The sequence below is a fragment of the Liquorilactobacillus uvarum DSM 19971 genome (genome assembly GCF_001434935.1).
GTDB lineage: Bacteria > Bacillota > Bacilli > Lactobacillales > Lactobacillaceae > Liquorilactobacillus > Liquorilactobacillus uvarum.
In genome coordinates this window covers 1-57,671 of the sequence record NZ_AZEG01000004.1, presented here as the reverse complement: position 1 = coordinate 57,671, position 57,671 = coordinate 1, and the positions used below count along the sequence as shown (strand labels likewise).

Genomic DNA, 57,671 nt, shown 5'->3' with positions numbered 1-57,671 from the left:
ATTGTGTTATTTGTCATAAAAGTGTTGGAATTTATGATTTTTCAGAGAGTTATGGCGGTTTATTATGTCAAAATCATTGGCATCTAGATTCTCATCGTCTTCAACTAGACCGAAGGACGATTTACTTCTTGCGCTTTTTTTCGCAAGTGGATATTATGCGACTCGGATCAATAAGGGTCAAAAAAGATACCAAGGATAAGCTTCGATTGACTTTAAATCAGATTTATAATAACGATGTTGGAGTCAATATCAAAGCAAAAAAGTTTTTAGATGATATAAAAAAATGGCCGCATATTGTTTTAAATGATGATAGGTAATTGACAAACAGCATTATCTCGCTTATCCTTAATTTGATAAGATTGGCGTTGATGAAGAAGGGTGCACTTTTTTACGGTTACAGCGAGTCTGGATAGTTGGTGGAAGCAGACACGGATAGCGTGCATTGGCGTTTTCGGAGCCTAATTTAATTGAGCAGCTAGTATATATACTAGAAGTAGGGTGGAACCGCGGTTATATTAAAAATCGTCCCTATGTGACTATTCTATTTGTGGTCGCATAGGTTTTTTTATGTTTTCATAAATGGGGTAGTCATTCGCTAATTATTAAGGAGGAAAACAATGTCGGAAAAATTGTCTTTGCAAGATATTATCTTGACACTTCAGCATTTTTGGTCAAAACAAGGCTGTATGCTGATGCAAGCTTATGATACTGAAAAAGGTGCAGGAACGATGAGCCCCTATACGTTTTTGCGTGCAATCGGCCCTGAGCCTTGGAACGCTGCCTACGTAGAACCTTCAAGACGACCAGCAGATGGACGTTACGGTGAAAATCCTAACCGTCTTTACCAACATCATCAATTTCAAGTTATCATGAAACCATCTCCCGCAAATATTCAGGACTTGTATTTAGATAGTCTACGTGCGTTGGGAATTGATCCTAATGAGCATGATATTAGGTTTGTTGAAGATAACTGGGAAAATCCATCTATGGGCTGTGCTGGTGTTGGCTGGGAAGTCTGGTTAGATGGAATGGAGATTACACAGTTTACATATTTTCAGCAAGTTGGAGGACTTGAGGTAAGGCCGGTCGCTTCAGAGGTTACTTATGGATTGGAACGTCTGTCATCTTACATTCAAGATGTTAATTCAGTTTTTGATTTAGAATGGGCTGCGGGAGTCAAGTATGGTGATATTTTTGGCGAACCGGAGTATGAGCATTCAAAATATTCATTTGAAGAAAGTAATCAAGAGATGCTGTTCAATTTATTTGACACCTATGAAAAAGAGGCAAAAAAGCAGATAAAAAATGGTTTGGTTCATCCGGCATACGACTATGTTTTGAAATGCAGTCATACATTTAACTTGTTGGATGCGCGCGGAGCAGTTTCTGTTACCGAAAGAGCTGGTTATTTAGCTAGGATTCGAAATATGGCCAAGTCTGTAGCTAAGGTTTTTGTAGCCGAACGAAAGAAATTAGGCTTCCCTTTATTAAAAGATGAAACATTGCGGAATAAGTTATTAAAGGAGGACAAATAAGCATGAGTCATACATTCTTACTTGAAGTAGGGTTGGAAGAGATCCCTGCACATGTCGTAACTCCGAGTGCACAGCAATTAAAAGAACGTATTAGTTCTTTTCTGAAAGAGCAGCGTTTGTTTTTTGATAAGATAGCAGTCTTTTCGACTCCACGCAGATTAGCTGTTAAGATCAGTGGTTTAGCTGATAAACAAAGTGATATCGAAGAGGAAGCTAAAGGGCCTGCAAAAAAAATAGCTGTTGATAAGGATGGAAATTGGTCTAAAGCTGCGATCGGTTTTTCCCGTGGTCAAGGAATGACACCAGATGATATTTTTTTCAAGGAACTCAAGGGTACAGAATACGCATACGTTAAGAAATTTATTGCTGGTAAAACGGCTGCTGAAATTTTTATAGAAATCAAGGAGACAGTTACTTCAATGGTTTTTCCAACCATGATGCGTTGGGGAAATAATGATTTTAAGTATGTACGGCCTATCCGTTGGTTAGTAGCACTTTTAGATAAGCAAGTTATTCCGTTCAGTATTTTAAATGTTCAGACAGACCGTATTACGCAAGGACATCGCTTTTTAGGAACTGATGTTGTACTAGAAAGTGCAGAGGACTACCCACAGGCCTTAGTCGCACAAAAGGTTATCGCTGATGCACGTGAACGTAAACAAATGATCAAAGACCAGATAGAACAATTAGCCAAGCAAAATAATTGGAAAATTATTGTCGATCCGGAATTACTTGAAGAAGTCAATAATCTAGTTGAGTTTCCAACTGTCTTCGCGGGAAGTTTTGATGAAAAGTATTTAGATATTCCAGATGAAGTTCTAATAACTTCAATGAAAGATCACCAGCGTTTCTTCTACGTTTTGGATCAATCAGGAAACTTGCTTCCAAATTTTGTTTCGGTGCGAAACGGGAATAAGGAACATTTAGAAAATGTCGTAGCCGGAAATGAAAAAGTTTTAACTGCAAGGCTTGAGGATGCGGCGTTCTTCTACCACGAAGATCAGCAAAAAACAATTGAAAACTATGTTGATCGACTTAAGAAAGTTATGTTCCACGATAAAATTGGTACGATATATGAAAAAATGGAACGCGTAAGACTCTTATGCAAGCTGTTAGTCGCAAACTTAGATAAAGGAAATGGTTTAAGCGATTCTGAAGTAGAAGCACTTGACCGTGCTGCACAAATTTACAAATTTGATCTGGTTACAGGAATGGTCGGAGAATTTGCCGAACTTCAAGGTGTTATGGGTGAAAAATATGCTTTGTTGAAGGGCGAACAGCCAGCAGTTGCGACTGCAATTCGTGAACATTATCTTCCCAATTCCTCAGACGGTAAACTGCCAGAGTCAAAAGTCGGGGCTATGTTAGCTATTGCTGACAAAATTGATAGTATTGGAGCTTTTTTTGCATCTGGAATGATACCGACTGGTTCAAACGATCCATATGCTTTAAGGAGACAAGCTCTGGGTATCGTTCGAATAACACTCGCTCGAAATTGGAAATTGTCGGTTGATTCTTTGCAAGAAATGATAAGGCAGAATTATCAAAATGTACCATCATTGTATGCCAATATCAAACCTACAAAAAATTCTGAAGAAATGAGTGCTTTTGTAGTTGAACGTATTAAAAAATTACTTAGTGAGAACAAATTTAGTTTTGATATAATTGAGACTGTTTCTGGAGTTTCAGCTAACTCATTTGTTGAAATGAAAGAAGCTGCAATGATATTGAAGGACCATCAAAAAGATGGTGATTTTAAAGGGAATATCGAAGCACTCACACGTGTCTTACGTTTAGCTGAAAAGGCGCCAAAGGATAAAGAGCGCAAAATTGATACATCATTGTTTGAAAATATAGCAGAGAAAGAATTGTTTGCAGCCGTTTCAAAAATTGAAAACAAAATAAATTCTTATTCGCTTGATGAGCTGTATAATGCTTTATGCTCGTTGCGTCCTTTAATTGATAACTATTTTGAAAAAACGATGATTATGGTTGATGATGAGAAAATACGTGCTAATCGTTTAAATCAGCTTTTGACACTTTCAAAATTGACACACAAATTTGGGACATTAGATAAATTGAATGTTAAATAAGTTTGAAAATTTTGATTGAAATCGCTCAGAATGTGTAAGTGGTTCAGGCTTGTTGTCACTAGTGAGATTCTAGTTAGCGACAAAGCCTTTTTTGATTGAAAATTAAGGGTTACGTGATAGACTTACAGTGACAGGTGCAAAGCAAAATTTAATTGGTTGCTTTTTGAAAAACGATATTGTATCATAAATATGATTGTAATTTTTCTGAAAAGTCGCACGTTAACGTGCGACTTTTGTAAACATAACAACTATTAGACTAGACGGGGTGATATAGTATGAGTCGGCGAATTCCAGAAGAAGTTATCGAGACTGTACGCTCTAGTGTCAATATTGTTGATATAGTTGGACAATATGTTCAACTAAGAAAATCAGGAAAAAATTATTTTGGACTTTGCCCTTTTCATGAGGAAAAAACACCATCGTTTTCGGTTACTGAAGAAAAACAGATTTTTCATTGTTTCTCATGTCATCGTGGGGGCAATGTTTTTAAATTTATTATGGAAATTGAAAACATGTCATTTCCAGACGCAGTCATACGTGTCGCTGAGATAGGCAATGTTCAGTTAGCGCAAGAGTTTACACAATCTTTATCTAATGACAATGTTTCTGAATCATCTGAAACAACAAAGCTAAAGGCGATGTACAATGACGCTGCCCATCTGTTTAACCATATTCTTGTAAATACATCAATGGGTGAACAGGCATTAAAATATTTGCATGCACGTGGCTTAGATGATGGAATGATTGAAGAATTTAATTTAGGATATGCACCTACTAAAGAACTATTAGAGGCTTTTTTTAAGGAAAAAGGATTGGACCACCAGCTTTTACGTAAATCCGGACTCTTCGTTGAGCTGCAAGATGGTTCCTTGAAAGAACGTTTTAGAGATAGAGTTCTTTTTCCAATTCGTGATCCTCGTGGTGAGACGATTGCTTTTTCTGGGAGACTTTTGCTCAAAAATGAAAAAAAACCTAAGTATTTGAATAGTCCTGAAACAGCTATTTTTAATAAACGCAAAGTGCTTTTTAATTTCGACAAGGCCAAGAGTAAGATCCGCCAAGAAAAATCGGCTATTTTATTTGAAGGTTTTATGGATGTTTTGGCTGCCTATCGGGCCGGAGTAAAGAATGGATTAGCTTCAATGGGGACAAGTCTTACAAATGAACAGGTCTATCTGCTTGAACGAATAACTGACCATTTAGACATTTGTTATGATGGTGATGATCCTGGACAGCATGCGACAGCGCGAGCGCTAAGTCTCTTGGAGCCATTGACTAAAATGGAACTCGGAGTTGTGCATATTCCTGAAAAAATGGATCCAGACGAATATGTAAAAAAGTACGGTGGAGAGAAATTCGATCAATTAGCACAAAGCTCACATGAAACTGTTGTCGCTTTTTATATGCGCTATTACGAACAGGATCGCAACTTGTCAAATGAAGCAGATCAGTTAGCTTATCTAGCTGATGTTTTACAGCAACTGGCAAAGGTGCAGTCTCCAGTCGAAAGGGATATTTATTTAAATCAGCTTGCTAAACGTTTCGGGATTGAGAAAGTAAATCTTGAAAGTCAATTGCAGGCCTATGTGAATAAATCTAAACAAGATACTAACCAGCAGAATAAACAGAATGAGGTATTGCGAAAAGATCGAATTGTTAAATCCAAAAATGATCAGAGACATCTAGATCGTGTTGAAAAAGCAGAGCGCTTATTATTGTATCGTTTGCTGCATGATCATAGTGTTTGGTTAAAGTTAAGAGAAATAAAAGATTTTTCTTTTGTGCATGATATGTACCAAACAATCTATATTATAGCTGAAGGTTATTTTAACGCTTATAATGAGTATGACACAGCACGTTTTCTTGATTATTTAGAAGATGAGGCATTACGCCAAATATTGATAGAACTAGCATTGGGTGCTTATGCAAAAGATGCAAGCGAAGAGGAGGTAGATGACTGCATTGACTTGATCATGCATCAATCTCCACTTGAAAACAAAATAAAAGATATTAAAAAACAGCTTTCCGATGCTAAAAGGATGAACAACAATGATTTGGTGACGAGCTTGACAGTCAATTTAGTCAATCTATTACGTCAGCAACAGGTAGAAAAGTCGACATCATTATAAGGAGGACCTCCCATGGCAGAAAACAAAAAGAGCAACGCATTGAATGAGGTAGCATATACTAAGGCTTTACGTGAACTTATTAGAAAGTATAAAGCAAAAAAACAGATTAATTATGATGATTTGACAAAAAAATTAGTAACACCTTTTAGCTTAGATGCGAAACGAATGGAAACAATGATTCAAAAGGTTGAAGATTCAGGAATCTCAGTTGTTGATGAAAAAGGTGAACCGAGTGAGCACAGTTTAAAAGCCGCTTCGAGTGAAGCAGAAAAAGCAACCAAGGACAGGGATGTCTCAGCACCTGCGGGCGTTAAAATTAATGATCCAGTTAGGATGTATCTTAAAGAAATCGGTCGTGTGAATTTACTGACTGCCGATGAAGAAGTTGCTTTAGCCTTGAGGATTGAAGAAGGCGATGACGAAGCAAAACAAAGACTTGCTGAAGCCAATTTGAGATTGGTTGTTTCAATTGCTAAGCGCTATGTTGGACGTGGAATGTCATTCCTTGATCTAATTCAAGAGGGCAATATGGGCTTGATGAAAGCAGTTGAAAAATTTGATTACCGAAAAGGTTTTAAGTTTTCCACTTATGCAACTTGGTGGATTAGGCAAGCAATTACGCGTGCAATTGCTGACCAAGCAAGGACGATCAGAATTCCCGTCCATATGGTGGAAACGATTAATAAATTAATCAGGATTCAACGCCAGATGTTGCAAGATCTGGGTAGGGAACCAATGCCAGAAGAAATTGGCGCAGAAATGGATATGCCAACAGATAAAGTGCGTGAGATCTTGAAAATAGCACAGGAACCAGTTTCGCTTGAAACACCGATTGGTGAAGAGGATGATTCACATTTAGGCGATTTTATCGAAGATCATGATGCGACTAGCCCAGCTGATCATGCAGCTTATGAATTGCTTAAAGAGCAGTTGGAGAGTGTACTTGATACTTTAACTGATCGCGAGGAAAATGTGTTGCGGTTACGTTTTGGGCTTGATGATGGACGGACTAGGACCTTAGAAGAAGTCGGTAAAGTCTTTGGTGTCACTCGTGAACGAATTCGACAGATTGAAGCAAAAGCTCTTCGAAAGTTACGACATCCATCACGTTCAAAACAACTTAAAGATTTCTTAGAATAAAGCGCAGAGAGATAAGTTCGAAATTTTTTTGGAATAGTCACTTGATTTCTTTAGTCGACTAGAGTATTCTAAATGAAAAGAAGAAAAGGGGAAGAAAAATGGCTGATTTTAACATGAAAACTGCATATAACCCATGTTGTTGTCGTATTTCGCGTTTTGGCGTTGGAAATACGGCTGCTTTGGGATATGCTGATTTCATGTTGTAGTTCTTACTGAACGTGAAATTGTTTGGAGACAGCTAATTACTTTCCTACGCGTAGGGCGCGAATCTTAAAAGATTCGTGCCCTTTTTTTCTTTTTTCTAAGGGGAGGTTAACAAATGATATACAAAGCAGTTGAAGAGATGGTTGGCGATACACCGCTGATGCAATTGAAAATTTCAGCTCCAAAGGGCTCACATATATTTGCTAAGCTGGAAATGTTTAATCCTGGTGGTAGTATCAAAGACCGTTTAGGTAAATATATGCTGCATCAAGCTCAGACCGAAGGCTTAGTCAAGGAAGGTACGACAATAATCGAGCCAACAGCAGGAAATACAGGAATAGGGATTGCATTAGCGGCGGGACAATTGGGACTAAAATCAATCCTAGTTGTTCCTGAAAAATTTAGCCAAGAAAAACAGACCCTGATGCAAGCTTTAGGGGCACAATTAGTTCACACACCCAGTGAAAAAGGTATAGTTGGGGCGATAGAGAAAGCACGTGAATTGGCAGCTGAGATACAAAATAGTTACGTTCCGATGCAGTTTGATAATTTGGATAATCCAGATGCTTATTATCATTCAATTGCTCCTGAAATTGAACATGAGATGCAAACCAATAATATATCAATCGATGGTTTTGTAGCCGGTGTTGGCAGTGGTGGAACTTTTGTTGGGATGGCACGTTATTTTAAAGAACATGTGTCGCAGATTAAAACAGCAGTTGTTGAACCAGAAGGTTCTATTCTTAATGGTGGAACAGAACATTCTCATCGAATTGAGGGGATTGGTGTTGAATTTGTCCCTCCTTTCTTAGAAAGAAAAAACGTTGATCGAATTTATACGATTAGTGATGATGCTGCATTTTCTTTGGTCAAACAAATGGCACAAGAAGAGGGACTAATGATTGGTAGTTCCAGTGGGGCGGCTTTAGCGGCAAGTTTAAAATTAGCTGAGGAATTAAAACCTAACAGTAATATTGTTACTGTCTTTCCAGATAGCAGTGAGCGTTATTTAAGTCAGAATATTTATTCATAAAAGGGGAAATTCATAATGAAATTTAATACAAAATTGATTCACGCAGGAATTAGTAGAGACAAAGCAACTGGCGCCGTAAATGTACCTATCTATCAAACATCAACCTATGCACAGAGCGAACTTGGCGGCAAAGTCGAGTATGAATATTCAAGAACTGGAAATCCAACACGTAGGGCAGTTGAAGATCTGATCAAAGATCTTGAAAATGGAGTTGCTGGTTTTGCTTTTGCTTCGGGTTCAGCAGCTATCCACAATGTCTTTTCTCTTTTTTCTGCTGGTGATCATATTATTGTAGGTAATGATGTTTATGGTGGAACATTCCGTTTGATTAATACGGTCTTGAAACGTCAAGGCCTTGAATTTACAGTAGTTGATACTCGTGATCTAGCGGCAGTTAAGAGTGCTATTAGAGACAATACTAAGGCTATTTATCTTGAAACTCCCACTAATCCTTTGATGCGGATAACAGATATTGCAGCAATAGCTGAAATTGGTCATGAAAACGATCTGTTAACGATTGTTGATAATACATTTGCAACGCCTTACATTCAACAACCACTTAATCTGGGAGCAGATATCGTGTTGCATAGTGCATCGAAATATCTGGGTGGACATAGTGATTTGGTTGCTGGTTTGGTCGTAGTCAAAGATTCCGAATTGGGCAAAAAAATTGGATATCTTCAAAACGCAATCGGAGGTATTTTAGGACCACAAGACAGCTGGTTGCTGCAACGCGGTATTAAAACATTAGCAGTTAGAATGCAAGCACATGAAAAGAATGCACGCGAAATTTTTGCTTTCTTAAATGAAAATAAAAATGTTGCCAAAATTTATTATCCAGGCGATCCAAATTCAAAGGATTTTGAGATCGTAAAAAAACAGATGAATGGTTTTGGTGGGATGCTGTCATTTGAACTCAAGAAAGGCCGCTCAGTTAAAAAATTTATCGAAGCTCTGAAAGTTATTACTTTAGCTGAAAGTTTAGGAGCAGTTGAGAGTCTGGTTGAAGTTCCAGCTATTATGACACACGGCTCTATTCCAGAAAAAATTAGGCTAAAGAACGGTATTTCAAATGAATTGATTCGTTTATCGGTTGGGATTGAACAGGGTGAGGATTTGATCGAAGATCTAGAAGAGGCTCTGGCTAAAGCGTAGAAAAAATTAAAAATAGGTTGAAAATTTAATGAATTACTTAATAAAAGTAAAAATTAAGTTGGATAAAAATACATCCGAATATTAAAGCCATAATAATTTAAGCTGAGATAGCCTATGATCTTATCTCAGCTTTTTTTGTGTTTTATTTTAAGGAGCAATGGCGGTGTTATAAAAATTGGAATTATTGATACATTCGGACTTAATAGCAAAATTTTACGACCTGTTTTTAATGCCTTAGCCTTTTTTTGTTATTCAGAGTTAGTTATACTTAAATATGTCCTATATTGATAAGGAGTTGTTGTACTTTAATGGATGCCAAACATTTATCGACACGTTTATTAACCGTAGCTAAGTATGTTCCGGTAGGAGCACGCCTCGCGGATATTGGTTCGGATCATGCGTACTTGCCTGCATATCTGGGATTGAACGATAAAATCAGCTATGCAGTTGCTGGTGAAGTAGTGGAAGGACCATATCTGAACGCTCTTCATGAAATAAAAAAAGAAGGTCTTGCTAAAAAAATCATGGTCCGTTTAGCTGATGGACTAGAAGCAGTGAGCGAAAAGGATGCAATTGATACGATAACAATTTGCGGTATGGGGGGACCACTAATATGCCACATTTTGACTGAAGGTAAATCTAAATTGGAAAACAAGCCTAACTTAATTCTGCAGCCGAATGTTGGGGAATGGCAAGTCAGAAAATGGTTGAATGAGAATAATTACCAGATTTTAACTGAAGAAATTATCGATGAAGATAAACATATTTATGAAATAATTGTTGCTACATGGAAAGAAGAAAGGGATAGGCTGACTGCTGAGGATTATCTGTTTGGGCCTGTTTTGAGAAAAGAGAAGAATTCAGTTTTTATAAGAAAATGGGAGCAAGAACAGAAAAAACTGCAGCATATTTTAAGTGAAATTCAAAAAGCTCACCAAGTCCCTTTAAAACAAAAAAAAGCATTGAAAAACAAAATTAGAAAGATTGGCGATGTTCTAAATGGTTAAAGTAAAAGATATTGTGAGCCGCTTTGCGGAGTTTGCTCCTCCTTTTATGGCAGAAAAAGGTGATCCGATTGGTTTGCAGCTCGGAAGTCTTGAGGCTGAGGTTCACAAACTTATGGTAACTCTAGATGTGCGTCCGGAAGTTGTTCAAGAGGCAATAAAAAATAAAGTTGATTTTATTTTTGCGCATCATCCTGCAATGTTTAAACCGATCAAGCAATTTGACTTGGCTGATCCGCAAAATAGAATGTATGCTGAACTGTTAAAACATAATATTACTGTTTTTGCTGCACATACAAATTTAGACAATGCGAATGGTGGTATGAATGACTGGCTTGCCGAAAAAATGAATCTTAAAAAAACATCTATTCTGTTGCCTGCTAAACATGAACAGATGTTCAAACTAGCTGTTTTTGTTCCTCAAAAAGATGCTCCTAAAATGCGAGCTGCATTGGGTGCTGTAGATGCAGGGAAGGTTGGAAACTATAATAACTGTTCTTATTCACTTGAGGGTGTTGGACGCTTTCAACCAAATAATCAAGCACATCCTACAATTGGCAAGAAAGGCAGCTTAACAGAAGTTGAGGAAGAAAAAATTGAAGTTGTTTTACCAGCTCGCAAAAAAAGCGCGGTACTCAAAGCTATGTTTACAGCCCATCCATACGAAGAACCCGTTTTTGATCTGTTTAAGATTGAAGAATTCGGTCAAAAGTATGGAATGGGACGTATTGGCTTCTTAGAAGAACCGCAAACTGTTAGACAATATGCCGAATTTTGCAAGAAAATTTTCAAACTTCAATCTTTACGGGTGGTTTCAAAAGAACCAAATAAAAAGATTGAGCGTGTTGCAGTTTTAGGGGGAAGCGGCGGCAAGTTTTACCCAGAGGCTCAGCAACAGGGAGCACAATTGTATGTAACTGGGGATATTTCATATCATACAGGGCATGACATATTGGCTAGTGGCTTGTCAGCGCTTGATCCAGGACATCATATTGAAAGTATTTGCAAGGAAAAACTGTTGGAGTTGTTTACAAAATGGAACGTTGAAAATGATTGGAAGTTACGCTTAATTGCATCAAAACTTAATACAGATCCATTTATGTTTATCTAATTTTGATCAAGGGAGCTCTTATGATGACAAAATATGTGAAATTAATACCTCGTTTTATCAATTATGTAAAAAAGGATACACGCTCTGATGAAAATACATCCACAATTCCTTCAACTAAAACACAAACTGAATTTGCTGCCACTTTGGTCGAAGAACTCAGAAAAATAGGTTTGCAGGATGTACACATTGCTTCAAAAAGTGGTTATGTTTTCGCAACATTGCCGGGAAATTTGCCGGAAGGCAAAGAGGTAAAAAAAGTCGGTTTGATAGCACATATGGATACAGCTGATTTCAATGCTCAAAATATTAAACCGCAAATTATAAAAAACTATGATGGAAAATCCGATATCGCATTGGGGGAGGGCAAGTACAAACTGTCACCAAATGAATTTGAAAGTTTGAAGAAATATACAGGTCAGGACCTTATTACGACTGATGGAACTACTCTTTTAGGGGCAGATGACAAAGCAGGAATTTCCGAAATCATTACAGCTATTGAATATTTAATTGAACACCCAGAAATAAAACACGGTGAGATAAAAATTGGTATTGGTCCGGACGAGGAGATAGGAACCGGTGCCGATAATTTTGAGGTTGCAGATTTTGGAGCAGACATAGCTTATACGGTTGACGGTGGACCGTTAGGCGAATTGGAGTATGAAACTTTTAACGCTGCTCAAGCAAAGATAGAGTTGATTGGGAAAAATGTTCATCCTGCTACAGCTAAAGATGTGATGATTAATGCTCTTCAGCTTGCTTTTGATTTTCATGCCCAACTTCCAAACAGAGAGGTACCTGAAAAAACATCCGGACGCGAAGGATTTTTTCATTTACTGGAAATGAACGGGACTGTCGACAAGGCTAAAATGACATACATTATTCGCGATCATGACCGACAAAAATTTGAAGCACGCAAGCGACTCTTTAAAGAAATTGTAGCTCAATTGAATGCCAGTTATGATAATAAGCGAGTAATACTTGATATGAAAGATCAGTATTACAATATGCGCGAAGTAATTGAAAAAGATATGACAGTTGTTGATATAGCTAAAAAGGCGATGGAAAATCTTGAAATCAAGCCAGTTATTTATCCGGTCCGTGGGGGGACAGATGGTTCCAAAATTTCATTCATGGGTCTACCAACACCAAATTTGTTTGCTGGTGGTGAGAACATGCACTCACGTTTTGAATATGTTTCAGTGCAAGTAATGGAACAGGCTACATCTGTAATTTTAGAAATTATCGCGGAAGTTGCACGAACAAAATAATTAACACAAACATATGTTCATATTATAATGGAATCGTTGAGTGAAAATTTCACCGTTGCTTAAGCGGATGAAAGTCGCTTAGCGGTTTTTAGCTAGAGATATTTTTGAGCTTTTTGAGGAATTATCAGGTTTTTTAGCGGTACTGTTTTTGATTTTTATTGTCAAGTATTGCGGCTTAAGCTACGTAAAACACAATATGAACAAGCGGTGTTATTCTTTAATTGCATTTAGTGAAAAACTGAACTAATTAAATAATGAAGGAGATAAAAATGGAGGAAGACAAATTGACGAGTGCGGTCCAAGAAGCCCTTGCGGAAGCACAACAAATTGCAGTAACAAGACACCAACAAGAGATAGATATTCCACAATTATTTAAATTTCTGCTTCAGCCAGGGGAATTTGGAGCCGAAATTTTTAAAAGAGCAGGGATGAATGTTTCAGAGATCGAAAGAGAGGTTGATAAGGAGCTTGACCAATTAGCAGTCATAGAAGGTCAAGTGAATTATGGTCAGACATTGAGCCAGAACCTTTTCAAACTGCTGCAGGAAGCGGATAAACTGCGTGAAGGTTTCGGGGATGATTATGTAGCGGTTGAGACACTATTTTTAGCATTGTTTAAATTAAAGTATCATCCTCTGACCAGTTATTTAAAATCTAAGGGGCTTACAGAGAAAAAAATGACAAAGATCATTGAAGATCTTCGCGGAGGTGAGCGTGTGACATCGAAAAATCAAGAGAAACAATATAAAGCTTTGGAAAAGTACGGTATTGACCTGATCAAGCAGGTTCGCAGCGGTAAGCAGGATCCCGTGATCGGACGTGATGAAGAAATTCGTGATGTGATTCGGATTCTTTCACGCAAGACTAAGAACAATCCTGTTTTAATAGGTGAACCAGGGGTTGGGAAAACGGCAATAGTTGAGGGCTTGGCCCAACGAATAGTACGTAAGGATGTTCCCGATAACCTGAAAGATAAAACGCTGTTCTCATTGGATATGGGATCATTAATTGCAGGCGCAAAGTACCGTGGTGAATTTGAGGAACGCCTTAAAGCTGTTTTAAAAGAGATTACAAAAAGTGAAGGCAAAATCATTCTCTTTATTGATGAGATTCATAATATTGTTGGAGCAGGGAAAACTGAAGGCAGCATGGATGCTGGAAATATTCTGAAACCAATGCTTGCACGTGGTGAACTACATTTAATTGGGGCAACAACTTTAGATGAATATCGCGAATATATGGAAAAAGATAAAGCTCTTGAGCGGCGATTTCAGAGAGTTCTTGTTCAAGAACCGAGTGTTGAGGATACAATTTCAATTTTGCGTGGTCTTAAAGAACGTTTTGAGATTCATCATGGAGTTAGAATCCACGATAATGCAATTGTTGCGGCGGCAACACTTTCTAATCGCTATATTACTGATCGCTTTTTGCCGGATAAAGCGATTGATCTGATCGATGAAGCGTGTGCGACAATCAGGGTTGAGATGAATTCAATGCCAACTGAACTTGATCAGATCACCCGGCAGCTCATGCGTCAAGAAGTTGAGGAGGCAGCACTGAAGAAGGAAAACGATCCAGCGTCTAAAAAAAGGCTTAGCGAACTTCAATCCGAACTAGCTGAATCGCGTCAAAAAACCAATGCTCTCAAAATGCGTTGGGAGAATGAAAAAGCTGATATTCAGAAACTAAGTTCTAAAAAAGCTGAACTTGACCAGGCAAAACATGATCTGGAAGAGGCGGAAAACAATTATAATCTTGAGAAAGCAGCTAAATTGCAACACGCAACAATACCGGCATTAGAAAATGAGTTGGCTCAGCTCGAACATGCTGAACGTCCTGACAATTGGCTGGTGGAGGAATCAGTAACTGAAAATGAGATTGCACAGGTTGTCAGTCGTTCTACTGGTATTCCAGTGGCAAAATTAGTGCAGGGTGAACGTGAAAAGCTTCTACATTTGCCGGAAATTCTGCATAAACGTGTCATTGGACAGGAGGAGGCGGTAGATGCTGTTGCGAACGCAGTTATTCGTGCGCGGGCAGGGTTACAGGATCCTGACCAGCCTTTGGGAACTTTTTTGTTTCTTGGTCCTACTGGGGTTGGGAAAACCGAGTTGGCCAAAGCACTTGCTGAAAATCTTTTTGACTCGGAAAAACACATGGTTCGAATTGATATGAGTGAGTATATGGAAAAACAATCAGTATCGCGTTTGGTTGGTGCGGCTCCAGGCTATGTTGGGTATGAAGAAGGAGGCCAGCTGACGGAAGCGGTAAGGCGTAATCCATATACAATTGTTTTATTGGATGAGGTGGAAAAAGCACATCCCGATGTCTTTAATATTTTGCTGCAGGTTTTCGATGATGGCCGCCTAACAGACGGACAGGGGCGAACTGTTGACTTTAAAAATACGATTATCATCATGACTTCAAACTTAGGATCAAGTATCTTATTAGATAAGGTCGCAGATAGTGGCAAGATCACGTCTGAAACGCGTGATCAAGTTATGAAATTGGCGCAAACACATTTTAAGCCGGAATTTTTGAATCGGATTGACGATATCATTATGTTTGCACCACTAAATATTCAAGCAATAACAAAAATTGTCGATAAGTTTATTGAGTTGTTATCTAATCGCTTGTCTGAACAAGAAATTAAATTGGAAATAACAATGACAGCGAAAAAGTGGATTGCGCATGAGGGATATGATCCAGCATACGGTGCGCGGGCATTACAGCGATTTATTACGAATCATGTTGAAACACCGTTAGCCAAGCAGATTATTGCGGGTAAAATTATGCCGCATTCTGTCGTAACAATCGATTTGGGAACCCATAACGAACTTATTTTTAAAGCTGAAGAGAAAAATGAATCAGTTTAGTAAACAGCAAACAAAAAGCGGCTAGTTTTTGACCAGCCGCTTTTTGTTATTTATTTGTTTTGGGTGTTTTTACGAAAAAATTAAGGGCATTTATAGCGATAAAACCAATGATCATTGCAGTAAGACCACTAGATAATGCGGAAAATTCCGTGCCTGACAAAGCCGAACTTATATAACCGATAACTTCACCGTAAATAAATCCCCAAAACAATATGGTCAATTGTTTTGACATATGAACAACACCTCGCAATACAACAGTAGTTTAGCATATTTTTAACTGCTTTTGAACAATTTTTAAAAGTGATTGAACAGATTATTATTTTTTTAGCAGAAAAGTGTTGCTATAATAAGGTATATATAGACAGAAGGGTGGGGTCAGCAGTGTTTGGAGCTTTGCAAGTTATTAGCAGTTTTAGTTTGCTTCAAAGTACGATTAAAATCCCACAATTAGTGAACGAAGCAAAAAAAAGAGGGTATGCGGCATTAGCTCTGACGGATATAAATGTTATGTACGGGGCAATTGATTTTTATCATGAATGTTTAGCTGCGGATATTAAACCGATAATAGGACTGACTCTAGAACTTGGACCTGAGGATAGCCTTTTACTGCTTGCTAAAAATGAGCAAGGCTATCGAAATTTAATGCGCATTTCAACTAGAAAGATGCTGGCTCTATCTAAAGGTGATGAAATATTTAAATTAGATAACAAGCAGGAATTGAGGGATCTGGCAGTAATAGTGCCGCCTCAAAAAAGCTATGTTGTTGCGGCGGTTTCTAATGGAAGACTTGCGAGTGCAAAAAAATATCTTGAAAGACTAAGTGAAGCAGTTGGAAGCACAAAAAATGTTTTTGTAGGTATTGATTTAGAAATGGAGCATGCCCTGTATGCAACACTGAATAAATTAGCTGAAAATGTACAGTTGGCGACAATCGCTGTTGAACCAGTAAATTATTTGAATCAGAATGATTTTTTTGAATTGCAAGTGCTCGATGCAATAAAGAAGGGCAATCAATTGAGCACCGAGCAGTTGAGTGCAGCTAGCAAAATAAAAGGGAAAGCTTGGCTGCAGCCTGTGCAGGAAATCAGTTCCGCATATAAACAGCTTAATTTGCAAGATCCATTAAATGCAATGCAGAAGCTTTGTCAGGAAATTAATTTAAAACTGCATTTTTCTGCTCCACAACTACCGCATTTTAAAATACCTGAGAATATAGGCGCACAACAATTTTTACGTACATTGTGTGAAGATGGTTTAGCAAAAAGGTTAAAAGAAAATGCAGATGGAAATATAACTGTCTATCGAAAAAGATTAGAATATGAGCTTAATGTCATTCATCGAATGGGCTTTGATGATTATTTTTTAATTGTATGGGATGTAACTAATTATGCACATCAAGCCCAAATTATTACTGGACCAGGACGAGGATCAGCAGCGGGGTCGCTTGTAGCTTATACTCTTTTTATTACTGATGTTGATCCGCTCCGCTATGATTTACTTTTTGAACGGTTTTTAAATGAAGAACGAGCTCAAATGCCTGATATTGACTTAGATATACCTGATAATCGACGCCAGCAAATTATTCAATATGTATACCATAAATATGGATCGGACCATATGGCCCAAATTATAACTTTTGGAACCTTGGGTGCAAAACAGGTTTTGCGTGATGTTGGACGTGTCCTTGGAATACCGCAGTTTGAAATGAATGTTTGGAGCAAAGCTATTCCAGCAACTTTGCACATAACGTTGGAGGAGGCCTATAAGAACTCCCCTCGTCTGCGTGATTTGGTAGCGGATAATGAGAAGAATAAGCTTCTTTTCAAAACAGCACTTAGTCTTGAGGGTTTACCACGACATTTTTCTATCCATGCAGCCGGTATTATTCTAAGTGATAAAAATTTAGTAGACGTCGTTCCACTACAGGTGGGTAATGATGAGATATTGTTAACGCAATTTACTAAAGATACGGTTGAAGAATTAGGGTTACTGAAAATTGATTTTCTAGGGTTACGCAACCTGAGTATTTTAGATAATGCTACTAAATTGGTTAAGATCGGCTATCAACATGAACTTGATGTACATCAAATTTTGTTAAATGATACAGAAACATTGAGACTTTTTCAAGAAGCTGATACGACTGGTGTTTTTCAATTTGAATCAGCCGGAATAAAAAATGTATTAAGGCGTTTGCATCCCAGCTCATTTGAAGATATTGCGGCCGTTAACGCTTTGTATCGGCCTGGACCAATGGAAAATATTGATCATTTTATTCAACGAAGACATGGTGTAGAAAAGAGCACGTATCCAGCTGAATCTTTAAAACCGATTTTAAAAAAAACGTATGGTATTCTTGTATACCAAGAACAGGTTATGCAAGTTGCCTCGACAATGGGCGGATTCACGCTTGGCCAAGCTGATTTACTGCGCCGAGCAATGAGCAAGAAAAAGGGTGCTGTAATTGAACAGATGAAAGCACGTTTTGTTTCGGGAGCTGAAAAAAGAGGGTTTGCGCCCAAGGTAGCAGAACAAGTTTACGAATACATCGAAAAATTCGCCGGTTACGGATTTAATCGTTCGCATGCTGTTGCATATACTAAGATGGCTTTTCAACTTGCATATATCAAACGGCATTATCCAGCTGCTTTTTTTGCAGCATTACTCAACACAGTAATCGGAAACAGCGATAAGATGAAAGATTATTTGCTTGAAGCAAAACAGCACAGTGTAGAGATTCATGCACCAGACGTCAACGAGAGCCAACTTTTGTTTATTTTGCACAAGCAAAAAATATATTTTGGATTGCAAAATATTAAAACAATTAGGAGTGATTTTGCAAAACACATTATTTCTGAGAGACGTTTGCGTGGAAAATTTAGCAGTTTTCAAGCTTTTTTGCAGCGGATAGACAATCGTTACTTGAAAAAGGAATACTTAGAGGCACTGATTTATGCAGGTGCATTTGATGGGATGGCACATAATCGAGCGACATTGTTAAAAAATTTGCCTAAAATGCTGAGTAACATTGAATTGAGCGGTAATAATGTTGAACTGCTCGAAGCATTAGCTCCAAAATATGATACTTTTACAGATATTAGTTTAGAAGAACGTTTGAAAAATGAAGAGAAATATCTTGGAGTCTATCTTTCAGCACATCCGGTTGAGCAGTTCAACAATTTGATAATCCCTCAAAAAATTACTGCTATTTCAAGGATACAGGAACAAAAGGAACACTTACATCTGCTGGTTTATATTAAGAAAATAAAGGTTATTCGGACAAAAAAGGGACAGCAGATGGCTTTTGTAACGGGGGAAGACCAAACTGGTCAAGTAGACATTACTGTTTTTTCGGATCTTTTTAAAAAAGTAATGCCTGTACTCAAGGAAAAGATGGTTATGCTGCTCACCGGAAAAGCAGAGCAGACGAAAAGAGGGCTGCAAGTAATAGCTCGCGAAATGATGCCTGCAAGTGAGATTGAAGAGAAATTGAGCGACATCTATTATGTAAGATTGACTAAAGAAACTGATCAGCAGATTCAGCAAAAGCTGCTGAAGGTAATGCATCAATATCATGGTGAAACGCCGGTTATTTTGTTCGAGGAAAAGACTGCCAAAAAAATGATGCTTAGTCAACGATATTGGTTGCAGAATGATTCAAAAGTTATTGTAGCGTTATCAAATTTGCTGGGGCAAGAGAATGTGGTTTTAAGGAATGAAAACAAATGAAAACATATTGTGATAAAGTGAATTAATTTCTGTTTTTGCAAGACATACACTTATAAAAGTGATAAGATAGGCAATGGAGAATGTGTTGTTCCATAATATTTACTTGAGGTGAAAAAATGAAACGCATAGGTATTTTAACAAGTGGTGGCGATGCAGCAGGAATGAATGCATCAGTTCGTGCAATTGCACGCTCTGCAATGTCAGCAGGACTTGAGGCTTACGGTATTAACTACGGTTTTGCTGGTTTAGTTGCTGGAGATATCCATAAATTAGAGTCTATTGATATGGATGGGATCATTTCACGTGGTGGTACTGTATTGTACTCTGCACGTTTCCCAGAATTTGCGGAAGAAAAAACACAGCTCAAAGGTATTGAACAACTCAAAAAATTTGGAATTGATGCTTTAGTTGTTATTGGCGGAGATGGCTCGTATCACGGAGCTGAACGCTTGACACAACATGGCTTCAATTCTATTGGTATGCCTGGGACTATTGATAATGATATTCCAGGAACTGATTTCACTGTTGGTTTTGATACAGCCGTCAGTGTTGCGCTTGATGCGCTTGATCGTGTAAACGATACGGCAACATCTCATCAAAGAACCTTCATTGTCGAAGTGATGGGGCGCGGCGCTGGAGATATCGCTTTATGGGCGGGCATAGCTGCAGACGCAGATGCAATTGTCATTCCTGAAAGGGATTATGACATTCAGGCTATTGCAAGCAAAATTAAGCAGAATCGAGCAAACGGCAAGGATCATAATTTAGTCGTTTTAGCTGAAGGAGTAATGTCTGCTGCCGAATTTAAAGAAAAGTTGGACAAATTTGGGGTGTTGCATACACGTGCTATTACTTTAGGACATGTTCAGCGCGGGGGCAGTCCAACTGCAAGAGATCGTGTTCTAGCTAGTCGTTTTGGTGATTTTGCGGTTAAACTTTTGCTTGAAGGCAAAGGTGGTTTAGCAATTGGTATTAAGGATAACAAACTAGTTGCTTCGGATATCATTGACACATTGGAGAATCATAAACATGTAACAGATGTTTCGCTGCAGGATCTAAACGATCGCCTGCGTTTTTAAGAGCGTTGAATTTAAGCAGAAAACATTGTGCATTAATTAATTAGGTAAAGATTAGACATTAAAGTCATCTTTAAAATTATTCAAAGGGGAGATTTTACTCATGAAGAAAACCAAGATTGTGAGCACACTTGGTCCAGCCAGTACAGATCTAGATACAATTGTAAAATTAATCGAGGCAGGAGCTAACGTATTTCGCTTTAACTTTTCTCATGGCGATCATGAAGAACATTTAGGACGTCTGAATGTTGTCCATGAAGCAGAAAAAGTTACCGGCAAGATGGTTGGTATCATGTTAGATACTAAAGGTGCCGAAATCCGTACTACGGTTCAAAAGGAAGGCAAGATCCAATATGAAATTGGCGATGAAGTTCGCATTTCTATGGATGCTTCACTTGAGGGGACTCATGATAAAATTGCCGTTACCTATCCTGGATTGATTGATGATGTCCATGAAGGTGGCCACGTTTTATTTGATGATGGTTTGATTGACATGCAGATTGAAAAAATCGATCGCGAAAATAATGAATTGGCATGTAAAGTATTGAATGCCGGAGTTCTTGGTTCACGTAAAGGTGTTAATGCACCCGGTGTTTCAATCAACTTACCAGGAATCACTGAAAAAGATTCTGATGATATTCGTTTCGGATTAGATCATGAAATCAACTTCATTGCTGCAAGTTTTGTACGTAAACCAGAAGATGTTTTGGATATCCGTGAACTTCTTGAAGAAAAACATATGGAGCATGTTCAAATTTTTCCTAAGATCGAATCACAAGAAGGTATTGACAACTTCGACGAAATTATCAAAGTTTCAGATGGTTTGATGGTTGCCCGTGGTGATATGGGTGTTGAAATTCCAGCTGAAAATGTTCCATTGGTTCAAAAGACTTTGATTAAGAAATGTAATGCTTTGGGCAAACCTGTTATTACAGCTACTCAAATGCTTGATTCAATGCAAGAGAATCCACGTCCTACACGTGCTGAAGCTTCTGATGTTGCTAATGCTGTTTTTGATGGAACAGATGCAACAATGCTTTCAGGTGAAAGTGCTAATGGCGATTACCCAGTTGAATCAGTTGCAACAATGGCTCGTATTGATGTTAAGGCTGAAAATGCTTTGCGTCAGCATAAGACATTCTCAATTAATGACTTCGATAAGACTGATGTTACAGAAGCAATTGGCCGTGCTGTTGCTGAAACAGCAGATAACTTGGGGATTAAGACAATCGTTGCTGCAACGAAATCTGGTCATACTGCTCGTATGATTTCGAAGTACCGTCCAGATGCAGATATTTTGGCTGTTACATTTGATGATCGTACTCGTCGTGGTTTGGCTGTTAACTGGGGTGTTTATCCTGTTATGGCTGAAGCACCTGCTTCAACAGATGATATGTTCACACTTGCAACAGAAAAAGCTAAAGAAGCTGGTTTTGCTAAAGAGGGCGATTTGATCTTAATTACAGCTGGTGTTCCTGTTGGCGAAAAAGGAACAACTAATGTTATGAAGATCCAACTTATTGGTTCAAAGCTGGTTTCTGGTCAGGGCGTTGGCGATGAAACAGTAATCGGTAAAGCAACTGTTGCAACATCAGCTGAAGAAGCAAATAAGAAGGCTGTTGAAGGTGGAATTTTAGTTACAAAAACAACGGACAAAGAATACTTACCTGCTATTGAGAAGTCAAGCGCATTGATTGTTGAAAATGGCGGTTTGACATCACATGCAGCAGTAGTTGGCATTTCAATGGGCATTCCTGTTATTGTTGGAGCACAAGATGCAACAGCTTCAATTTCTGACGGTGAAGTCGTAACTGTTGATTCACGTCGTGGTATTGTTTATCGCGGTGCTTCAAACGCACTTTAATATTTAGAGCTTAAGAAAAGAATCATCTTAATAGTTAGGAAGTGTGTTATACTTCCTAAAATAAGAGTAGAAAAGTTTGTGACGACAAGCTTTTCTACTTTTTTTTATTGGTTCAAAAATGAAAAAAATTGTCAGTTGTGTAGATATTTAGGAAAAAATAATAAGCACTTTTATGCAAATTAAAATCTATATGTAACAAACAGCATAGTTGTATTAGAATAGGACCTTCATGGGCCTTTTAGAGATTAGTTCGCATTTTGAACTTCTTTCAGTTAAAATAAAGAAGTATACAGAGTAATGTAATGGGGTGGAGTAATATGGAAAGTTGGCTTTTTTTAGGTTTGGTATTATTGATTGCACTGATAGTTAAAAATGCCTCGTTATCATTTGCAGCTGCTGTGGTTTTGATAATAAAAGCAATTCCGTACACTAGCAAGTGGTTACCTGTTATTCAAAGTCGCGGCATAAACTGGGGTGTGACCGTGATCTCGGTTGCAATTCTAGTTCCAATTGCCACGGGGGAAATTGGTTTTCGCGACTTAATAACAGTTTTTAAGTCACCAGTAGGTATAATCGCAGTTGCTTGTGGAATTTTAGTGGCCGTCTTATCTCGTAATGGAGTCTCTTTGTTAGCGAGTTCGCCACAAGTGACAGTAGCATTGGTTATTGGTACAATTGTAGGTGTTGTTTTTCTTCATGGTGTTGCTGCAGGGCCTGTGATAGCTTCAGGAATCGCATATTGTATTATGAGTGTGTTACATATCAGTTTTAATTAATTATAGGGGAGAAACAACATGGAGAATGAATTAAAAAAATTAATCGGTAAAATAGTAACAGTTGTTATTACAGATGAGAATGATGATTTTTATTTTGCACAGCAAAATGGCCTAACTTTTAGAGTTGCTAAAGATGAATTTAAAGAACCAATTACTAAAGGAACAGAGGTAAAAGGTTTTGCTTACGAAAATGCCGAACATGAACTGCAACTTACAAAAAAAATACCTGAGAGCGGTTTTGATCAGTATGCTTTTGGAGAGGTAGTAGAGGTACGCCGGACCTTGGGCGTTTTCGTTGATATTGGTTTGCCTAATAAGGATATTGTTGTATCCATTGATGATCTCCCTGAAATTACTAAGATATGGCCTAAAAAGGGTGATCGTTTAATGATAGGTTTAAAGATCGATAATAAAGGTCGTCTCTGGGGAGAATTGGCTTCAGAAGATGTTTTTCGAGGATTGGCTGTAAAAGCAGATGCTCAGATGCAGAACAAAAATGTTGTTGCAACGACTTATCGTATGAAGATGGCTGGAACACATGTACTAACAGATGATTATTTCTTAGGTTTCATCCATCCGAGTGAACGTGACGAAGAACCACGTCTGGGACAGCGCCTTGAGGCTCGTGTTATAGGAGTCAGACCGGATGGTGTTTTAAACTTATCATTGCGACCAAGGGCATATGAAGCTATCAGTGATGATGCACAAATGATTCTAGCGGCACTGGAACATCAAAAAGGCGAGCTAGATTATACTGATAAGAGTTCTCCAGATGAAATTAAAGCTTTTTTTGGCATTAGCAAAGGACAATTCAAACGTGCTATTGGTCATTTGATGAAGGCTGGACTGGTCAGACAGGAAAATGGAAAACTTATTTTGAATAAGCAACAATAAGTTTTAGAATATTAAAAAAAGAGGTAACGCTGCAATGGTTTTTCAAGAGGAACGCATTACTGAAATTGGTAAAAAACTACATCAAGCAGGAATGAAACTAACACCACAACGAAGAGCAACGGTTAGTACACTTTTGGAATATCAAACAAAGCATCTTTCGGCTGAAGAATTGTTTACACTGATTAAACAAAAGGAACCAGAAATTGGGCTTGCAACTGTTTATCGGACACTTGACTTGCTAACAGAATTGCGAATTGCTGATCGTGTAACCTTTGAGGATGGTGTTGCTCGCTATGATTTGCGTTGTGAAGATCACCAACATTTTCACCATCATCTTCTGTGCAGTGTTTGCGGTAAGGTTGAGGAGATACATGAAGATCTGCTCGTTGAAGTTGAACAGGAGGTTTTACATAAATATGGTTTCAAGGTTCGCGATCATCGACTAACTTTTCATGGTATCTGTGCCGCATGCAGTAAAAATATAAAGCAATCAAATTAAATTTAGTGCGGACAGATACGGACTTTTCGGGGGTGGGTATCATAGACAATCTCATTGAGGACTATCTGCATTATTTAACGGTTGAGCGCGGTTTGGCTAAAAATACAGTAATGAGCTACCGTAATGATTTGCTGCAATTTGCTGTATTTCTAAAAAAAAGGGAAATCAACAGCTTGGACAACATCGAACGCCAAGTTGTTATTGATTTTATGCAGCAAGAAACGGATCAAAAAAAAGCTACTAGTTCAATTGTCCGTTCAGTCACTAGTTTGCGCAAGTTCTTTCAATATCTGATGGAAGAAGAGAAAATTAAGAAGGATCCGATGCAGCTTATTGACGCTCCTAAGCGAAAAGAGCATTTACCAGAAGTGCTTTCAACAAAAGAAGTTGAAAAATTGCTTAATTCACCGGATACGGGGAAAAAATTAGGTTTGCGTGATCGGGCAATTTTAGAAGTTATGTATGCAACTGGTTTGCGCGTCAGCGAAATAGTAAATTTGCAACTTTCAAATCTCCATTTGGGTATGGGATTGATTCAAACAATTGGAAAGGGCAGTAAGGAAAGAATTGTGCCTATCGGTGATCAGGCGGTTAAGTGGGTAGACCAATATCTACAGAAAGTCAGGCCAGAGCTTTTAGGTAGGAAGAATAGCTCTTACCTTTTTTTAAACAACCATGGGCGCGAGTTAACGCGGCAAGGTATTTGGAAAAATTTAAAAGCAGAGGTTAGAAAAGCCGGCATCAAAAAAAATGTGACTCCGCATACTCTGCGTCATTCGTTTGCAACGCATATTTTGGAAAATGGAGCTGACCTACGAGTTGTTCAAGAGTTGTTGGGGCATGCTGATATCGCAACTACTCAGATTTACACTCATCTATCAAAAAAGAGACTGGCAGATATTTACAACCGCTATCATCCTCGAGCGTAGACTGTTTGTGTAATAGTTAAAATTATGGTAAAGTAAATTCAAGTTTATCATACGATAATTTGTTGGGACCACAGGAGGTCGAACATGCTTTACAAGTATAAAAATGATTACGAAAAAATCACCATGGGATTGTTGTCTTTTATACCTGATTTAAAGGAAATTTCTCATCTGAAAGCTGAATTGAAATGGTATGCCAGTGAAGAAGAGAGAAGTTTATTTTTATGGAAAAATGACGAAGGTGATTTTATTGGTGTTATTGGTATTGAAGTCAACGATGATATCTTGATGGTTAGACATATATCTGTAACACCAACTGAAAGAAATGAAGGAGTCAGCTTTCAAATGCTAGACGCACTTGCAGAGTTATTTAAAAGCTGCAAGATAATGGGAAGTTTTGATACTTCAAAGATAATAGCTAAATGGGAGCGGAAGAATGACAAATGAAACATGAAGATCGGCAGCTAGAATCTTCTTCAAAATTAACGTTTAAACTGGATGCATTTGAGGGCCCGCTGGACTTACTACTTCATCTCATCAAACAAAATAAAATGGATATTTATGATATCCCAATGGTTGAAATTACTTCTCAGTATATTGAGTATCTGCATAGAATGCGTGTTCTATCACTTGACATTGCTGGGGAGTATTTAGTTATGGCCGCAACTTTAATAAATATAAAGAGTAAAATGCTTCTACCGCAACATCCTGTTGTTATTGAAACTGAACAGCAAGAAGATCCACGTGCAGAACTTGTCCAGCAATTATTAACACATCAATGTTTTCAAGCTGTTTCTAAGCAACTGACCAAGTTAGCGTTTATACGTGCGAAGCATTACACACGGGAACAAGAAGATATTCCATTAGAGATGCAAGCAGATCATTTGAGTGGACATGGCGATGTGGAAAAAATGCAACAAGCATTGGTGCATTTGTTCAGCAAACGACATTTTCGCCAAGCAGCTTTTCGGCGTGTCGGTAAAGAAAAATATACGCTAAAAGAAGAAGTAGCCAAATTAAAGAAACAATTACAAAAAGCAAAGGGGCCGGTTAACTTTGAACAGCTGTTTGATGGTCAAATTGAACTTGAACATGTTGTGACAACTTTTTTGGCTCTATTAGAATTGATGAAACGTGGTTCAGCAGCTGTCGTTCAAACAGAAGTGTTGGGTCCAATCTGGGTAAGAGGTGTTGCATGAGATGTTATCAAATTTGGCCAAAGTTGAGAGCTTATTATTTGTAAGCGGTAGTGAAGGTATTTCACTGCAGCAGTTAGCTGAGTGTACAGGTATGCTGAAACCAGCTGTTAAGGATCAATTGTCATGTTTGCAGAACAAGTACCATAATGATGCTGACTGCAGTATTGAGGTGATTTCGACAGAGGATCGTTATCGAATTGCAACGAAGAAAGACTTCGCATTTCTTTTAAAACGTTATTTCGAGGAGCCTAGCATGACTGCATTATCACGTGCTTCACTTGAAACACTGGCAATTGTGGCCTACAAGCAGCCAGTTACGCGGGTTCAGATTGAGGAAATCAGAGGTGTTCAATCTAGTGGCACTTTACGCAAGTTGTTGACATATAATCTAATTAGTGAAAAAGGGCGTCTTGATGCTCCAGGCAAACCAATTTTATATATTACGACCGAGTCTTTTTTGGATTATTTCAATTTAAAAAAACTAGCAGATTTACCACCATTGCCGGAAAAGGATGGAATGCAGCTCGGTGATGATGGGCAGGATTTAATGGAACTTTTTGATCAAACCTTGCAGGATGAAAAGCAAAGAAAAGAGAGTGTCTAGAAATGGAAACCGAACGTTTACAAAAAGTGATGGCTAACGCAGGCGTTGCTTCACGACGAGCTTCTGAAAAATTGATTGCAGACGGAAAAGTTAAAGTCAACGGAAAAGTCGTAAAAGAGCAAGGAACTAAGGTGAGCATGGAAGATGTTATCACGGTTGCAGGTCGGGCGCTTGAACGTGAAAGAAAAGTTTATTATTTATTTTATAAACCGCGTGGGGTTATCTCTGCAGTGACTGATGATAAAGGTCGCAAAGTTGTCACGGATTATTTTAGTGAGATTCCTGAACGCGTATATCCGGTTGGTCGTTTGGACTATGATACTTCGGGGTTACTAATCATGACTAATGACGGAGATTTAGCAAACAAATTGATGCATCCACGTTATAAAATTAACAAAACATATCTGGCTAAAGTGAGCGGAATTCCTGATAATGAAGCGCTGAAAAAATTACGCTTAGGTGTTAAAATCGATAAATATAAATCGGCACCTGCAAAAAGCAAAATAATTTCCAGTGATCCAAAGAAGAAAAAAGCATTGGTCTCCCTAACAATTCATGAAGGGCACTATCATCAAGTGAAAAAAATGCTTGCAGCTATCGGCTATCCAGTTGAAAAATTGCGGCGCGAGTCATATGGTTTCTTAACTTTGCAAGGCTTGACCTCTGGTGAATATCGTTCGTTAACACGTGAAGAAATTGATCGCTTGAAAAACTGATTGTACTGAGGCAGAGTTATAACTTGCAATAGAAAAGCTAGTATGTTAAATTTAATTGGAAAAAATAATAGTTTGTCTTCAGGGGCAGGGTGAGAATCCCGACCGGCGGTAATAGGCCGCGACCTACAGCAATGTAGTTGAACTGGTGTGATTCCAGTGCCGACAGTATAGTCTGGATAAAGAAGATAGGGCTTATTTGACGATATTGTGCAAGTAGACTCTGTTGATCCTCTGATCAGCAGGGTCCTTTTATTTTCAATAAGTGCCGTGAAGATAGACATCAATGGAGGTTTTTTTGATGTTATATTCTGGTTCTCGCAAGTATATTATTGCTGCTTGTTTAGCAGGAATTTCGTATTTGTTAATGTTCATTTCATTTGCTGTTATTCCAATTGTGCCATATATGAAGATCGATTTTTCCGATTTGCCAATTCTTTTTGGGATGTTGATTCTTGGTCCACTTGGAGGAATAGAAGTTGCATTGCTGCGTTCGGTGCTGTATTTTCTTATTTCGGGGCCTTCAATTGCCAATTTGATTGGAGTTTCTACGAATCTTGTTGCTTCGTTGGCATTTACGCTGCCATTGTTCTACATTTTGAAAAAAAATCAAAGTGTAACCTCGTTAAATATCTTCAAATCAATAGCTTTAGCTACAATAAGTTTAACCTTATTGCTTTCAATTGCTAATTGGCTAGTAATAACACCTCTTTATATGTCAGTTTTAGGGATGAAATTATCATTGCCATTGGCAGAAATTGTTCTATTTGGAGTAGTTCCTTTCAATTTGATCAAGGGCGTTTTAGTTGGTGGGGTTTTCTGGATAGCTTTTGCCAAAATGCGCGTATGGTTGAAAAAAAGATCGGTAATTCTCCACTAGTTATTTAAAACTATTATGCTGATAAAGTATTAATTAGGGCTGTTGCGGGGCATTTTCCAAGTGTGAATTAAACTTTGGAATTGTTTGTGCAAGAGCTCTTTTTTGTTTAGAAATATACTTAATGTTTAGACGATTTTAATATTTTTAAGTTAAAATGCATTTATAACGTTGATAGGGGGATTATTAGCAGAAATGGATGAGTTACTCTGTTTTTTTTCAAAAAATCAGCCCAGAAGACCTGCGGTTATTCGACAAGTGCTGTCAAACAAACGAACGGTTTCGAATCTTTTCTGGGGCCTAAGATATAAAATTCTTGATTGGCTTGCAATTTGTCCACAACTTGAAAGGGAAAAGTTTGATAATTTAATTGCGGCGATGGTTCAAAATAAATTATTAGCTGAAATCAATGGACAGGGACTTTGTCTGACGGAATTAGGGGCAAGACGTAGAGATAATTTTGCGGAAATTCACTATCATATGAAAAGCCCATATTTATTTAGTAGGTTCAAAGTTCAATTATGGCAGGACATACTGCGGCTTTTGGTTCAAATAGTGTCTGAAGCAAGCTACGGTAATACGCATTATTATGTTGTAGCCTCGTCTTTTCAAGCTCGTGATTCTATAAAAAAATGGTATCAAGATTATCATGAATGTGAGCTAGGTCAGCTTTTAAGTGAGCAGTTACTTTTATTTTTAAAGAATGAAAGTGCTGATGATGCAACTATTTTTATGCAACTTTTTTACGGTCATGAGTATGTTGCAAAGACAGCAGAACAGATTGCTGTGAATACTGGTTGGTCAACACGCGACATCGAAGTTTTGTGGAATGATTTATCTGTAAAATTTGCAGATTTTTTGTGTGAAGGAACAAGTATCTTTAAAGTGTTAGTAATACCATTAAAAAAAACAGGGTTACTTTCCAAAAGTGCTACTGAAACATATCGTTTGTATGCTAGTGGAATGACAGTTGCAAAAATAAAAAGTGTTCGCGGGTTAAAGGAAAGTACTGTTGCTGAACACTTACTGGAGGCTGCAATTTTTGTACCCAATTTCAATTTTAAACGTTTGATATCACCGCTGGAATATAGCATATTTAGCAAACTTTTTAAGGGCAACATCGATAATTGGCACTATGAAAAGCTGCAAGAAACTGAGCCAAAAATATCTTTTACTAAATTCAGGTTATATCAAATTGAGCAAAGCAAGCTGGAAATGGTTGAATAATTTGTTGAGAAGTTGATTTAGAAGACGTAAGTTTTAAGGTGAAATTAAGTTTTCAATATTGATGTATTCCAAAGACCGATTTTCTCCAACTGATTATGAATAGCTGCTAAAAAATTTCTGTCACACCTTCATTAAAAATGAACTAGAGGAGGAAAAGTCTGATGATTTCTGATAAGAAGCTGGAAACTGCTTTAAAACAGTATTTTGGATTTTCAAAGTTTAGAAGTGGTCAAAAAGAAGTTATTCGTAATTTACTGAGTCGTGAATCAACGTTGGCAATTCTACCGACAGGAACTGGAAAGTCATTATGCTATCAATTAGTGGGGAAAATTTACAAAAAGCCCGTAGTTATCGTTTCACCATTGATATCTTTAATGCAAGATCAAGTAGAACAATTGCGGTTTGCGGGTGAAAAAAAAGTGATTGCTCTAACATCAGTTCTTTCATTTAAGCGTAAAGAGTATGCTGTTTCTCACCTTTCACAATTTGACTTTATTTATCTTGCACCTGAAATGCTCAATAAAAAAGAAGTGGTCGAAAACTTATTCCAGCTTGACTTGGCTTTGTTTGTTGTGGATGAAGCACACTGTATTTCAAAGTGGGGACCTGATTTTCGACCTGATTATCTTGGACTAGGTGAATTACGAAGAGAGTTGAACTTTCCAACTACTTTAGCTTTGACTGCCACGGCCACTAAGAGGGTTGAAGAAGATATTATTGGGAATCTGTTTGGGACACAAAAGGTTAAAGTTATCAGGCATTCAGTTGATCGGCCAAATATTTTTTTAGCTGTTGAAAAAGTTGCAAATCAGAAAGAAAAAAATAAAAAGGTGATTAAGTTAGTTGAACGTTTAAAGGCACCTGGGCTAATATATTTTTCAAGCAAGAAGAAAGCTGATGAAATAGCCCAAATGATTAGACAAAAAACAAAGCTGAATGTAAGTTCATACCATGCAGGTCGCAGTGCAATCGACCGTTATACTGTTCAACAACAGTTTATGCTTGGAAAGTTAGATGTGATCTGTGCTACTAGTGCTTTTGGAATGGGGGTCAACAAGAAAAACATTCGTTATGTAATTCATTATCATCTTCCGGCAGACCTCGAAAGTTATCTTCAGGAGATCGGTCGTGCTGGTCGGGATGGTCAGCAAAGCATAGCTATTCTCTTGTATCAGGAAAGTGATGTTGGTTTACAAAGGCGTTTGATAGATATGACGTTGCCCGAAGATGAGATGATTCAATATTACATGGATAATGCCCAAAAGCTGACTGGTCATGCCGGAGAACAAGGAGAATTGTTAGATTACTATCGCAAACAAGGCTTGTCTAGTGAACGGGTCAAAGAGATATTTTCAAGGCGCAGAAGCGACAAGATCAAAAACTTGAATGAGATTCTAGCATATACTAACACTCATCATTGTCGCCGTGCTTACATAAAAAAGTATTTCGGAGAAAAGGACAATCAGATTCATGACAGATCTTGCTGCCAATTATCGGGAGAAGAACTCCCCCTTAAAGAACTGAAGATGATAAAAACAGAAAAAGAGAATATTAAAAATTTTGATGACAACAGTTATCAAAGGGTTATTAGAAAACTTTTTAATTTATAGGTAATATAAAACGAATTAATAGTTATCGGCAACTCAAGTACCTGGATGATTGTTCTTATGGTAAAATAAACTATAATAGTTCGGGGAGGGATAGGCATGAGTCGTAAAAGTGAAGAGCAAAAAGGTGAACAGCCTTGGGCCAAAACATTCGAAGATGAGCGCGATGATAGCGGAAATTACTCACGGATTGCAAACCGTAAGAAAACACGCACTAATACAGTTTTGACAACATCTTTATTGATAATTTTTATTGCAATCATAATTGGGACTGTAGCAGCGTATTTTTTATCACAGAGAAGTTCGATGCAACCATCTTCTGAAGGAGATAATGTTAATGTGGTTGCTTCAACTTCTAAAAAGAAAACCAAAAAAAGCAGTTCAAGTTCGGTTTCGGATAAGAAAAAAGGAAGTTCAACTTCTTCTAAAGCGAGTACGGGAGCATCGAGTACTGCTAGCAGTTCCAGTACAGAAGTTAGTGAGTCAGAGTCGCAAATTGAGGCCAGCTCCATTTCAAGTTCGCAGGTTGAATCATCTAGCAGTTCTGAAGATGAAGCTTCATCTTCAGAAAGCTCCAGCAGCTCCAGTTCAGCAAGTTATGTAACAGTTGGTGCTGGTCAAGGAATGTATCGGGTTGCAGTTAATAATGGGTTGACCGTTGAAGAATTATTACAATTAAATCCAAGCTTAAGCAGTGGATCAACGTTGTCTCCTGGTCAATCAGTACGTGTTAAGTAAAAAATCTTATTCATATGTTGTTAGGGGAGTTTTGTTATGAGTGATCTATTGCAAATTGCCATTGATGGTCCTGCTTCAGCGGGGAAAAGTACGGTTGCTAAACTTGTTGCACATCAGCTAGGTTATGTTTATTGTGACACCGGGGCGATGTATCGCGCTGTTACATGGGCGGCTATTCGAAAAAATATTAGGCTTGATGACAATTCAGCACTGGAGAAAATGGTCGCTGAAATCAAAATCAGCTTTAAACCATCTGCTGATGGTCAAAGAGTATATGTCGATCAAGATGAAGTTACTGCTGATATTAGGTTGCCTAAGATAGCAAATAATGTTTCGACTGTAGCAGCGCAGCTCAGTGTTAGAGAGGCGCTGACCAAACGTCAGCAAGAAATTGCTTTTAGGGGCGGAATCGTGATGGATGGGCGCGATATTGGAACAACGGTTTTGCCGGATGCTCAGGTTAAGATTTTCTTGGTAGCCAGCGTTAAGGAGAGGGCTTTGCGTCGTTTTAAAGAAAATCAAGCTAAAGGGTTAGAAATGAATTTGGAACAGTTGGAGCAAGAGATAGCAGAGCGTGACCATAAAGATTCAACGAGAGCTGTCTCACCACTTATTCAAGCGTCCGATGCGGTTAAAGTTGATACAACGATGTTATCAATCGATCAAGTTGTTGCAAAAATTATGGAAATAATACAAAAAAAGGCAAAAAATAGCTAAAAGTGCATTTTGACTGGAATTTATTGTTAATTTCGGCTAGAATAGTAGTTAGAGTTATAGTCGTTAAGGAGGACATAGTCCATGAGTGAAGCAGATGCAAATAAGGATTTATTAGAAGCGCTAGATAGCGTCAGTGAGGTTAAAATTGGCAATGTTGTCAAAGGAGAAGTTTTGGCAATTGATGATTCCAAGCAAGTTATTGTTGGAATTGAAGGTACTGGTGTTGAAGGTGTTGTGCCTTTTAAAGAACTTGTTACTAAGCCTGATGCAGAAATTGAAGATACGGTTAAAGTTGGTGACGTTTTTGATCTTGTTGTTATCTCAAAAATTGGTTCTGACAAAGAAGGCGGCAGTTATCTTCTGTCACAACGTCGTTTAGAAGCAAGAAAAGTTTGGGATGAGATTGAAAAAGAGTTTGAAGCTGGTGAAACAATTAAAGCTCCTGTAACACAAGTTGTTAAGGGTGGTTTGGTTGTAGATGCTGGTGTTAGAGGCTTTATCCCTGCTTCAATGGTTGATGACCGTTTTGTTGAGGATTTAAGCCAATATAAAGGGCAAACTTTAGAATTGAAAATTATTGAAATTGAACCAAGTGAAAATCGTTTAATTTTATCACATAAAGAAATTGTTAAAGAAGAACGTGAAGCTAAAAAAGCAGAGACCATGGCTAAGTTAGTTGTCGGAGATGTTATTGAGGGTAAGATTGCTCGTTTGACAAGCTTCGGTGCTTTCATTGATTTGGGCGGGGTTGATGGATTGGTCCATGTTTCAGAAATTGCGTACGAACGTGTTGAGAAACCATCAGATGTGTTGAAAGTTGGCGAAACAGTTAAAGTTAAAGTTTTGGCTGTTGATCCTGAAAAAGAAAGAATTTCACTTTCAATCAAACAAACTTTACCTCAACCATGGGATGATCTTGATGAAAAGGTTGCCGAAGGTGATATTTTGGAAGGTACTGTCAAACGTTTGACAAGTTTTGGTGCTTTCGTTGAAGTCTTCCCTGGTGTTGAAGGTTTAGTTCATATTTCGCAAATTTCACATAAGCATATTGCAACGCCGAATGAAGTGTTGACTTCAGGTGAAACAGTTAAAGTTAAGGTACTTAATGTTCATCCTGAAGAACATCGTTTAGCTTTGTCAATTAAGGCACTAGAGGAAAAGCCAAGTGCTGCTTCAAGCGAACCTAAGAAGAAACAAGTTGAAAATGATACCAAAGCAGAGGCTCCTGAAGAGAATACGGGTTTTACACTCGGCGATCTTGTGGGTGATCTCAAAGATGACGAAGAAGATAAATAATTTTTGATTGAAACTATTCTGGCTGGCTCAAAAGAATTAACTTTTGGGTCAGTTTTTTGCTGAAATATTTCTCTAAAATTATTCAATTTTTGAAAGCGAGGTGTTTTAATTGTCCAATCCTGTAGTTGCAATTGTAGGGCGTCCTAATGTTGGGAAATCAACAGTCTTTAATAGAATTGCTGGTGAACGGATCTCTATTGTTGAGGATGTTTCTGGAGTAACGCGTGATCGTATTTATACGCATAGTGAATGGTTAGGCCAAAAATTTAATTTGATTGATACTGGTGGTATCGATATTGGCGAAGAGCCCTTTTTAAATCAAATTGCAGAACAAGCGGAAATTGCTATTAATGAAGCTGATGTGATTGTTTTTGTAGTTAGTGTTAAAGAAGGTGTTACCGATGCGGATGAAAAAGTAGCGCATATTTTGTATCGTTCCGATAAGCCAGTGATAGTTGCTGTGAATAAAGTTGATAATCCAGAACTAAAGGGAGATATATATGATTTTTATTCTTTAGGTTTTGGAGAACCAATCGCAATTTCGAGTACTCACGGAATTGGAATTGGTGATCTTTTAGATCAAGTTTGCCGCTCTTTTCCTGAGATGGGTGAACAAGAAGAAGACGATTCAATTAAATTCAGTCTAATTGGTCGACCGAATGTAGGTAAATCATCATTAGTGAATGCTATTTTAGGTGAAAATCGTGTGATTGTTTCTAATATCGAGGGAACTACACGTGATGCAATTGATACACCCTTTCTTACGGATACCGGTGAAAAATTTAGTGTAATTGATACTGCTGGTATTCGCAAAAAGGGAAAAGTATATGAAAATACTGAAAAGTATGCTGTTCTGCGTGCTATGAGAGCAATCGATCGTTCGGATGTTGTGCTTGTAGTTTTGAATGCTGAAGAAGGTATCCGGGAACAGGATAAAAAAGTTGCTGGTTACGCACATGAAGCAGGACGCGGGATAATCATTCTTGTTAACAAGTGGGACACAGTCAAAAAAGACAATCGAACCATGCAAGAGTTTGAAGAGTTAATTCGGCGTGAGTTTCAGTATTTAAGCTATGCACCAATTATTTTTGTTTCTGCTGTAACAAAGCAGCGATTAGATAAGCTGCCTGAATTAATTAAGAGAATCAATGAGAATCATAAACGCAGGATTAGTTCATCTGTTTTGAATGATGTTATTATGGATGCAATTGCGCGCAATCCCACACCAACTGATAATGGAAAACGATTAAGAATCTATTATACAACCCAAGTTGCTGTTAAACCGCCGACATTTATTATTTTCGTAAATGATACTGAATTAATGCATTTTTCTTATGAGAGATTTATCGAAAATCAAATAAGAGAAGCTTTTGATTTTGTTGGAACTCCTATACACATTATCGAAAGAAGACGTAAATAGTATCCAATTTAAGGTGTGAACGAGCAATCTTTTTTGGAGTTTAAAATCCAATTAGAGGACAGTAATTTTTGAGGTTTTCTGGTCTAAAAAAAGCGAAAAACCTTGTTATATTGGGCTTTATATGCTATCTTAGTAGGAGAGATAATGATTTGTTAGTCATTGTTTCATCATTTTGATGCATTCAAAATGGAAGCTCGCAGATTAAATATCTGCGTATATATCTTCGTATGAGGAGGTGAAACACATGGCAAACAAAGCACAATTGATCGAAACAGTTGCAACAAAAACTGGTTTGACTAAAAAAGATGCAACTTCAGCTGTTGATGCTGTTTTTGAAACTATTCAAGATACATTGGCAGAAGGCGAAAAGGTTCAATTAATCGGGTTTGGCAACTTTGAAGTACGCCAACGAGCAGCTCGTAAGGGACGTAATCCGCAAACAGGTAAAGAAATTCAAATTCCTGCAAGTAAAGTACCTGCTTTCAAACCAGGTAAGGCTTTAAAGGATTCTGTTAAATAGATAGTGAATTACTATTCGTCTAAATGAAGTCGGGACTTGGGTCCTGACTTTTTTGTTGTAGGTGCAAAGTTTATGCCATGTGTTTTATTAATAAAATATGTATTTTATATCGATGATTAACAAAAAAGGATGATTTTATGAGCTATTCGGCTAAAGTAATTTCGATGATTGAAATGGGAAAATTTGATGATGTCGAAACAGAATTTGAAAAAGCTTTGCAAAATGATAATGCAGATCTAGTGTATAGTTTGGCGGAAGAACTCTATTCCATGGGTTTTTCAGAATTGGCTCAAAAGGCGTATCAATTTCTTTTAGATGAATATCCAGAAGAAGATCAGTTGCGGACAGCGTTAGCAGATATTGCGATAAGCGAAGGAAACAATGATGAAGCGCTTGATTATTTAGCTGCAGTGAAACCAACCTCAGGTGCATATCTAAATTCACTCCTAGTTGCGGCAGACTTGTATCAGACACAGGGGTTATTTGAGGTTAGCGAACAAAAATTATTGAGTGCGTTAGCAATTGCACCCGAAGAACCAATTCTTATTTTTGCTCTTGCTGAATTTTACTTTGACATAAAAAAATACCACCATGCGCTTCCACTCTATCTAAAATTGATTAAGTCCGGTCATACTGAACTTTCGCAGGTAAATCTTACGCAAAGGCTTGGTTTTTCATATGCGGTTATCGGTAAATTTGAGCAAGCACTCGGTTACTTGGACCAGGTCCATGAAGATGATATTGATTTTGATACGCGTTTTCAGTTGGCTTTTACTGAATTACAGCTTAAACAGTATGATGAGGCAATAAAAAACTTTACAAAGTTAAAGAAAAGCAGCACGGATTACACAACTGTTTATCCATATCTTGCTGAAGCATACGAGCAACAAGGACTGCTTCAGAAGGCATTAGAGGTTCTTCAGGAAGGGCTACGTGTCGATCAATACAATATTAAACTATATCAGTTGGCTAGTTCAGTGGCACTGAAGCTACAGCAGCCTAAATTAGCAGAAAAACATCTTCGTTCTGCATTGGCTTTAGAACCTGATAATATGACTGTAGTCATTCAACTTAGTAATCTGTTAGTTGAGCTGAAAAAGTATCACGAAAACATTGAATTGCTAACTGACTATTTGCAAAAAGATGAAACTGATCCGCAATTGTATTGGAATTTAGGTAAATCATATGCGGAAATTGAAGATGACAAGCATGCGCTTGAAAACTATCAAGTTGCTGCGCGTGCATTCGATAATCAACCAGATTTTTTACGCGAAGCGAGTTTCTTCTATCGCAAAGTTGGTAGATTGGAAGATGCTAAAAAATTTATAGGTGAATATCTTGAACTTGTTCCAGAAGATTTAGAAATGCTAGATTTACAAGACGAATTGCAGGATTTATAAAATTAATCAAAAAATATTCTTTAAAAAATTTTTAGTAGTTTTCGGTAATAGGGTGCTAATTAGCATTTTAATACCGAAGACTTTTTTATTGGAAATCAAAGATCATAAAGAGATGTTTTTTTCCAATAAATTTGACGATAATAATTAAGTGATACAGGTGACAAACGTAGTTTTTGCAGAATCTCATTATCACTAGAATGTTGGTGGTTTGCAAGATAGTGAAAAATTGCACTCTGGTACAATTTTTGTGGAATTAGAGAAAAAGCGCATTTCTTTTCATCATATTTTAAATATTTATGAAGGGCTGGCAGAGTTAATTGCGGTGTTATCGGGTCAAAACGCTGTTTAATAAAAAAATCAGATGTATTTTGCTTTTGTTGCAGGGGTTCAATAAAAAAATAGAATTGTTTCATAAAGGCTAATTCAAACTTGTCTAAGTTTTCTTTTCTAAAAGCTATATAAAAATTAGATTGCAGAAATTCACTAACAGGATAAAAATGTGCGCAAAAAAGCAGTGTCAAACGAGTATAAAAACTCAGTTCTTTATTTTCAAGCAAGGATTCAAGTTCGTCTGTCCAATTTGGAAAATTTCCGTTTATTTCCGCAATTTTTTTTCCACTCAAGGCAAGCGTTGGGAGTGTTTGAATTAAGTTAGCATGAAAGAGGTATTTAAAATAACATTTAAGATGCGATAGAACTTTATTGTAAGTTGTATATTTGTTTAAACGTTTTACAAGCAGCATCGAACAATAATCTCGGACATCGCTTTCTTGTAAGCACTTGACATTAGGATTTTCTTGGTAACTAGTATTAAAATGACGAAGATAGTTAAAAAAATCAGCTAGATCATGACGATAACTTTCAATAGTGGCAGCCGATAGCATTTTTTTGGTTAGATTTTTTTCAAAAAGCTGTTGATACGGATAGTCCATACTTGGTTCCTCCATTAGTTAGATGTAAATTCTTACTTTAACTTATTATAAACAAAAAAAGAACGCTGCACAAATCGCAGCGTTAGAACCAGAAAACTAAAAACGATGTTTAAAAAATGATCTTTGAGGTTGAGCATACGTAAATCCTTCACCAATTGCTTCATTTACAGTCAGAATTGATACAAATGCATGTTTATCAACGGCTTCAACTATCCGCTTAAGCGAAGTTAATTCACTTGGACTGACAACACAATAGATAGCTTGTCCTTGTTCTTTTGAAAAAGCACCTGTTGTTTGAATTTGACTCACGCCGCGGCCTAATTTAGTAATTATTTGCTGGGTTATTTCCGGGTATGAATTACTGAAAATAATAACACCGCGTGCTGCATATGCACCTTCTTGAGTAAAACTGATGATCCTTGAAAATACGTAAGAAGCTAAGAGAGTGTACATCATCTGACGAATACTGATATAGCTTAATGAAAGCCCGAGTACAACGCAATCAAGTGATAGTAATGTTTTTCCCATGGCAACACCTTGTTTTTTCTCAAAAATTCGAGCAACAATGTCGGTTCCGCCTGTTGTTCCACCAAAACGGTATATAATTCCAGAACCAACACCTCCGAAGAAACCAGCCAACAATCCGGCAATAAACATATCATGACTAATATTGATGCTTACAGGGACACGTTGCCACAACCAAATAAAAAATGACAATGAAATGGTTCCATGTATAGTGTAAATAAGTGCATTTTTTCCTAAATAACGAAAAGCAATGATAATTAATGGAATATTTATGATAAGTGTGGAATAAGCTGGATCAATGTGCAACCAGAATCTGACGATAAGTGTAATCCCAGTGATTCCACCTTCAGCTAAACTGTTGGCAATATTGACTTTGACTAGTCCAAATGCATAAAAAGCACATCCTAGCGCAATCATGATAAGATCAACTAGACGTACCTGTAACTTATCTTTAGTTTGATACATGTTTTCATCTCCTATTCAATTAAGAAGTAGTCAAGTCTGCTATAAAAACAGAGAATTGCGCTCTATTCGAAAATTTTGTTTGTAACGTGTAATTTTTAGTGTTCAAAAAACACAGATTTATGATACCTATGAACTGTTGATGCAATGCTTGTTTGAAATTTGTGGCGGATCCTTAGAAATAATAACATAGTTTTGAGCTTAACGTCAGTAATTGATATTTTGATAATCAAGGCTACATTCGTGGATAGAAGCCACTGAGCTTGTTACGGAGAGGTGCAAGAAAACAAACAATCTGTTAAAATAGACAGGTATAGACTCAAAAGAAAAGGAATGATATAAAATGGTAAAGGTTATAGTAGCTGGATTTAAGGGGCGTATGGGAAACACAACGTCACATATGATAATTGATCACGATGATTTTGAATTAACTTGCGTGTTTGATCCAAGAGCAACTGAAAAGAATCTTAGCGAAGAAAGCGAGTTTAAGGATTTGAATGTTCCAGTCTACAATAAACTTGAGGACATTAATACTAGCGATATTGATGTATGGGTTGACTTTACAGCTCCATCATCAGTTTATGCTAATGTTAAATTTGCCATTGAACATGGGATCTCACCTGTTGTGGGAACAACTGGGATGAGTGATGATCAAGTTGTCGAACTCCAAAAAATTTCAAAGGAGAAAAAATTAGGAGGGTTGATTGCTCCTAATTTTGGTATTTCAGCAGTCCTTTTAATGCAATTTGCACAACAGGCAGCTAAATATTTCCCAGATGTCGAAATAATTGAAATGCATCATGACAATAAATTAGACGCCCCTAGCGGAACGGCAATTAACACTGCCAAGCTGATTGCTGAGGTTCGTGCTCCGAAGAAACAAGGAAATCCGGAAGAAAAAGAGACACTGGCTGGAGCACGTGGTGCTAATTACGAAGGAATGCATATTCACAGTGTTCGTTTGCCGGGGTATGTTGCGCATGAACAGGTTTTATTCGGCAGTAAGGGCGAGGCATTGACTATTCGACAAGATTCATTTGACCGTGTTTCCTTCATGTCAGGTGTTGCAGTGGCAGTTGAGAAGATTCAGGGTTATGATGAATTACTGGTTGGTCTTGAACATATTCTATGATAGTTACCAATTTACCTGCTGAATTTGAGGAAGCGAAAGAAGTTTTAGGTGCTATTCAACAAGCGGGTTTTGAAGCCTATTTTGTTGGCGGAAGTGTACGAGATACAGTTTTGAAATTCAAAATTCACGATGTTGATATTGCAACGAGTGCCTATCCATCAGAAGTTAAAAAAATCTTTAAAAAGACTGTGGATACAGGAATTGAACATGGTACAGTAACAGTTCTTGATCATGGTCGTGCATATGAAATAACAACATTTAGAACTGAGTCGACATATCAGGATTTTCGCCGTCCGGATCATGTCGAGTTTGTGCGCTCACTCAAGGAAGATCTGAAACGTCGAGACTTGACAATAAATGCGCTCGCAATGAGACCAGATGGTGAAATTATTGACTTATTTAACGGGCTGCGTGATTTGAAAGAAGGTAACATACGTGCAGTGGGCATTGCAGAGAAACGCTTTCATGAAGACGCTCTGCGAATGATGCGTGCTGTTCGCTTTGCAAGCCAACTTGATTTTGCAATCGAAAAAAATACACTTGAAGCAATACGTCACAACGCTCGTTTGTTACAAAATGTAGCAGTTGAACGAATCCATGTTGAGTGGATAAAATTGCTATTAGGTAAAAATCCTAAAACAGCGTTAAAGGATTTTTTGGTAACTGATTTATATCGCTATTGTCCATTATTCGCAGATAAAAAAGCAATTTTTGAGAAAATGTTGACTTTTGAAAATTTGCAAATTGGTTCAGAAGATGCTGCTTGGACGTTGCTTTGTTATCTAAGTAATTTTTCCTCATCTGCTGTCAAAAAAATGCTACGCGCTTGGAAAAGTTCAAACGATTTAATCGACAATGTTACAATTGCGACTGGAGTAGTTGACCTGATAGAGCAGCAAAAGATGAATACATGGATATATTATAAAAGTGGCTTTCATCGTCTAGAGATTGCAAATGAGGTTGCTACCATTTTAGGTTTTGGGATCGACCATGCTGTTCTGAAAGAAAACTATGCGGCTTTGCCAATAAAAAATAAGCATGAAATGAAGATTAATGGTGGAACCCTGATAAAAAATCTGCGGATTAAGCCAGGACCGCAATTAGGCAGAGTTTTAACCGAAATTGAGCACATGGTTGTAACGGGAAAGCTTGAGAATCAGACGGCAGTGTTGTTAAAGGCTGCTAAAAAGCAATTTGAAATGGAAGAGTGAATTTATGCAAACCTTACGCGTTGAGAGTTTATCTAAAACATATGGTGAAAAGACTTTGTTTGAAGATATTGATTTTATGATCAACGAAAATGATCGAATTGGTTTAATTGGAACAAATGGTTCTGGTAAAACATCTCTACTGAATGTTTTGGCGGATTTGGATTCAGCTGATGCTGGAAAAATAATTAAACCTAACCAATATCGTATTAGCTACTTAAAACAAATACCGGAATTAGATCCGGATGCGACGATCATGAACGCTGTTTTTGAGGGTTCAGCACCAATTTTTCAAACAATTCGGAAATATGAAGAAGAACTCATGGCATATGGACAAGATCCAGAGAATAAAAAACATCAGCAACGTTATGTTGATGTGGAAAACAGAATGAATCAGGAAGATGCATGGAGTGCTGAAAGTGATGTAAAAACAATTTTAACACAGCTGCACATCGATGATTTGAATCAAAAAATTGGCAACTTGTCTGGAGGTCAAAAGAAGCGTGTAGGTTTGGCACAAGTCCTTATCCAAGCCCCAGATCTGTTAGTATTAGATGAACCAACTAATCATCTTGATTTTGACTCAATTAAATGGCTTGAAAAATATCTGGCAAACTACAAGGGCGCATTACTTATCGTGACACATGATCGCTATTTTTTGGATCAAGTTGCGACAACGATTATGGAATTGTCATTTGGTAAAATATACTTGTATCAGGGTAATTATCAGGACTTTGTCAGACAAAAAGCTGAGAGAGTTGAGCAAGAAGTTAACTCGGAGCATAAGCAACAGCAGCTTTATAAAAAGGAACTGGCTTGGATGCGGACTGGAGCTAAAGCTCGAACTACAAAGCAGCAAGCACGGATTAATAAGTTCACCGATCTCAAGAAAAATTTGAATAAACTGCAAGTTGATGATGATATTGACATTTCGCTGGGGCAACAACGTTTAGGAAAAAAAGTTATCGAAATTAAAAATGGGTCACTGAATATTGAAAATCATCATATACTCAGAGAATTTAATCTTTTAGTCCAAGCACATGACAGAATCGGAATAACTGGCATAAATGGTGCTGGAAAATCAAGTTTGCTGAATGTTCTAGCAGGCGAACTGCCTTTGACTCAGGGAACTATCGACATTGGGGAAACTGTTCGACTAGCCTATTATCGGCAACAAACAGAAGTTATTCCAGAGAACGAGCGTATGATCAGCTATCTTAATGAGGTTGGACAGAATGTTGTGGATAAGAATGGGCAGCATATAAGTACTACTCAATTGTTAGAACAATTCTTATTCCCACGGTCGATGCACGGAGTTCTTATTCGAAAACTGTCCGGCGGGGAGAAGCGCAGATTGTATTTGTTGAAACTGCTGATGTCCCAACCGAATGTTTTGCTGCTTGATGAACCGACTAATGATTTAGATATTGGAACTTTAACTGTGCTTGAAGATTACTTGGACAACTTTTCGGGTACCGTTATTACAGTTTCACATGATCGATACTTCTTAGATAAGGTTGCTAATAAACTGTTTATTTTTAATGGGAATGCTCAAATAAAAAAATATGCAGGTGTTTTTACAGAGTACCTTAAAGAAGAAGAAAAACAGCATAATCAAAAAATAACTAAGAAACCCAAGCTTCAGGTTGAAGCCAAGGACAAAGAGATTTCAAAAAAAGAAAAAACAAAATTAACCTATGCTGAAAAAATTGAGTTTAACAAACTTGAAACAAAAATTGATCAACTTGAGAGCAATAAAACATCTTTTCAAGAAGACCTTATGCAAGTTAGTGGCTCAGATTATGAAAAACTAGCTGAGATACAAATGAAAATAGATAAGATAGATCAGAAAATTGAAGAAAATATGAAACGTTGGGAATATCTAAGTCAATATGATCAATAATTCTATAATGGAGTAGTGATAGCCGTGACAATTTTAGAGCAACCATATCTGCAGCTGATAAAGAATATTTTGGAAAAGGGACATTTGAAGGAAGATCGGACAGGAACAGGAACTCATAGCTTGTTTGGCTATCAGATGCGTTTTGATTTGAGCGAAGGTTTTCCGCTACTAACAACTAAAAAGGTTGCATTCGGACTGATAAAGAGTGAGTTATTGTGGTTTTTACGTGGAGATACAAATATTCGCTTTTTATTGCAGCATAAAAATCACATTTGGGATGAATGGGCTTTTAAGAACTGGATTGAAAGTTCAGAGTATACTGGACCTGACATGACTGATTTTGGACATAGATCTTTAAAAGATCCAGCATTCAAGGCTTTGTATTTAAGCGAAAAGAAAACATTCTGTCAAAAAATATTAAATGATAATATTTTTGCACAAAAATACGGTGATTTGGGTGATGTCTATGGCGCACAGTGGAGACATTGGAAAACGCGTGATGGACAAGTGATTGATCAAATTCAAAACGTGATAGATGACATAAAAAATAAACCTGATTCAAGACGTTTGATCGTTACAGCTTGGAATCCAGAAGATGTTCCTCAAAGTGCATTACCTCCTTGTCATACTATGTTTCAATTCTATGTAGTTGACGGTAAGTTAAGCTGCCAGCTATATCAAAGAAGTGCGGATGTTTTCTTAGGCGTTCCATTTAATATTGCCAGTTACGCTTTGTTAACACATCTCATCGCGCGTGAAACAAATTTGGGAGTAGGAGAATTTGTTCATACTTTAGGTGATGCTCATATTTATAATAATCATATAGAGCAAGTCAAAACACAATTGGCACGTACACCGAAAGATGCACCAACAATATGGCTCAATCCTAAAAAGAAGAGTGTCTTTGATTTTGAAATGGAAGACATAAAGATAGAAGGGTATGATCCAGCACCAGCAATTAAAGCACCAGTAGCAGTTTGATCTTCTTAATAAAAGATAAGGAAGTGTTGGTAAGTGCTTGCATATATATGGGCTGAAGATGAAAAGCATCACATTGGATACGAGGGACATCTTCCTTGGAAACTGCCTGCAGATTTAGCTTATTTTAAGGAAAAAACGTTGGATCATACTATCATAATGGGTAGAAAAACGTTTGAAAGCTTTAAAGGTTTTCTGCCGCGTCGCCATCACATCGTATTAACAACATCAAAAGAATTTGAAAAAAAATACAATTTTGATGAACGTTTAACAGTTGTTCATTCGATTTCCGAACTTCGCAGGTTGACTTGCGATAAAGATGAGTTGTTATTTGTTATTGGTGGTGCTTCATTGTTTGAGAAACTAGTGGATGATGTTGATTTCTTGTACGTTACGAAAATCAAGGCTGTTTTTAAAGCTGACACGAGTATGCCCGAGATTGATTATAAAGAATTTGAATTGATTGCAACGACTGATGGAATTAAGGATCAAAAAAATTTGTACGATCATCAGTTTAAAGTTTATCAGCGCAAATAGCATTAAAAACAACAGTCCTGACGATTTATTTAAGCAACGGTCGTTTAGGACTGTTTTATTTTATTTTTGAAGCGGTTCTCAGATTACCAGAAAAGAAATAATAATGTAAAATTAGTTTATAAAACAATTATTCACTAAATTATGGTTAAGTAAGGATCAAACGAATGAATAAAAAAAGAAAATTTGCTATACTGGTATCGTTTATAGTTATTTTTTAAGTATCATATTTTCATTCGGTATAATTAATTGTTATTTTATTGACTTATTTCAAAGCAGAGGGGAAGATAAATTGCTATTTTTTAAAAAGCTTTTAACTCTTGTAGCAGTTTTTGCTGGATTAACTGGTCTTTTTTATATCGGATTGGATAAATTAGCCAACAAAAAACTTCCGGTATCTAATAATGAAACCTCCAAAAAGATTAAAAATGAAAAAAAACAAAAAAAGCCTAAAGTAAATCTGGTTGCATTGGGAGATTCGCTCACCCAAGGTGTCGGAGATACCACCCAAAATGGAGGATATGTTTATCTGATCAAGCAAGTACTGGAAAAGCGGTTAGATGCTACGGTTGTGACCAAAAACTATGGTAAGGCTGGTGATCGAAGTGATCAAATTATGGAAAGACTGCAGCAACAAAAAAAACAGCAAGCTGCTCTAAAAAAGGCTAATGTGATAACAATGACGGTTGGTGGAAATGATTTAATGCAAACATTGCAAAAAAATTTCAATTCATTATCATCAACTCAGTTGGCTAGTGTCATGCCGACAGCACAAAAATCCTATTCTCAGAAATTGGATGAATTGCTGCAGACAGTTCGGTCCTATAATTCACACGCACCGATTTTTTTATATACGGTCTATAACCCGTTTTACGTTTATTTTCCAGCCTTAACACAGCTGCAGAAGTATACAGCCCAATGGAATCTAGTTGCACAGCAAAAAACAGTAAAAAATAAGAATGTCTATGTTGTTAATATTGAAAAACGACTTTCAGAAGGTCAATATTATGAGCATAGCAGCAATCTGAAAGAAACCACGGTAACAGATTATAACAATTTTTCTGGTCAAAAGTTATCAAAGATATTAAATAATCAAAAAGAAAAAAACAACTATTTGTCACCAGCAGATCATTTTCATCCTAATGTAAAAGGGTATAAGTATATGGCTGCAAAGTTGTATCAAGTGATGATAAAGCATAAGGGGACATGGTTAAAGGAAGGGGGATAATTTATGAAGCGTTCGGTTAACGATAAACAAAGGAAAAAAGTAAATGTTTGGAAATGGGCTTTCATTGTTTTGGCAGCTTTTCTAGTAGGGTTTACACTCTTTATATTTAAACAGGCAACGACACAAAGCGCCGTCCAAAAAGATGTCAGCAGCACTGCAAAAAGCAATTCTAGTAATCATACTTCAGTTAATGTAAGTATGGATAAGAAACAATTGAATGGAACAATTAATTATTATTTAAAACAGCAGCAAAAGGGACAGAAGATAAAATACAGATTTTACGTCGGTAATGCCGCAATTTTGATGGGGACAACTAAAATTTTAGGTCAAAATGTTTCTTTCTCGTTATATACAACTCCTACGGTGACAAAGGATGGTAACATCCGGTTGTATGCAAAATCTGTTGCGATTGGCTCACTGAATGCACCTACTTCTTTCATTTTAAGTTATGTTAAAAATAACTATAGTTTGGGTAATGGGATTACTATTAACAGCAAGAAAGAAACCATAACTTTGAATTTAAGCAAAATGACTAATAAGCAGAAAATAACTGTTAAAGCTCAAAAGATAGATTTAAAGAATGATGATTTTCGATTTAAAGTTGATATACCATTGGAATAATAACATTAGTATATAAGAGGTGAGGTAGATGTATCGTAAGAGTTTTTATCAATATCTAATGACTGAAAGAAATCCGGATAATACAGATGAGGTTGCACAGTTTGCAAATAATGCATTTTATGATCAAAGTTTTCCAAAGCATTCACAAAATTATGAGAAAATCTCTCAGTACCTAGAATTAAGTGGGGAGTACCTGCCAAGCATGACAATTTTTGATCAAGCTTGGCAGATGTATTTGGAAAAAATGAATTAGAAAAAATAAAAAATAGTTAGAAGGATAAGGACGATGTTTAAAAAGAAGGAAAGAGAAGATAAAGTATCCGAAGAACAAAAAGTTGGGAAACCAAAAAAAAGATATAGTTTATTAACTGTTGTAATTGTTGGTTTGCTGACCTTATTAATAGGTGGCGGTTCAGTTTTCTTTGTCATGGATAAAAAATTGACAGCTGCACAGCAGACTAGCAGCTCAATGGCTAAAATTCAGGCTGTTTATTCGACATTGTACAATAACTACTATCGTCATGTAAGCCGCAAAAAGCTGGAAAACGGTGCATTAAATGGTATGGTGAATGCCTTAGGAGACCCGTTCTCTGAATACATGTCAAAATCAGAGACACAATCTCTAAATGATACCATTTCTAGCAGTTTTACTGGAATCGGAGCAGAAGTTAGGAAAAATGGTGATGAAATCCAAATTGTATCACCTATTGATGGAACACCTGCCGCAAAGGCTGGTTTGAAGGCTAATGATGTAATTCAAAAGATTAATGGGAAATCAATGTCAGGTGTTTCCTTGAGTAAGGCTGTTTCTTATATCAGAGGAAAAAAGGGAACAAAAGTTACCTTAACGATTAAGCGGGATTCTGAAACCTTTACAAAGACATTAGTACGAGATACAATACCCGTCAAAACTGTTACTGGCAAATTAGACAGTGATCATAAAAATGTTGGATATATTCGAGTTTCAACTTTTTCTGAGAAGACATCGACGGAATTTAAAAATGAAATCAAAGCTTTGCGCAAAAAAGGTGCAAAGTCGTTTGTAATTGATATGCGGGATAACCCAGGTGGCTTGATGGATCAAGCCTTGGCAATGTCATCAATGTTTCTTAAAGATGGCAAAACAATTATGCAAGTTCAAACCAGAGATCAATCACCAGAAGTCTTTAAGGCTGGTAAAAAATATGATAATGGGTTTAAAGTAAAAGAAAAAACAGTTGTTTTAATCAATGGTGGAAGTGCCAGTGCAGCTGAAATCTTTTCTGGCGCTTTGCATCAGTCAGCTAATATTAAGTTGATTGGTACAAAATCATATGGTAAAGGAACTGTTCAGAATACTGTGCCATTCAATGATAAAACTGAACTTAAAGTTACGATCGCAAAATGGTTAACACCTAATGGATCATGGATTCATCACAAGGGTTTGCAACCGACTATTAAGAAAGATTTCCCTAGCTACGCGTATCAAACGGCAATTAACACAAAGAAGACTTATCAAAAGGGCGATGTTTCTGATCAAGTTAAAAAGATTCAGACACTTTTAAAGGCTTTAGGTTATGGACCAGCCAAAGCTAATGGGTATTTTGATACGGATACACAGGAAGGTATCAAGAAATTCCAAGCTGATAATAAGTTGCAAGAGACGGGAACTGCTGATAAAACAACGATTGAAAAAATTGAAGCAAAAGCGGCTGAAAAGGCCGCAAATAGTGATAATGCTTATCAAACAGCTGTTGATGAGGTAAAGTAACGAGTTGATATTTTAGGTATTTTGGTTTTGCATGCATCAAACAGCGTCTTTAAACATTAGAAATAGTTTTGCCAAGATAAAAATCAAAAATTGATTTTTATCTTGGCTTTTTTATTTAATAAAGTAACAAAAATTTGTTTATTAATTTTTAGGTTAAACGATATTTTTTAAATAGTTATGTAAAAATCAAATTAAATAATGTGTTATAATTAGCATAATTTTAAGTTAAAAAATGAAAGAGGGATTGATTTTTGGAGAAGTTGAAAACACTTTGTCGAGTTTACACAATTGATGCATTTGATAATAAAGTTGTATTTATTTATACTTTGCTATTTCCAACACTTTATTTCGTGTATATGAATTTCAAGCAAATACTTCATGCAAGTCGTTACTCAGTTGATGAAATTTCAAATATATTTTTGCCATATTGGGCATATATTATTTTTATTGCATTGCTGAATACAGTGATTGTTGCTACCATTTTTCAACGTGAATCTGGCTATTATAAAGAGTTTTACTTTATTGTTGGTTCTAAATGGCTTATTTTTATTGCAAATTTCATTGTGCAAGTTGCCTTTATTCTAGCGGAGTTGTTGTTGTTTACTATTTTGGGAATGTTTCTATTACACAGCTGGTATTTTAGTATTTTGCTCAACAGTTTGTTGGCAGGTGTTTTAGCCGTTATTCCTGTTACCATGGGGTTAAGTATTCTTTTTACATTTCGAATTAAAGCACAGTCGTTTTCTGTAATCGGGACATTTAGCGTCTTTGTACTTTTTTATTTAGCAACGCTCACAAGTGGAATGTGGCTTGTCAATCTCATTTCGCTATTGAATCCTTATAAATATATTTTGGCTTTGACGAATTGTTTAAGCATTCTTATTGAAAAGGGAAATATTAATTTTGGTAATTTAATGCAATTGCTGATCGTCACAATTGCTTTTTGCTTAATTGGTTTGCGAGGCTTTTCTAAATTCGATATTCGTCCGATATTAGACAGGAGCTAGGTTTCGAGGGGGAATTTGTATGGAGATCAAAAATTTGTCTTTTTCATATCAAGAACGGTTGATTTACGATAGACTGAACGTTAAGTTCCAAGATGAAGTTCCAAACATCATTATTGGTCCTAATGGAGTTGGTAAGACGACTCTTCTAGATACGCTCGCACGTTTGAATTCATCTGATACATATGATGCTTTAGTTGATGTTCCCAGTGTTAAAGAAATTGGGTATCAGCTTCAGAAAACAATTTTTTATACTACACTGACTGTGGGGCAAACCTTAAAGATGTACCAAAAAATAGATCATGCAGGAGGGGCGGCACCGACTGCATTAATGAACAAAATTTATGCAACGGTGTTAAAGCCACTTGAATCAATTAAAATGGGGCAGCTATCTGGAGGCGAGAGACGGATAGTGTTGACCTATGGGACATGTTTATTAGATCGAAAGCTTTATTTGTTTGATGAGCCTTTGAGCGGTGTCGATCCTAGCAACGCTACTTTGATAATGGAAATGATCTGTTCACTTGCTAAAAAAAGTACAGTAGTCATGACTACACATCAATTAGGGCAATTAAAAAATAAAGGGGCGAAAATAATCGGTCTTAATCAGGGACATTGCATTTTTAATGGAACGTATACAGAATTACTGAAACTGGAAAACACTCAGGACGTTGATGAAGCATATAGTAAACTAATAAATAGTAGTAGGAGCAAGATCAAGTTATAATGCTAACAATATAGTGGATATTACAGCTTGGCAACAGCATAGAGAATACTTTAAGAAAGATTGAACGGCTTTTGTCTTTTAGGATGATGGTTTAAATTTATTTAAAACTTACAGAAATGGTATAATGGACTCATCATATTGTAGGGAGGACAGTTATGGGCGGTGAAGAACATAGCAATAGGACGGATATTGTACAACAGATCAAAATGCTGCAGAAAGATATACAAATACAACAGACCGAACTCGTTCAAAAGTATGATGAAGTAAATGAATTATATCAATTGTTGGAAAAACGAGGATCAGTTTCAAGCGTGCAAAAGCATTTCAGTGAAAAAGTTGAAAATGAAGATGGTTTTGAAATAAAGCTTCAAAATAACGATAAGAAGATCCCTGCTGGCCCTTCAAAAAGAGCGTTGCGAGAGTTGCAGAAATATAAAACTCCTGAACGCATAAAGTGGTGGAAAATTTTTTGGAAGTAATCTTAGAGTAGTGTTGTATGCAAATGCGTGGTAATTTTAATTAAGCTTCTTCAAACACTGACCGAAAAAAACTTGTTGGATTTAGTTAATACATGCAGATGCTGAAAAGGATTTTTTTATAGAGGAGATTGAAATTTTGTTTTTAATAGTGAATATTTTAGGCTTTTTTGTTTTCTTAGGTATAGCATTCTTATGTTCTAATGATCGCAGATCCATTAGATGGAAATCAGTTCTGATTGTTGTATTTTTAGAAATATTTCTAGCCTGGTTCTTTATGAAGTTCAGTGTAGGTCGCGAAGTGGTGCGTGCAGCTGCTGATGGTTTTAATTGGCTAGTCGCTGTAGCAAATAAAGGAATTGCATTTGCATTGCCTGACTGGTTGAAGCCAACAACGGGGTCTCCTAATTTTGTGACGAGTGCTCTTTTACCTATTCTTTTAGTGGTACCATTGTTTGATATTTTAACGTACATAGGTTTACTCCCATGGCTTGTAAAATGGATTGGACGTGGTTTGTCATTCATTACCCACCAGCCACGGTTTGAGGCTTTTTTTTCAGTTGAGATGATGTTTTTGGGGAATACAGAAGTATTGGCCGTTTCAAAGGAACAGCTACAGCAAATGAGTGCTAGGCGCAACTTTACATTGGCAATGATGTCAATGAGCTGTGTTACTTCGGCAATTATTGGTTCTTATATAAAAATGGTTCCAGGTCAATATGTTTTAACCGCTATACCATTAAATATTTTGGGTTCAATTGCTATTGCTGCGATTTTAAATCCAGTAACAGTTTCAGATGATGAGGATATTATTGTTTCGGTCAGCAAGAATGAAAATCAAAAACGTGAACCATTCTTTTCATTTCTAGGTGATTCGATCTTAAATGCTGGAAAGTTGATTTTAATTATAACCGCAACTGTAATCGCATATGTTTCATTGGCTGCATTAATAAATCAATTGTTAAGTTTGACAGGTTGGAATTGGCTGACACTTGAAAATATTTTTGGTATCATTTTGTTTCCGTTTGCATGGTTATTAGGATTCGATGTCAATCAAGCTTTTCAAATAGCCCAATATATGGGAACTAAATTGGTTACTAACGAATTTGTTGTTATGGGTGAAATAACCAAAAATATTATGGCACAAAAGGGGCTTTTTGCTAATGAACATGCACGTGTTGTCTTAACGGTCTTTCTCACTAGTTTTGCTAATTTTGGTACTTTGGGAATGATTATTGGAGCGTTCAAGAGCTTAGTTTCAAAAGAAAAAACTGACTACATTTCAAGTAGAGTTCCGCAAATGTTATTGGCTGGTGTTTTAGTTTCGTTATTGTCAGCAGCTAGTGCAGGATTGTTTGCATGGTAGGTTTCATCAAGGAAAAAAAGTAAAGGAGTTTTTTTTATGCCACGTTCAGTTATATTAGATATGGACCCGGGAATAGACGATGCAGCAGCTATTGCTGTCGCACTTAATAATCCTGGACTCGATGTTAGATTGATTACCACTGTAGCTGGGAATGTTAGTGTTGACAAAACAACTACTAATGCATTAAAGTTAGTGGATTTTTTCAATAAGCAAATTCCTGTTGCAAAAGGCGCGTCCGCACCATTGAAGAAAAAGTTTGAAGATGCTGCTGCAATTCATGGTGAAACCGGATTACCAGGATATGATTTTCCTGAACCCAAGAGTGTGGTTAGCAAGCTTCCAGCGACAGAAGCCATTGCCCATGAGTTAAACCAAAGTAAGCAGCAACTAACGTTAATTGCAACGGGAGCTTATACCAATATCGCACATTTTATTTTAAAATATCCCGAATTACTTTCGAAGATCGATGAGCTGATTTTGATGGGGGGATCTATTTCAGGGGGTAATGTTAGTTCTGTAGCTGAATTTAATGTTTTTACTGATCCAGATGCAGCTAAGATTGTTTTTGAAAGTGGTTTAAATATCACGATGATTGGTCTTGATGTTACACTTAAGGCTTTGATAAGTAAACAATCATCAGATAAACTTGCTGAATTAGGAGAGGCAGGCAAAATGCTTCATGGTATCATTAATGCATATGGAGATGTTCATGAAGGCGGTAAACCGATGCATGATGTTATCACAATTTTATATGCATTGCATCCAGAAGTTATTAAACTTCAAAATGAATATATCGAAGTTGCAACTGAAGGACCGGCTATTGGCGCAACGGTGGCGGATATTTTGCATCGTTGGCATGATAAGGGCACGTATAACGCTCAAGTTGGAATTGATATTGATGCTGTCTTTTTCAATAATTGGTTTCTGAAACAGGTTAGATTGATGAATATGGAATAGCTGCAGACAAAAAAATTAAGGTCTTCAAATATTTAAGGCATTATCTCAATTAAAGAATTTACTTTAATTTGAGATAATGCCTTAAATTTTTTGTCAGGAAGAGTTGAGCAAGCGATGTGTTTGAAAATAGGAATGTCTTTCGAATACGATAATAATTTTTAGATACCATCATGGTCGGTGTGCCATTTTTTGATATATGCTAGCCGTTTTTTGAAACGATCTTCGTTGCCTTGTTCACTGGGAAAATAGTATTCATGGTCTTCAAGTGATGGTGGCATTGTTTTCATAGTTGTCAGTTTGTCCTTTTTCTTATGTGCATATTGATAATTATTACCATAGCCCAAATCATCCATCAATTTGGTTGGTGCATTTCTAATTTGAAGAGGAACTGGTTCATTACGAGAATTTTTGACATCTTTACTGGCTTTAAGCCGAGCTTTATAAACAGCGTTCGATTTGGGCGCTAGTGATAAATAAATAACCGCTTCTGTCAGATGAACATCACATTCAGGCATTCCTAAATAACGGCATGCCTGAAAAACATCAATTGTTAGATTCAAAGCTTTTGTATCTGCCAGTCCAATGTCTTCGCTAGCGAAGCGGACTAACCGCCGGGCAATGTATACTGGATCCTCACCGCTGTCAAGCATGCGGCTGAGCCAATAAATTGCTGCATTTACATCGCTATTGCGCATTGATTTGTGCAGTGCAGAAATAATGTTGTAATGCTCTTCACCTCTTTTATCGTATAGGAGGGAAGTGCGATTGATTAGTTGTTTTAAATCGTTGGGGTCAATGATTATTTTAGTATCCTTTTTGGTACTATTTAAAACAGCCATTTCAAGAGTATTAAGTGCAATTCTGGCATCACCATTTGAAAATGCTGCGATAGTTTCTAAGTCCTTACCTGAAATTGAAATTGTTTTTTTACCAAAACCTTCAGGACTTTTAAGTGCATATTTTAAAAGTAAGATGATATCGTCATTTGTTAGTGGTTTCAGCACAAAAACTTTACATCTTGATAATAAAGCTGAATTGATTTCAAAAGACGGATTCTCTGTAGTTGCACCAATAAGAATGATGCTTCCATGCTCAACATAAGGTAAGAAAACATCTTGTTGAGCCTTGTTGAAGCGATGAATTTCGTCAATGAAAACAATTGTTTTCTGACCGATTTCTTGATCTGAATCTGCTTGTTTCATAATTTCACGTATTTTACGAATACTGCTGGAAACAGCGCTGAATTGTACAAAATATGCTTTTGATTGATGAGCAATAATTTCAGCGAGCGTTGTTTTACCGACCCCAGGAGGTCCCCAGAAAATAAACGATGTTAGTTGATCTTGTTCGATTAATTCCCGTAAAATTTGGCCTTTTCCTAGAAGATGTTTCTGCCCAACGAAATTTTCTAAAGTTTTAGGACGCATTCTGCTGGCAAGCGGTTGATTGTTCTTTTTATCATCTGCGAATAAGGAACCTTGTTTCATTTTTTTCCTCCTTACATCATTAATTTTATGTTATTTGTATTTGTCTATGCAGCACTAATGGTATAGCATTTGCGGTAAGAAATCAGTATAACTGCTTATTAGACATATTTTAACGGTTGTGCAGCCTATCTGTAATACTGTATAGTAAAGAATAAGTTGTTATGAATTTGTTAAATTTAAAATGAAGAATATATTGAAAAAGGTGTCTATTATGAACCAGAGTAAACCTAAAATTGTTTTACCAATACAAGTTGTGGAAAAACTTAATCTAAAAAAGGGCGATAAAGTAGAAGTTGTTTTTTCAGATAAAGCAGCAAAACAGGTCGTAGTTCAACCACTGAACCAAGCTGCAAATAGGCGGCCTGTTTCGATTCTACGTTTCTTTATGCCCTCTGTGTTATCTACAATTGTTTTTTTTATTTATTTTTTTTACCAGAGAGAGTATCAAATTTCGTTGGCGGGGAATGAATCCATTGCAAGTCTGACGATTATTTTGGGATTGTTGAGTGGATCACTGTCTTTTGCTTTTTTTTATCTTAAAGATCGAAAACACATTCAAGGGTGGTTTGGGAAGAAACTATATTGGCGTAGTTTTTTAACTATTTTATTATCATTTACAACTATACTAGCAATCAGTTTGCTATGCTTTTTTTGGTTGATTGAAATTCTTTTCAAAGGTTCATCATTTGATTTGTTTACATCTACTTATATGTTTCTTTTGTTCAGCAACGTTATCAATTACCTTATGATTTATGCTGCTATCAATATATCTTCATCTGTGATTTTCAAAATTCTAATTTTGGTGATCGTTGGAGGAGCATTGGCCGCGATGATTACAAATAGCAATAAAAGATGGTGGGAGCATAACATAAGTTTCCTAGGTACTGATCAAGCTAGCAATAGTTGGCAGTTTAACCTAACACTTGTTGTTTCAGCGCTATTGTTGCTGGCGCTAGTGGACTTTATTTTTGCATCTCTGAAAGAGCAATTTCATAATAACAGACGGCTGGCTGCACTTAAAAGTCTGCTTATTCTGTTTTCTGTTTTTTTGGCAGGTGTAGGTGTTTTTGCAAACAATGGAACAGGGTTATCGCATAAACTGCATACAAATTCCGCAACGTTATTAGTTTATCTGCTGATTATTACTATATCTTCTATCCATTTCTTGTTGCCTTCTATTACTAAAGAGTTTAGAATTATTTCCTATACAATCGGGGGCGGTTTGCTGATTGATTCGATTCTATTTCAACCCATCGGCTATTTTTCATTAACAGCCTTTGAACTGATTGCCTTTATTCTGGCATTTAGTTGGATCTTGCTGCTATTGCAAATCCTTCAAGAAATGACACAAATTGAAAAAAATGTTTTTGAAATCACTATACAGTAAACTGAAATTTCAGGGAAGAGTACTTGTTTAAAAAATACAAGCAGTAATTTTAATTTAAAGGAAAAGGGGAAAGGTACAATGACTATCAAGTTTATCAGAAAAGCTGTGAAAGATGATGTTAGCAAAATTATGGAAATCATTCAAAAAGCAAAAAAAATTCTGGCTGATGAGAATATTCCACAGTGGCAAAGCGGTTATCCAGATCTTAAAGTGATAGAGGATGACATCAATAAAGGTTATGCGTATGTTCTTATTGTTGGAACTTCAATAGCTGGTGTAGCGACCTTACTCCAAGAGGAGGAGCCAAACTATTGTAGAATATATGCGGGGAAATGGGCGCATAAAGAAAAGGCAGAAAAATACGTGTCCATCCATCGAATTGCAATTGATGCTGATTATAGCGGTGAACATTTGAGTGACTTTTTTTTCAGCAACATCTTAACGATTGCTTACCAGCTTGGATTTAGACAGATCAGAATTGATACGCATGCCGCAAACAAAAGAATGCAACATATTGTTGGTAAAATAGGATTTAGCTATAGCGGTGTTGTGTACATGCATGGCAATTCTAAAGACAAAAGAAATGCTTACCAGCTTTTTTTAACGGATTAGATAAAGCAATTAGCTTTTTGGCGAAAATTATTTTGTGATATTATGCAATTTGGGAGTTTTCAAAAACAGGTTTTTTACTTGTTACAACATCTTTTACGGAGGATAGAATTTATGAGAATTAGGAAAATCGAGAGTAAAGATGATCAAAAGATCAAAAATATAATTCAGCAGACGTTAAGTGAATTTGGAGATGCAAAACCCGGTTCTGCATACTTTGATCCACAATTAAACTATTTAGCTGAATATTATGCATCGCAATCAAAGAATTCGTTTTATTGGGTCATTGAAGATGAGAAAAAAAATAGTGTATTGGGCGGTGGAGGTATCGGCCCTTTTACTGATAAAATAGCTGAACTTCAAAAAGTGTACTTTTTACCTGAAAGTCGAGGATTAGGCTTGGGTAAAAAAATAATTTCCTTAGCTGAAGAGAAAGCTAAAGAGTTCGGATATAAAAAACTTTATATTGAAACTTTTGCAAATTTAGATCGTGCAGTTCGGCTATATCAATATATGGGTTTTAAACAGTTGTCGAAGCCAATGGCACAAACCGAACATAGTGCGTGTGATCTTTGGTTTGAGAAAGATTTGCTTAACTGAATCGATATATAATTGGTTAGTGTATCATTAGTAGCTGGTTTTTAAGTATGTACTGTGAATTACGTAAAAGTTTGATTATTGAAACAGTTATATACGAAATTAAAAAGAGGCTGTGACATAAGTCTCCATAATAAAGGCCGGTTTGGAAAAATCTTTGG

The 57,671-nt window shown here is 36.9% G+C and carries 52 protein-coding genes and 1 riboswitch (1 of these 53 running past the window's edge); of the genes, 48 read left to right on the top strand and 4 right to left on the bottom strand.

The window, feature by feature from the left end:
- The 11 genes from recO to clpB all read left to right on the top strand — a co-directional run.
- On the top strand, positions 1-317 hold the 3' portion of the coding sequence (recO, locus tag FD20_RS03010) for a DNA repair protein RecO (protein ID WP_057736199.1). Its footprint begins 451 nt before the window's first position; only the last 317 of its 768 coding nucleotides appear in the window; its start codon lies off the left edge, out of view; it ends in the stop codon at positions 315-317.
- 300 nt (positions 318-617) lie between these two features.
- Positions 618-1,535 (top strand): glycine--tRNA ligase subunit alpha, encoded by a 918-nt coding sequence (gene glyQ / locus FD20_RS03005; RefSeq protein ID WP_057736110.1) that lies wholly within the window; start codon positions 618-620, stop codon positions 1,533-1,535.
- A 2-nt stretch (positions 1,536-1,537) separates the two neighbouring features.
- Positions 1,538-3,628: a glycine--tRNA ligase subunit beta gene (gene glyS / locus FD20_RS03000; RefSeq protein WP_057736109.1), complete on the top strand. Its 2,091-nt coding sequence runs from the start codon at positions 1,538-1,540 to the stop codon at positions 3,626-3,628.
- 275 nt (positions 3,629-3,903) lie between these two features.
- Positions 3,904-5,757, top strand: coding sequence for a DNA primase (gene dnaG, locus FD20_RS02995; protein ID WP_057736108.1), 1,854 nt, complete (start codon positions 3,904-3,906; stop codon positions 5,755-5,757).
- 12 nt (positions 5,758-5,769) lie between these two features.
- On the top strand, positions 5,770-6,897 hold the full coding sequence (rpoD, locus tag FD20_RS02990; protein WP_057736107.1) for an RNA polymerase sigma factor RpoD: 1,128 nt from the start codon (positions 5,770-5,772) through the stop codon (positions 6,895-6,897).
- A gap of 319 nt (positions 6,898-7,216) precedes the next feature.
- Entirely contained in the window at positions 7,217-8,134 is a 918-nt protein-coding gene (locus FD20_RS02985; RefSeq protein WP_057736106.1) for a PLP-dependent cysteine synthase family protein, read from the top strand.
- 15 nt (positions 8,135-8,149) lie between these two features.
- The gene (locus FD20_RS02980) at positions 8,150-9,289 is read left to right on the top strand and encodes a trans-sulfuration enzyme family protein (protein ID WP_057736105.1); all 1,140 of its coding nucleotides are present in this window, start codon (positions 8,150-8,152) and stop codon (positions 9,287-9,289) included.
- Positions 9,290-9,597: 308 nt separating this feature from the next.
- A complete protein-coding gene (locus FD20_RS02975; protein WP_057736104.1) occupies positions 9,598-10,296 on the top strand; it encodes a tRNA (adenine(22)-N(1))-methyltransferase in 699 nt (232 codons plus the stop codon).
- Positions 10,289-11,404 (top strand): Nif3-like dinuclear metal center hexameric protein, encoded by a 1,116-nt coding sequence (locus tag FD20_RS02970; RefSeq protein WP_057736103.1) that lies wholly within the window; start codon positions 10,289-10,291, stop codon positions 11,402-11,404. Before FD20_RS02975 ends, FD20_RS02970 begins: the two co-directional genes overlap by 8 nt.
- 23 nt (positions 11,405-11,427) lie before the next feature.
- Positions 11,428-12,672 (top strand): peptidase T, encoded by a 1,245-nt coding sequence (pepT, locus tag FD20_RS02965; protein ID WP_057736102.1) that lies wholly within the window; start codon positions 11,428-11,430, stop codon positions 12,670-12,672.
- Between the two features lie 269 nt (positions 12,673-12,941).
- Entirely contained in the window at positions 12,942-15,548 is a 2,607-nt protein-coding gene (gene clpB / locus FD20_RS02960; protein ID WP_057736101.1) for an ATP-dependent chaperone ClpB, read from the top strand.
- 46 nt (positions 15,549-15,594) lie between these two features.
- On the opposite strand, the gene FD20_RS02955 is transcribed toward clpB, so the two are convergent.
- Complete coding sequence (locus FD20_RS02955) at positions 15,595-15,780, bottom strand: DUF2929 family protein (RefSeq protein ID WP_057736100.1); 186 nt, start codon at positions 15,778-15,780, stop codon at positions 15,595-15,597.
- A 149-nt stretch (positions 15,781-15,929) separates the two neighbouring features.
- On the opposite strand from FD20_RS02955, the gene dnaE reads away from it, so the two are divergent.
- The 20 genes from dnaE (at position 15,930) to FD20_RS02855 (ending at position 37,627) form a co-directional block, all read left to right on the top strand.
- Complete coding sequence (dnaE, locus tag FD20_RS02950) at positions 15,930-19,274, top strand: DNA polymerase III subunit alpha (protein ID WP_057736099.1); 3,345 nt, start codon at positions 15,930-15,932, stop codon at positions 19,272-19,274.
- Positions 19,275-19,390: 116 nt separating this feature from the next.
- The gene (gene pfkA / locus FD20_RS02945; protein WP_057736098.1) at positions 19,391-20,353 is read left to right on the top strand and encodes a 6-phosphofructokinase; all 963 of its coding nucleotides are present in this window, start codon (positions 19,391-19,393) and stop codon (positions 20,351-20,353) included.
- A gap of 100 nt (positions 20,354-20,453) precedes the next feature.
- The gene (gene pyk / locus FD20_RS02940) at positions 20,454-22,214 is read left to right on the top strand and encodes a pyruvate kinase (protein WP_057736097.1); all 1,761 of its coding nucleotides are present in this window, start codon (positions 20,454-20,456) and stop codon (positions 22,212-22,214) included.
- Positions 22,215-22,531: 317 nt separating this feature from the next.
- Positions 22,532-22,990 (top strand): DUF441 domain-containing protein, encoded by a 459-nt coding sequence (locus FD20_RS02935; protein ID WP_057736096.1) that lies wholly within the window; start codon positions 22,532-22,534, stop codon positions 22,988-22,990.
- A gap of 18 nt (positions 22,991-23,008) precedes the next feature.
- A complete protein-coding gene (locus tag FD20_RS02930; protein ID WP_057736095.1) occupies positions 23,009-23,884 on the top strand; it encodes a CvfB family protein in 876 nt (291 codons plus the stop codon).
- 34 nt (positions 23,885-23,918) lie between these two features.
- Positions 23,919-24,383 (top strand): ferric iron uptake transcriptional regulator, encoded by a 465-nt coding sequence (gene fur, locus FD20_RS02925; protein WP_057736094.1) that lies wholly within the window; start codon positions 23,919-23,921, stop codon positions 24,381-24,383.
- Between the two features lie 41 nt (positions 24,384-24,424).
- Entirely contained in the window at positions 24,425-25,312 is an 888-nt protein-coding gene (gene xerD, locus FD20_RS02920) for a site-specific tyrosine recombinase XerD (RefSeq protein WP_057736198.1), read from the top strand.
- Between the two features lie 84 nt (positions 25,313-25,396).
- Entirely contained in the window at positions 25,397-25,756 is a 360-nt protein-coding gene (locus FD20_RS02915; protein WP_057736093.1) for a GNAT family N-acetyltransferase, read from the top strand.
- Positions 25,753-26,508, top strand: coding sequence for a segregation and condensation protein A (locus FD20_RS02910; RefSeq protein WP_057736092.1), 756 nt, complete (start codon positions 25,753-25,755; stop codon positions 26,506-26,508). The genes FD20_RS02915 and FD20_RS02910 overlap by 4 nt, the downstream gene beginning before the upstream one ends.
- A gap of 1 nt (position 26,509) precedes the next feature.
- Positions 26,510-27,112, top strand: coding sequence for an SMC-Scp complex subunit ScpB (gene scpB / locus FD20_RS02905; protein WP_057736091.1), 603 nt, complete (start codon positions 26,510-26,512; stop codon positions 27,110-27,112).
- A gap of 2 nt (positions 27,113-27,114) precedes the next feature.
- Positions 27,115-27,828: a pseudouridine synthase gene (locus FD20_RS02900; RefSeq protein WP_057736090.1), complete on the top strand. Its 714-nt coding sequence runs from the start codon at positions 27,115-27,117 to the stop codon at positions 27,826-27,828.
- 70 nt (positions 27,829-27,898) lie between these two features.
- Positions 27,899-28,019: riboswitch (FMN riboswitch) on the top strand.
- Between the two features lie 107 nt (positions 28,020-28,126).
- Complete coding sequence (locus tag FD20_RS02895) at positions 28,127-28,705, top strand: ECF transporter S component (RefSeq protein ID WP_057736089.1); 579 nt, start codon at positions 28,127-28,129, stop codon at positions 28,703-28,705.
- 192 nt (positions 28,706-28,897) lie between these two features.
- On the top strand, positions 28,898-29,929 hold the full coding sequence (locus FD20_RS02890) for a helix-turn-helix domain-containing protein (protein WP_057736088.1): 1,032 nt from the start codon (positions 28,898-28,900) through the stop codon (positions 29,927-29,929).
- Between the two features lie 161 nt (positions 29,930-30,090).
- Complete coding sequence (locus tag FD20_RS02885) at positions 30,091-31,539, top strand: RecQ family ATP-dependent DNA helicase (protein WP_157060830.1); 1,449 nt, start codon at positions 30,091-30,093, stop codon at positions 31,537-31,539.
- Positions 31,540-31,635: 96 nt separating this feature from the next.
- Complete coding sequence (locus tag FD20_RS02880) at positions 31,636-32,274, top strand: LysM peptidoglycan-binding domain-containing protein (RefSeq protein ID WP_057736087.1); 639 nt, start codon at positions 31,636-31,638, stop codon at positions 32,272-32,274.
- A gap of 36 nt (positions 32,275-32,310) precedes the next feature.
- Positions 32,311-32,991 carry a (d)CMP kinase gene (cmk, locus tag FD20_RS02875; RefSeq protein WP_057736086.1) on the top strand — a complete coding sequence of 227 codons (681 nt, stop codon included), beginning with the start codon at positions 32,311-32,313 and terminating at the stop codon, positions 32,989-32,991.
- Positions 32,992-33,072: 81 nt separating this feature from the next.
- Positions 33,073-34,287 carry a 30S ribosomal protein S1 gene (rpsA, locus tag FD20_RS02870; RefSeq protein ID WP_057736085.1) on the top strand — a complete coding sequence of 405 codons (1,215 nt, stop codon included), beginning with the start codon at positions 33,073-33,075 and terminating at the stop codon, positions 34,285-34,287.
- A gap of 109 nt (positions 34,288-34,396) precedes the next feature.
- Entirely contained in the window at positions 34,397-35,707 is a 1,311-nt protein-coding gene (gene der, locus FD20_RS02865; protein ID WP_057736084.1) for a ribosome biogenesis GTPase Der, read from the top strand.
- Between the two features lie 244 nt (positions 35,708-35,951).
- Complete coding sequence (locus FD20_RS02860) at positions 35,952-36,227, top strand: HU family DNA-binding protein (RefSeq protein WP_034986956.1); 276 nt, start codon at positions 35,952-35,954, stop codon at positions 36,225-36,227.
- 137 nt (positions 36,228-36,364) lie between these two features.
- Entirely contained in the window at positions 36,365-37,627 is a 1,263-nt protein-coding gene (locus FD20_RS02855) for a tetratricopeptide repeat protein (RefSeq protein ID WP_057736083.1), read from the top strand.
- 95 nt (positions 37,628-37,722) lie between these two features.
- Here the strand turns inward: FD20_RS02855 and FD20_RS02850 are convergent, their stop codons facing one another.
- Positions 37,723-38,559, bottom strand: coding sequence for a site-specific integrase (locus FD20_RS02850; RefSeq protein ID WP_057736082.1), 837 nt, complete (start codon positions 38,557-38,559; stop codon positions 37,723-37,725).
- 96 nt (positions 38,560-38,655) lie between these two features.
- The gene (locus tag FD20_RS02845) at positions 38,656-39,549 is read right to left on the bottom strand and encodes a YitT family protein (RefSeq protein ID WP_057736081.1); all 894 of its coding nucleotides are present in this window, start codon (positions 39,547-39,549) and stop codon (positions 38,656-38,658) included.
- Between the two features lie 340 nt (positions 39,550-39,889).
- Here FD20_RS02845 and dapB point away from each other — a divergent pair, with 340 nt between their 5' ends.
- The 14 genes from dapB to rihC all read left to right on the top strand — a co-directional run bounded on the left by dapB (position 39,890) and on the right by rihC (position 53,430).
- A complete protein-coding gene (gene dapB, locus FD20_RS02840) occupies positions 39,890-40,678 on the top strand; it encodes a 4-hydroxy-tetrahydrodipicolinate reductase (RefSeq protein WP_057736080.1) in 789 nt (262 codons plus the stop codon).
- Positions 40,675-41,889: a CCA tRNA nucleotidyltransferase gene (locus FD20_RS02835; protein ID WP_057736079.1), complete on the top strand. Its 1,215-nt coding sequence runs from the start codon at positions 40,675-40,677 to the stop codon at positions 41,887-41,889. The genes dapB and FD20_RS02835 overlap by 4 nt, the downstream gene beginning before the upstream one ends.
- 4 nt (positions 41,890-41,893) lie before the next feature.
- On the top strand, positions 41,894-43,789 hold the full coding sequence (locus FD20_RS02830; protein WP_057736078.1) for an ABC-F family ATP-binding cassette domain-containing protein: 1,896 nt from the start codon (positions 41,894-41,896) through the stop codon (positions 43,787-43,789).
- Positions 43,790-43,813: 24 nt separating this feature from the next.
- Positions 43,814-44,770, top strand: a complete 957-nt coding sequence (locus tag FD20_RS02825) for a thymidylate synthase (RefSeq protein WP_057736077.1) — start codon at positions 43,814-43,816, stop codon at positions 44,768-44,770.
- A 33-nt stretch (positions 44,771-44,803) separates the two neighbouring features.
- A complete protein-coding gene (locus FD20_RS02820) occupies positions 44,804-45,304 on the top strand; it encodes a dihydrofolate reductase (protein ID WP_057736076.1) in 501 nt (166 codons plus the stop codon).
- A 289-nt stretch (positions 45,305-45,593) separates the two neighbouring features.
- Positions 45,594-46,529 carry a GDSL-type esterase/lipase family protein gene (locus tag FD20_RS02815; RefSeq protein ID WP_057736075.1) on the top strand — a complete coding sequence of 312 codons (936 nt, stop codon included), beginning with the start codon at positions 45,594-45,596 and terminating at the stop codon, positions 46,527-46,529.
- Between the two features lie 3 nt (positions 46,530-46,532).
- Positions 46,533-47,150 carry a YpmS family protein gene (locus FD20_RS02810; RefSeq protein WP_057736074.1) on the top strand — a complete coding sequence of 206 codons (618 nt, stop codon included), beginning with the start codon at positions 46,533-46,535 and terminating at the stop codon, positions 47,148-47,150.
- Between the two features lie 28 nt (positions 47,151-47,178).
- On the top strand, positions 47,179-47,403 hold the full coding sequence (locus FD20_RS02805) for a YozE family protein (protein ID WP_057736073.1): 225 nt from the start codon (positions 47,179-47,181) through the stop codon (positions 47,401-47,403).
- A gap of 33 nt (positions 47,404-47,436) precedes the next feature.
- The gene (locus FD20_RS02800; RefSeq protein WP_057736072.1) at positions 47,437-48,900 is read left to right on the top strand and encodes a S41 family peptidase; all 1,464 of its coding nucleotides are present in this window, start codon (positions 47,437-47,439) and stop codon (positions 48,898-48,900) included.
- A 251-nt stretch (positions 48,901-49,151) separates the two neighbouring features.
- Positions 49,152-49,907, top strand: a complete 756-nt coding sequence (locus FD20_RS02795) for a hypothetical protein (RefSeq protein ID WP_057736071.1) — start codon at positions 49,152-49,154, stop codon at positions 49,905-49,907.
- Between the two features lie 19 nt (positions 49,908-49,926).
- A complete protein-coding gene (locus FD20_RS02790) occupies positions 49,927-50,631 on the top strand; it encodes an AAA family ATPase (RefSeq protein ID WP_057736070.1) in 705 nt (234 codons plus the stop codon).
- Between the two features lie 155 nt (positions 50,632-50,786).
- The gene (locus tag FD20_RS02785; protein WP_057736069.1) at positions 50,787-51,110 is read left to right on the top strand and encodes a hypothetical protein; all 324 of its coding nucleotides are present in this window, start codon (positions 50,787-50,789) and stop codon (positions 51,108-51,110) included.
- Between the two features lie 136 nt (positions 51,111-51,246).
- A complete protein-coding gene (locus FD20_RS02780; RefSeq protein ID WP_057736068.1) occupies positions 51,247-52,473 on the top strand; it encodes a NupC/NupG family nucleoside CNT transporter in 1,227 nt (408 codons plus the stop codon).
- Positions 52,474-52,509: 36 nt separating this feature from the next.
- Entirely contained in the window at positions 52,510-53,430 is a 921-nt protein-coding gene (gene rihC / locus FD20_RS02775) for a ribonucleoside hydrolase RihC (protein ID WP_057736067.1), read from the top strand.
- A 158-nt stretch (positions 53,431-53,588) separates the two neighbouring features.
- Here rihC and FD20_RS02770 read toward each other — a convergent pair whose 3' ends face one another.
- Entirely contained in the window at positions 53,589-54,917 is a 1,329-nt protein-coding gene (locus FD20_RS02770; RefSeq protein WP_057736066.1) for a replication-associated recombination protein A, read from the bottom strand.
- A 211-nt stretch (positions 54,918-55,128) separates the two neighbouring features.
- Here FD20_RS02770 and FD20_RS02765 point away from each other — a divergent pair, with 211 nt between their 5' ends.
- From FD20_RS02765 to FD20_RS02755, 3 genes are all read left to right on the top strand, one after another.
- Positions 55,129-56,304, top strand: a complete 1,176-nt coding sequence (locus tag FD20_RS02765) for an AbrB/MazE/SpoVT family DNA-binding domain-containing protein (protein WP_057736065.1) — start codon at positions 55,129-55,131, stop codon at positions 56,302-56,304.
- Between the two features lie 78 nt (positions 56,305-56,382).
- Positions 56,383-56,916 (top strand): GNAT family N-acetyltransferase, encoded by a 534-nt coding sequence (locus tag FD20_RS02760; protein ID WP_057736064.1) that lies wholly within the window; start codon positions 56,383-56,385, stop codon positions 56,914-56,916.
- 111 nt (positions 56,917-57,027) lie between these two features.
- The gene (locus tag FD20_RS02755; protein ID WP_057736063.1) at positions 57,028-57,513 is read left to right on the top strand and encodes a GNAT family N-acetyltransferase; all 486 of its coding nucleotides are present in this window, start codon (positions 57,028-57,030) and stop codon (positions 57,511-57,513) included.
- Positions 57,514-57,671 lie beyond the last annotated feature (158 nt).

Coding starts and splice junctions, on each gene's coding strand:
- glyQ (WP_057736110.1), top strand. CDS start 618: ATGTCGGAAAAATTGTCTTTGCAAGATATTATCTTGACACTTCAGCAT.
- cmk (WP_057736086.1), top strand. CDS start 32,311: ATGAGTGATCTATTGCAAATTGCCATTGATGGTCCTGCTTCAGCGGGG.
- FD20_RS02890 (WP_057736088.1), top strand. CDS start 28,898: ATGGATGAGTTACTCTGTTTTTTTTCAAAAAATCAGCCCAGAAGACCT.
- FD20_RS02760 (WP_057736064.1), top strand. CDS start 56,383: ATGACTATCAAGTTTATCAGAAAAGCTGTGAAAGATGATGTTAGCAAA.
- pfkA (WP_057736098.1), top strand. CDS start 19,391: ATGAAACGCATAGGTATTTTAACAAGTGGTGGCGATGCAGCAGGAATG.
- FD20_RS02930 (WP_057736095.1), top strand. CDS start 23,009: ATGGAGAATGAATTAAAAAAATTAATCGGTAAAATAGTAACAGTTGTT.
- FD20_RS02880 (WP_057736087.1), top strand. CDS start 31,636: ATGAGTCGTAAAAGTGAAGAGCAAAAAGGTGAACAGCCTTGGGCCAAA.
- FD20_RS02910 (WP_057736092.1), top strand. CDS start 25,753: ATGAAACATGAAGATCGGCAGCTAGAATCTTCTTCAAAATTAACGTTT.
- FD20_RS02885 (WP_157060830.1), top strand. CDS start 30,091: ATGATTTCTGATAAGAAGCTGGAAACTGCTTTAAAACAGTATTTTGGA.
- rihC (WP_057736067.1), top strand. CDS start 52,510: ATGCCACGTTCAGTTATATTAGATATGGACCCGGGAATAGACGATGCA.
- FD20_RS02810 (WP_057736074.1), top strand. CDS start 46,533: ATGAAGCGTTCGGTTAACGATAAACAAAGGAAAAAAGTAAATGTTTGG.
- FD20_RS02770 (WP_057736066.1), bottom strand. CDS start 54,917: ATGAAACAAGGTTCCTTATTCGCAGATGATAAAAAGAACAATCAACCG.
- FD20_RS02970 (WP_057736103.1), top strand. CDS start 10,289: ATGGTTAAAGTAAAAGATATTGTGAGCCGCTTTGCGGAGTTTGCTCCT.
- FD20_RS02755 (WP_057736063.1), top strand. CDS start 57,028: ATGAGAATTAGGAAAATCGAGAGTAAAGATGATCAAAAGATCAAAAAT.
- FD20_RS02980 (WP_057736105.1), top strand. CDS start 8,150: ATGAAATTTAATACAAAATTGATTCACGCAGGAATTAGTAGAGACAAA.
- FD20_RS02765 (WP_057736065.1), top strand. CDS start 55,129: ATGAACCAGAGTAAACCTAAAATTGTTTTACCAATACAAGTTGTGGAA.
- FD20_RS02785 (WP_057736069.1), top strand. CDS start 50,787: ATGGGCGGTGAAGAACATAGCAATAGGACGGATATTGTACAACAGATC.
- FD20_RS02900 (WP_057736090.1), top strand. CDS start 27,115: ATGGAAACCGAACGTTTACAAAAAGTGATGGCTAACGCAGGCGTTGCT.
- FD20_RS02855 (WP_057736083.1), top strand. CDS start 36,365: ATGAGCTATTCGGCTAAAGTAATTTCGATGATTGAAATGGGAAAATTT.
- FD20_RS02975 (WP_057736104.1), top strand. CDS start 9,598: ATGGATGCCAAACATTTATCGACACGTTTATTAACCGTAGCTAAGTAT.
- dapB (WP_057736080.1), top strand. CDS start 39,890: ATGGTAAAGGTTATAGTAGCTGGATTTAAGGGGCGTATGGGAAACACA.
- FD20_RS02845 (WP_057736081.1), bottom strand. CDS start 39,549: ATGTATCAAACTAAAGATAAGTTACAGGTACGTCTAGTTGATCTTATC.
- pyk (WP_057736097.1), top strand. CDS start 20,454: ATGAAGAAAACCAAGATTGTGAGCACACTTGGTCCAGCCAGTACAGAT.
- glyS (WP_057736109.1), top strand. CDS start 1,538: ATGAGTCATACATTCTTACTTGAAGTAGGGTTGGAAGAGATCCCTGCA.
- FD20_RS02805 (WP_057736073.1), top strand. CDS start 47,179: ATGTATCGTAAGAGTTTTTATCAATATCTAATGACTGAAAGAAATCCG.
- FD20_RS02850 (WP_057736082.1), bottom strand. CDS start 38,559: ATGGACTATCCGTATCAACAGCTTTTTGAAAAAAATCTAACCAAAAAA.
- FD20_RS02985 (WP_057736106.1), top strand. CDS start 7,217: ATGATATACAAAGCAGTTGAAGAGATGGTTGGCGATACACCGCTGATG.
- pepT (WP_057736102.1), top strand. CDS start 11,428: ATGACAAAATATGTGAAATTAATACCTCGTTTTATCAATTATGTAAAA.
- FD20_RS02790 (WP_057736070.1), top strand. CDS start 49,927: ATGGAGATCAAAAATTTGTCTTTTTCATATCAAGAACGGTTGATTTAC.
- rpoD (WP_057736107.1), top strand. CDS start 5,770: ATGGCAGAAAACAAAAAGAGCAACGCATTGAATGAGGTAGCATATACT.
- rpsA (WP_057736085.1), top strand. CDS start 33,073: ATGAGTGAAGCAGATGCAAATAAGGATTTATTAGAAGCGCTAGATAGC.
- dnaG (WP_057736108.1), top strand. CDS start 3,904: ATGAGTCGGCGAATTCCAGAAGAAGTTATCGAGACTGTACGCTCTAGT.
- FD20_RS02835 (WP_057736079.1), top strand. CDS start 40,675: ATGATAGTTACCAATTTACCTGCTGAATTTGAGGAAGCGAAAGAAGTT.
- fur (WP_057736094.1), top strand. CDS start 23,919: ATGGTTTTTCAAGAGGAACGCATTACTGAAATTGGTAAAAAACTACAT.
- FD20_RS02935 (WP_057736096.1), top strand. CDS start 22,532: ATGGAAAGTTGGCTTTTTTTAGGTTTGGTATTATTGATTGCACTGATA.
- FD20_RS02800 (WP_057736072.1), top strand. CDS start 47,437: ATGTTTAAAAAGAAGGAAAGAGAAGATAAAGTATCCGAAGAACAAAAA.
- scpB (WP_057736091.1), top strand. CDS start 26,510: ATGTTATCAAATTTGGCCAAAGTTGAGAGCTTATTATTTGTAAGCGGT.
- FD20_RS02895 (WP_057736089.1), top strand. CDS start 28,127: ATGTTATATTCTGGTTCTCGCAAGTATATTATTGCTGCTTGTTTAGCA.
- FD20_RS02860 (WP_034986956.1), top strand. CDS start 35,952: ATGGCAAACAAAGCACAATTGATCGAAACAGTTGCAACAAAAACTGGT.
- FD20_RS02955 (WP_057736100.1), bottom strand. CDS start 15,780: ATGTCAAAACAATTGACCATATTGTTTTGGGGATTTATTTACGGTGAA.
- FD20_RS02830 (WP_057736078.1), top strand. CDS start 41,894: ATGCAAACCTTACGCGTTGAGAGTTTATCTAAAACATATGGTGAAAAG.
- clpB (WP_057736101.1), top strand. CDS start 12,942: ATGGAGGAAGACAAATTGACGAGTGCGGTCCAAGAAGCCCTTGCGGAA.
- FD20_RS02915 (WP_057736093.1), top strand. CDS start 25,397: ATGCTTTACAAGTATAAAAATGATTACGAAAAAATCACCATGGGATTG.